This is a genomic window from Streptomyces longwoodensis (assembly GCF_001514125.1).
GTDB classification, from domain to species: domain Bacteria; phylum Actinomycetota; class Actinomycetes; order Streptomycetales; family Streptomycetaceae; genus Streptomyces; species Streptomyces longwoodensis.
In genome coordinates, this window is record NZ_KQ948553.1 from 436,220 (window position 1) to 491,672 (window position 55,453).

The following is a 55,453-nucleotide window of genomic DNA, read 5'->3' on the forward strand; positions in this document are numbered from 1 at the left end:
GGAAGTCGGTCAGCGGGCCGGGCGCGGCGTGCCGGCGGGTGGTGTCCAGCGGCAGGGACGCGATGAGCAGCGCGGGCACGCCGAGGGGCTCGTCGCTGGGGGTGGGCGCGTGCACGACGGGCGCGGTGCGCGGCCGTGCCGGGGCGCCGTCCGCGTCGACGGGCACGGCCCAGGTGACGGACCAGTGGGGCCGCAGCCGCTCCTCGACGGGCCGGTCGGCCAGCAGCGCGGCCGCCAGCGGGCCGTGCGCGGCGACGGTGCGCCAGCGGGTGGTGCCGTCGCGCGAGTCCTCGACGACGACGGTGTGCGGCCCGTCGGTCCGCCGCCGCAGGGTGCGGGGGGCGTCCTGGCCCACCTCGACGACGACCTCCTCCAGGCCCGGCAGGGCGAGCAGCAGGGCGTCGTCCACGGCGTGCAGCAGCCGCTCGGCGAGACCGGCGGCGGCGGTGTCCCGCAGCGGCAGGATCACGGCGGTGTCGTACGGCGCGGGCGGCAGGCCCTCGGCGGCGAACGGCAGCCGCAGCAGCGGCACGTGCCCGTCGCGGCGCCGGATCTCGTCGCCGAGGCCGGGGCTGTGCCGGGCGGTGTCCCCGGCGAGGTCGCGGGCCTCGGCCAGCGACCAGCGCACGCCCCCGTGCCGGCTCACCACGGCCGGTTCGTCGGTGACGGCGAGCACCGCGGCGAAGCCGACGCCGTAGCGCCCGACCGCCTCGCTGTCGCGCTTGGCGGACGCCCGCAGCGTGGCCAGCGACTCGACCCCGGCGGCGTCCAGCGGCGCGCCGGTGTTGGCGGCGACCAGCACGCCGTCGCGCAGGGTCAGCAGCAGCCGGCCGGCCACCCGGCCGCGGGCCGCGGCGTCGGCGGCGTTCTGGGCGAGCTCGACGACGAGCCGGTCCCGGTACCCGCCGAGGACCAGGTCCTCCTCGGCGTTGGCGTCCTCACGGAAGCGGGCGGGGCTGGTGGCCCAGGCGTCGAGGACGCCCCGGCGCAGACGGGCGGTCCCGAAGGGGTCGGCGCCCTCGGCCGCGGGCCGCACGAAGTTGCTCACGGTTCCATCTCCTCGTCGATGTGAGGACGAAGGTACCGCTCACCGACCCCGACCTGCGCCGCCCACCCGGGGGCGGGGTTCCCGCCGGCTCAGGACCCCGGCTGGGTCCCGGGCTCAGGACCCGGGCTCCCGGCCCGGCTCAGGAGTGGCCGAGTTCCGCCGTCTCCTCGTCCGCGGTCGCCGGGACCGAGCCGGAGTCCGGGGAGGGGCGCAGCGGGAAGGGGTCGACGCGGGTCTCGTCGATGACCGGGTCGGCCGGGCGCGGCGGCTTGGGCATCACCGCGGCCTCGGAGTGGCCGCCACAGCCGTACGTCAGGGAGACCACGCGGCCGTCGGCCGGGGAGAACTCGTTGGCGCACACGCCGAACGCCTGGCCGAGGGAGCCGCCGACCGGCACCAGGAAGCCACAGCTGAGGCAGGCCGCGGGGGCCGCCTGCGCCATGGGCGTCTTCGCGCCGAACGCCTCCTCCCAGCGGTCGGCCGCGGTGTGCAGGCCGTAGCGGGAGAGCACCCGGGCGCGCCGCATGCCCAGTTCCTCGGCCACGGCGGCGATGGAGCCCCGCCGCGGCGCGGTGGGCAGCTCGGCCGGCGGTCCGGCCGTCACGTCGGCGTCCTCCGCCTCCGCGAGGTCGGCCATCTCCGTGGAGACGGCCGAGTTCGGCGGCGGCTCGTCCTCGCCCGTGTAGCCGGGCTCCAGGCGCAGGTCCTCCGCGTCGGTGGGGAGCAGGTCCCCCGGGCCCATGTCGCCGGGGCGCAGGCGCTCGCTCCACGGCACCCACTCCGGGGCCAGCACGGCGTCCGGGCCGGGCAGCAGCACCACCTCGTCGAGCGTGACGACCTTCGCGCGGGAGGCGCGGGCCACGGTCACCGCCCAGCGCCAGCCGCGGTACCCGAGCTCGCGGCACTCGAAGAAGTGCGTGACGACGCGGTCCCCCTCGGAGACCGTGCCCACGTGTGCACCGACCACCCCGGGCGCGGCCGCCTCCTCCGCTGCGGCGCGGGCGAGGTCGACGGCCTCGGCGCACAGACGGTCGGGGGTGCGGCTTCGCGTTGTCGCTGCGCTCACAGGTATCGCTTCTCTCCTACGCCGTCTCTCGGGTGCGGTTGCCTCCGGCGGTGGGGCGGACGGAGCGGACCGGGGGGCCGCGTCGACGTCCGCGTCCGAATCGCGCTCGGGCGCACCTGTGCCATCCATTGTGCGGGATGGCTGAGATACGCACGCTACCTGTTCGCGGGCGCTTGGCCTACACCGACGGTGATTCTTCGGCGCTCCGCGCGGCGTCCGGCGCGCCGCACGGGCCGGTCGGGGCCCCCGCCGGGCGGGCCTGCCCCCGCAACTCGCTTGGCATCAAACCGCACTACCTCCCCCCGACTCAGGGCACTATGACGTCGTGGCAGCCGCGAAGACACCTCCGGGCACGGCCGGAGTACGGCGGGGCGGTTCGGGCCGGTTCGGCGGGTCCGTCCGTGCGGTCGGGCGTGCCCTGCACTTCCCCGTGACCGGAACGGCCCGGGGGATCCGCAAGGCGACGCACGCGCACGGCGCGGGCGAGTCGGGCCTCGGCAAGCTGATCGAGCTGCACGCGGTGAACGGCGCGGGCGACGTCATGATCACCGTCGCCCTCGCCTCCACCGTGTTCTTCTCGGTCCCGACCGACGAGGCCCGCGGCCGGGTCGCGCTGTACCTGGCGATCACCATGGCCCCGTTCACGCTCCTGGCCCCGGTCATCGGCCCCCTCCTGGACAAACTGCCGCACGGCCGGCGCGCCGCGATGGCCGCGGCGATGCTGGCCCGCGCCCTGCTGGCGCTGGTGCTGTCCGGGGCGGTGGTCACCGGCAGCCTCGAGCTGTACCCGGCCGCCCTCGGGGTGCTGGTCGCCTCCAAGGCGTACGGCGTGGTCAGGAGCGCGGTCGTGCCCCGGCTGCTGCCACCGGGGTTCTCCCTGGTGAAGGCGAACTCACGGGTCACCCTGGGCGGGCTGCTCGCCACCGGCGTGGCCGCGCCGATCGGCGCCGGGCTCCAGGCGGTCGGGCCGCGCTGGCCGCTGTTCGGCGCGTTCGCGATCTTCGTGGCGGGCATGTTCCTGTCGTTCTCGCTGCCGCGGAAGGTCGACTCGGCCAAGGGGGAGGACACCGCCCTGCTCGCCGCGGACGAGGAGCACGTGCACGGCCCGCGGCGGCGGTCCGCGAAGCGGCCGGGCCTGCGGACGGTCGGGATCGCCGTGACCCACGCGCTGGGCGCCAACGCGGCGCTGCGGTGGCTGTCCGGCTTCCTGACGTTCTTCCTGGCGTTCCTGCTGCGCGAGCACCCGCTGACCGGGCAGAGCGCGGCCGTGTCGCTGGGCACGGTGGCGGTCGCGGCGGGCCTGGGCAACGCGCTCGGCACGTCGGTGGGGGCCTGGCTGCGCTCCCGGGCCCCCGAGCTGATCATCGTGACGGTGGTCGCGGTGGTGCTGGGCGCGGCGGTCGTGGCGGCGGCGTTCTTCGGGGCGTTCCTGGTGGCCTGCCTCACCGCGGTCGCCGGGTTCTCGCAGGCGCTGGCCAAGCTGTCCCTGGACGCGCTGCTCCAGCGGGACGTGCCGGAGCTGGTGCGCACGTCGGCGTTCGCCCGCTCCGAGACGCTGCTGCAGATGTCCTGGGTGTTCGGCGGCGCCGTCGGCATCGCCATGCCGCTGAACGGCGCGCTGGGCCTGTCCGTGGCCGCCGGGGTGCTCGCCCTCGGATGGGCGACGACCGTACGGGGCCTGCTGAGCTCGGCGCGGCACGGCGGGGCGTCGCGGACCCGCGTGGCGTAACCCACAGCGACGCCGTACCCCTCGTAGGGGGACCGCCGGGCCTGCCCGATAGCCTTCGGGCATGACCCTGCAATCCGCTGCTGTGCGACGCCGCCGCGCCGTCGCCGCCGCCGGCGCCGTTTCCGCCGGACTGCTCGTCCTGTCGGCCTGCGACAAGCCGACCCCGCTGTCCACGATCACCGTGGGCCGTTCCTCGGTCAGCACCGACGCCACCTGCGGTGGGGAGGGCGACACGCTGAAAGCCGCGGACCTGGCCAAGTGCCTCAAGGACACGGACATCAAGTCGATCTCCGTGGACCCCGACGAGACCGTGCGCTTCGGTGTCGACCCCGACATCGCCGACAAGCGCTGGACGATCCTGATGAACGGTCAGCCGCTGACCGACGAGAGCACCAAGACGTACCGCACCATCCCGGGCAGCGTCTTCTTCAACGCCCAGTACGGCGCCCAGGGCGACTCGACGCTGGTCTCCATCAAGGCGTCCGACGGCAAGAAGGACAGCCAGTCCGTCACCGGGCTGTGGTCCTTCAAGCTGAAGAAGGAAGGCTGATCGTCGCGGCCGGTCCGTACCGGGTCCTGGTGGCCACCGCCGTCCCCGTGGAGCGGGACGCGGTGGCCGCGGCGCTGGACGCCGTGCGCGCCGCGAGCGGTGCGCCGGGCGGCCTCGTCGTGGATCCGGTGGCCGCCGGGGTGGGCTCCGCCCTCGCCGCCGCGGCGACCGCCACCGCGCTCGCCGGTGCCGCCCGTGACGGCACCCCGTACGACCTCGTCGTCAGCGCCGGGATCGGCGGCGGCTTCCTGCCCGCCGCCCCGGTCGGCTCGCTCGTGGTCGCCGACGCGATCACCGTCGCCGATCTGGGCGCCGAGACCGCCGACGGCTTCCTCCCGGTCACCGAGCTCGGCTTCGGGACCGTCACCCACCGCCCGCCCGCCGCGCTGGTGCGGCAGGCCGCGGCCGCCACGGGGGCACGCGCCGGCACCGTGCTGACCGTGTCCACCGTCACCGGCACCGCCCACCGGGCCGCCGCCCTGCGCGCCCGCCACCCGGACGCGCTCGCCGAGGCCATGGAGGGCTTCGGCGTCGCCGAGGCGGCCGCCCTGCACGGCGTGCCCGTGCTGGAGGTCCGCGCGGTCTCCAACCCCGTGGGACCGCGCGACCGCGCCGCCTGGCGCATCGCCGACGCCCTCGCGGCCCTGACCGAGGGCTTCGGGAAGCTCGTGCCCGTCCTGGAGAGTTGGAGACACCATGACGACGACCGGTGACCCGCTGCGGATCGCCTACTCCCCCTGCCCGAACGACACCTTCGTCTTCGACGCCCTCGCCCACGGCCGCATCCCCGGCGCGCCCGCGCTGGACGTGACGTTCGCCGACATCGACGTCACCAACGGCATGGCCGAGCGCGGCGAGTTCGACGTGCTGAAGGTGTCGTACGCCGTGCTGCCCTACGTCCTCGGCGAGTACGCCCTGCTGCCCTGCGGGGGCGCGCTGGGCCGGGGCTGCGGGCCGCTGGTGCTGACCCGGGAGGCGGGGACCGCCGGCGGTGCGGGGCTGGCGGGCCGGACCGTCGCCGTGCCCTCGGAGCGGTCGACGGCGTACCTGCTGTTCCGGCTGTGGGCGGCGGACACCGTGCCCGGCGGGGTCGGCGAGATCGTCGTCATGCCGTTCCACGAGATCATGCCGGCCGTGCGGGACGGGAAGGTCGACGCGGGCCTGGTGATCCACGAGGCGCGCTTCACGTACCAGAACTACGGGCTGCACCGGCTCGCCGACCTGGGCGAGTACTGGGAGGACACCACCGGGCTGCCGATCCCGCTCGGCGCGATCATCGCCAAGCGGTCGCTGGGCGCGGACGCCCTGACCCGGCTCGCCGACGCGGTGCGCGCCTCGGTCCGGGCCGCCTGGGACGACCCCGCGGCGTCCCGGCCCTACGTCATGGAGCACGCCCAGGAGATGGACCCGGCCGTCGCCGACCAGCACATCGGGCTGTACGTCAACGAGTTCACCGCCGAGCTGGGCGACGACGGGCACGCGGCGGTCCGCGGGCTGCTCACGCGCGCGGCGGCCGAGGGACTGGTGCCGCCCCTCGGCCCGGACGCGCTGGACTTTCCCTGAACGGTGCGCATCCCTCGAAGGGGGCGCCTCAGACGTCGAGTTGGTCGGCGACCGCGCGCAGCAGACCGGCGATCTTCTTGCCGGAGGTCTTCTCGGGATAACGGCCCTTCTCGAGCATCGGCGTGATGTTCTCGAGGAGGGTCGTCAAATCCTGGACGATGGAGGCCAACTCGTCGGGCTTCTTGCGCTGGGCCGCCGCGACCGACGGGGTCGGGTCGAGGATGGTCACCGAAAGGGCCTGGTCGCCGCGTTGCCCGGCGACGACGCCGAACTCCACGCGCTGTCCCGGCTTCAGTGCCTCCACGCCGGCGGGGAGGACCGAGGAATGGACGAAGACGTCACCGCCGTCGTCACGGGAGAGAAAGCCGAAGCCCTTCTCGCTGTTGAACCACTTGACCTTGCCGGTGGGCACGTCTGTCCCTCGTCCTCGTACTCGTCGGAAAACTGCATCGAAAAACGGCTTTTGACAGCACTGCGGCGGGTCTCCCTCGACCCGCGAGGTACCAAGGCTAATGGTCTGGGGGCGGGTGACAAGACGTCGCCCGGTTGTTCCTTCGCGCTGGGAACTACCCTGGTCCGGTGCGTGACAAAACCCAAACGAATTCCGCCGGGCCCGGTGACCGACTGATCCGCGCCGGTGTCCTCGTGTTCTTCGCCGGTGCCGTGGCCACTCTCGTCACGGTGGCCCCGCTGTTCTTCGGTTCGCGGCCTTTTCCGACGTACATGTTCGGATTGAGCATGCTCATGGGCGTCGGCTTCCTGATCGCGGCCGCGGGAGTGCTGCGCGCGATCGCGGCGGGCCGCCGTCAGGCGCGGGGCGCCTCGCGGTAACCGGTGGCCGGGGAGTTTCCGCCGTGGCCGTCGCGGCGGTGTTCCGCTAGCCACTCCGGGAACCGGGTGAGGTCCGCGAGGACCACGTCGGCCCCCGCCGCGCGCAGCGCCGCCTCGTCGTACGGCCCGGTCGCCACGGTGACCGACAGCGCGCCGGCCGCGCGGGCGCCGCGGATGTCGCCGAGGTGGTCGCCGACGTAGATGCTCGCGCCGTGCTCGCGCAGCGCTTCGGCCTTCTGCTCGGCCCACAGGTCGCCCACGACCGCGTCCGGCTCGATGCCCAGGTGCGCCAGGTGCAGCTTGGCGTTCGGCTCGTACTTGGCGGTGACGACGAGCGCCCGCCCGCCGGCCGCGCGCACGGCGTCGATCGCCTCGCGGGCGCCGGGCAGCGCGGGGGTGGCCGCGACGGCGTACGCCGGGTACATCTCCCGGTACAGGTCGGCCATGGCGTCCACCCGGTCCGCCGGGAACCAGTTGCCCAGCTCGTCCACGAGCGGCGGCCCGAGCCGGGTCACCGCCAGGTCGGCGTCGATGAACGTCCCGGTCCGCTCGGCCAGCGCCAGGTAACAGGCACGGATCCCGGGCCGGGAGTCGATCAGCGTCATGTCGAGGTCGAACCCGACGGTGGGCGCGGACGGGGACGAGGACGAGGACGGAGAGGCGGAGGGCGAGGGGGACGCGGAGGGGGAGACCATGCCCGCCATTGTCCCCGGTGCGGTGGGGGTCACGGGGCGGGGAGGGGCGTGCGGGTCGGCGCACCCACCCCGAGGGGGAGGCCGACTCGGGCGGTCACGTGCGGCGTTGGGAGCGCCAGGCCAGGAACAGGGCCGAGGCCACGGCCGCGCCCCGGACCACCCAGGGCCAGGTCTCGGCGACCGCCTCGTTCAGGTGGCCGTCGGCGATGGGGGTGCCCCAGCGGCCCTCGCCGCGGCCCCACAGCCAGGCCAGCCCCGCGGCGACCGCGGTGGCCGGCAGCCAGATGACCGCGATCTTCGTCTCGGTGTCGGTCAGGCGGCGCGAAGCGTAGGCGATGAGCCAGCCGAGCAGCAGGGCGAACCAGTTGCCGAGCACCGCGCCGGCGACCAGGCACAGCGCGCCGAGCAGCAGCAGCGGGTTGCTCCAGCGGCGGGCGGGCAGGGGCAGCAGCCGGCGCCGGGTCCGCACGGCCGGTTCCTGCGCGGCGGGCTGCTCCGCCGCCGGCCCGGGCCGGGACTCCGCCGCCTCCGCCGACTCCGCTGCCTGCTCCGCCTCCTTGCGGGGCGGCGGCTTGAGCAGGTCCGGGATCTCCACCCCGCCGACGAAACCCGGCACGTGGTCGTCCAGTCCCGCCGGGCCGAAGGGGCCGCGCCGCCACCAGTCCGGCGCGGAGGCGGTGTCGCCGAGTTCGTGGGTGCCGGCGCGGTGGGGCGGGGACGGCACGTCGGACGGGGCGGCGGGCGCGGGGCCCGCGGGGCGCGGGCGGGGGACGACGCGGCGGAACCCCTTGGGCCGGTCCGGCCGTACGGGTTCGTCGGGGGTCCCGTCCGCCGGGGCCGGACCGGTCCGCGGGGCCGCCTTCGGGGTCTTCCGGAGCCTCGGTGCCTGCTCCGAGGCGGGGTCGCGCTGCACCGGGACCGCCGGGCGCGGGGGTTCCGGCACGGCCGGGCCGCCGCCCTCGGCCGCCGCGGTGACGACGTCGTCGGGGCTGCCGAGGCGGGCGATGATGCGGCGGACCGCGGCCGGGGAGTCCACGGTCGCCCTCGCCCGGCTCCGGTCGATCTCGTTGCGCAGGTCCGACACAAGCCGCATGCGCGTGGCCGACGACAACTGCCGCTGCTGCGCCACGTCGCCGACGCGGCTCAGGTACTCGTAGACGACCTGGTCGCTCTCGATCCCCAACGCAGTTCCCCTCCGGCGTGGGTGGGCCGATACCCGGACGGGACGACGGTAGCGCAGCGCGGGGTGCACGGTGCCGGTCAGACCGGGCGGCACTCCCCCGCGTCGTGCGCCTCGGAGCACAGTCCGTGGCCGTGCTCGCGCAGGACGTCCCGGCCGCTCTGCTGGGTGAGGAAGGTGAGGAAGGCCGCCGCGACGGAGCCGGCCGGGGCGTCGCCGTAGGTGTAGGCGAACTCGGTCTGCCAGTACGGGTAGTGGGTGTCCTCCACGCCCTCCGCCGTGGGCCTGCGGCCGTCGATGGTGAGCTTGACGAGCCGGGCGGCGCCCTCGTGTCCGTCCACGCCGGCGGCCTCGCTGTAGCCGATCGCGCCGGGCCTCGAGGCGGCCCGGTTGAGCATGGTGTCCGTGCTGGAGACCTCGCAGCGGCCGTAGCGCCGCGGGTCGAGGGCGGCGCAGTCGGTCACGGTGAACTGCGGGGGCTCGTGGCCGCCCAGGACCTTGGTGACGAGCGTGCTGCGGCTGCCCGAGCCGGGATCGCGGTTGACGACGTGGACGGGCACGTCGTTGCCGCCGACCTCGGCCCAGTTGTGCACCCGGCCGGCGAAGACGGCGCGGACCTGGGCCAGGGTCAGGTTCTGCACGCCCGCGTCCTTGTTGGCGACGAGCGCGAACACCGAGAAGGCCACGGGCCGGGGAAGGAGCCGGGGGTGGCCGTCGGCGGCGAGGCCGTCGGTGAAGGCCAGGTGGTCGCCGAGGCCCTCGCCGACCTCCACCCCGGCGTCCTTGCCGGCCTGGTCGAGGTCGGTGACGCCGTCGGTGCTGCCCTTGAAGGTGTCGCTCGCCAGCGGGATGGACGCCCCGGCGCCCTCGCACCGCCTGAGGTAGTCCTCCGCGGCGGCCCGCACGGCGGGCGCGAACGCCGTCGAGCCGTGCAGGTGCAGGGTGCCGCCGACACAGTCCAGCGGCGGGCGGCGCTCGCCGCTCAGGAACAGCGTGAAGCACGCCTGCACGGTCACGGCGGCCGCGAGGACGCAGATGACCCACCAGGCCGGCCGGGAGGCGAACACGTGGCTCTCGGTCCTGGTCGCCTTCAGCCGGAAGAACCGCACCGCCGGGTCGTACCAGCGGTCCTGCCCGTCGGCGCCCCGCACGACCGGGTCGGGGAAGGGCCCGGTGCCCTGGTCCTCGGGCCAGCGCTCCAGCACGACGAGCACCTTGTACTCGGCGCCCCGCAACAGGGTCACCTTGGGCAGCCGTACGACACCGGTGCGTTCGGCCTCGTTGTTGTCGCGGCGGAAGCCGGGCTTGGCGACGGTGCGGACGGTGGTGTCGTTCTCGGCGACGTCCTCGAAGAAGAAGTCGCGCACCTCGTCCCGGCTCGGGTCGGTGAGGACCACCGCCGCGACCCGGCGGTCCCGGAAGGTGACCTTGATGCCGTACGGGTCCACCGGGTCGGCCAGGTAGTCCTCGGACACGATCTTGGCCGAGCCGGCGTTCTCGATGCGCAGCAGCACGAACGAGGGGTCCTTGAGCTGGTGGCCGTCGTGCCGCATGTCCCCGAGCACGTCGGCGTACGGCTTGCCGGCCGCGTCCGCGGCGAGGGTGTCCATCTGCACCCGGTAGCCGAGCCGTTTGCGGCCGACGACGGCGAACTCCCAGAGGAACGCCAGCACCGGGAACGCCAGGCTCAGGATCGCTATCCACTGCTCGGCCCGATCATTCACCGCGTCTCCCCGGTTCCCCCGAACTCCTGCGCCCCGTACCGAAGTCGGCGGGGAGCCCAGGGTGGCCAGGGGGTGCCCGGCATCGCCAGGGTTGTCGGCACCGTCCCACTGAAGTTCATCCGCGGGTCACCTGGGAAACGTCCCGTTCGCCCGGCGGGCCGGGGCGCGGGGGCGGTGAGGGCGGGCCGCCACCCGCTACCGTTGAGCGGATGAGCAGCGACGAGAAGCCGGACGGCCGGACGGCGGCCCCGCGGTCCCTCGCGGAGGCGCTCCGGGCCCGGGACGACGCCTCCCTGGCGGCACTCCTGCGCGCCCGTCCGGACCTCATCACGCCGGTGCCGACCGACCTGACGCAGCTCGCCACCCGCGCGGGCACCCGCGCCTCGGTGGTGCGGGCGCTGGAGCGGCTGGACCGGTTCGCGCTGCAGACCGCCGAGGCGCTGGCCGTGGCCGGGGACCCGGCGTCGTACGACGAGCTGCTCGGCCTGATGACCGGCGACGACGGCGACGCGACGGTGGCCGCCGCCCTCCCGCGCGCCGTGAGGACCCTGCGCGAGCAGGCGCTGGTGTGGGGCGGCGACGACCGGCTGCGCCTGGTGCGCACGGCCCGCGAGCTGCTGTCGCCGTCCCCGCAGCACCCCTCGCCGACCGGCCTCGGCCCGACCGTGCAGGAGGCCACGGCGGGCATGTCGCCGGGCCGCATCCAGGAGCTGGTGGCGGCGGCCGGGCTGCCGTCCACGCACGACGCGGTATCGGCGGCGGCCGCGCTGACCGCGCTGTTCACCGACCGCGAGCGGATGGCGAAGCTGCTCGGCCAGGCCCCGGCCGAGGCCCGCGAGGTGCTGTCCCGGCTGGTGTGGGGGCCGCCGTACGGGCAGGTCACCGCCGATCCCGCGACCCACCTGCGCTGGCTGCTGGACCGGGGGCTGCTGCTGCCGACGGCGCCGGGCACCGTGGTGCTGCCCCGCGAGGTCGCCCTGCACCTGCGCGGCGGGCGCGCGCACCGGGAGACGGAACCCGTGCCGCCGCCGGTCGAGCCGGCCGGGCCGACCGGGACACGGCAGGGTTCTCCCCAGGTCGTGGACGCGACGGCGGCGGGCCAGGCGTACACCGCGCTGGCGACCGTCGAGGAGCTGCTGAAGGACTGGGACGAGGGCGGCCCCGCGGTCCTGCGGGCGGGTGGTCTGAGCGTGCGCGACCTCAAGCGCACGGCCGTCGCGCTGGACGTGTCCGAGCCGGTCGCCGCGTTCTGGGTCGAGCTGGCGTACGCGGCCGGCCTGATCGCCTCCGACGGCGAGGCCGACGAGCGCTACGCCGCCACCCCCGCCCACGACGAGTGGCGGGAGCGTCCCGCGGCCGACCGGTGGGCGGACCTGGCCGGGGCCTGGCTGGCGGCGACCCGCACGGCCGGGCTGGTCGGCGGCCGGGACGCCAAGGACCGCACGCTGGCCGCGCTGGGCCCGGGCCTGGACCGCTCGGTGGCCCCCGAGGTGCGCCGCCGGGTGCTGGCGCTGCTGGCCGCGCTGCCCGCGGGCACCTCCCCCGACCCGGAATCGGTGCTGGCGCGGCTGCGCTGGGAGCGTCCGCTGCGCGGGCCGCAGCAGGAGGACGACCTGCGGTCCCGGCTGGCCCGCTGGACGCTCCAGGAGGCCGAGCTGCTCGGCGTCACCGGCCGCGGCGCGCTGTCCTCGCACGGGCGGGCCCTGCTCGGGGCGCCGGAGCCGCACGCGGCGGACGACGCCGCGCGGACCCAGGGCTCCCCGGACGTCCCCGACACCCCGGGCGACAAGCTGCCGGTCCACCACCGGGCCGCGCCGGCCGGCGCCCCCGCCGCCGGGTCCGTGCCGTCGGGGCCCGCCGATCCGCAGGCCCGGGCCGCCGCCCGCGCCGCCGCGGCCCGGCGGCTCGCCCCGCTGCTGCCCGAGCCGCTGGACCACGTGCTGCTCCAGGCCGACCTGACGGCGGTGGCCCCCGGCCCGCTCCAGCGGCCGCTCGCCGACGTCCTGGACGTCCTCGCCGACGTCGAGTCCAAGGGCGGCGCGACGGTCTACCGCTTCACGCCCGCCTCGGTGCGCCGCGCCCTGGACGCCGGCCGCAGCGCCTCCGACCTGCACGCCTTCCTCGCCGCCCACTCCCGCACCCCGGTGCCGCAGCCGCTGGCCTACCTGATCGACGACGTGGCCCGCCGGCACGGGCACCTGCGGGTGGGCGCGGCCTCGGCGTACGTGCGCTGCGACGACGACGCCGTGCTGAACGAGATCCTCGCCGACAAGCGCTCCACCGCCCTGCGCCTGCGCCGGCTCGCGCCGACCGTGCTGGCCGCGCAGGCCGACCCGGCGGCGCTGCTGGAGGGGCTGCGCGCCCTCGGGTACGCGCCCGCCGCCGAGTCCGCCGAGGGCGACGTGGTGATCACCCGCGCCGACGCCCGGCGCACCCCGCCGCGCACACCCCCCGAGCCGGTCCCCGAGGGCCCGCCCGTCCCCGACGCCACGCTGCTGGCCGCCGCGGTCCGCGCGATCCGGGCGGGCGACCTGGCCTCGACGGCGCCCCGCAAGACCCCGGGCACCCCGCCGGCCCCCGGCGAGCTGCCCCGCACGTCACCCGCGGAGACCCTCGCCACGGTGCAGGCCGCCGTCCTCACCGGCGAGGCCCTGTGGATCGGCTACGTCAACGCCGACGGCGCCGCCAGCCAGCGCGTCATCGCCCCGGTCCGCGTCGAGGGCGGCTTCGTCACGGCGTACGACCACACGGCGGACGAGGTGCGCACGTACCCCCTGCACCGCATCACGGGGGTGGCGGAACTGGCGGACGACTGACGGCGCCGGGCCCCGGCCGGGCCCCGCTCAGCACTCCGCGACGTGGGCGTCGGCCGGGAGGCCGAAGTGGGAGCGGGCCGCCGTCTCCAGGGCGGCCTGCGCCGCGGGGTCCGGACGGTCGGGGTCGGTGAGGAGGCCGAAGTGGTCGCGGCGCCAGGCGGCGGAGCCCGCGCCGTCCGGGGCCTCCTCGCGGGAGACGACCCGGTAGCCGCCGTCCGGGCCGCGCCGCAGCCGGACCTCCTGCGGGACCGCGTCCGCGCCGCACTCGACCAGGGCGCCGTCGCGCGCCCCGTACTCCACGCAGAGCGTGGCGACGCCCGCCCGGACCAGGCCGCCCCGCTCGTCGAGGTCCAGGGCCCGCGCCCGGCAGAACCAGCGCGCCCCCAGCTCGGGCCGCGCCGACCCGTACCCGGTGCCCTGGGCCTGCGCCGCGAGGCGCGCCTCGATCACCGGGCGGACCTCCTCCCACAGGGGCCCGTCCACGCCCGCCGGCCACCGCACCCACGCCCCGGTCGCCACCAGCACCCCCGTGGCCGCCACACCGGTCACCCACCTGCCCGCCGCCATCCCGCGCCTCCCCTCCGGGCGGCGCGCACGCGCCGCTGTGCCGGTCAAGACAGCCGGGGGCGGCCCGGGGTTGCCCGGGAGGGCGTCCGGCCGTGACCGGGGCCCGTGCGGCGCCGAGTGGCACACTGGACGTTTGGCCGCGTCCCCTGGCCTGACGGAAAGGTTCCGCGCGTGAACGGTCCACTCATCGTCCAGTCCGACAAGACCCTGCTCCTGGAGGTCGACCACGAGCAGGCCGACGACTGCCGCCGTGCCATCGCGCCGTTCGCCGAGCTGGAGCGGGCCCCGGAGCACATCCACACCTACCGGGTGACCCCGCTCGGCCTGTGGAACGCGCGGGCCGCCGGCCACGACGCCGAGCAGGTCGTGGACGCCCTCGTGCAGTTCAGCCGGTACCCGGTGCCGCACGCCCTGCTGGTCGACATCGCCGAGACGATGGACCGCTACGGCCGCCTCACCCTGAGCAAGCACCCCGCGCACGGGCTGGTGCTCACCACCACCGACCGGCCGGTGCTGGAGGAGGTGCTGCGCTCCAAGCGGATCGCCCCGCTGGTCGGCGCCCGCATCGACCCGGACACCGTCGCCGTGCACCCCTCCGAGCGCGGGCAGATCAAGCAGACGCTGCTCAAGCTGGGCTGGCCCGCCGAGGACCTCGCCGGGTACGTCGACGGCGAGGCCCACCCGATCGCGCTGCGCGAGGACGGCTGGGCGCTGCGGCCGTACCAGCACCAGGCCGTGGAGAACTTCTGGCACGGCGGCTCCGGCGTCGTGGTGCTGCCGTGCGGCGCCGGCAAGACGCTGGTCGGCGCGGGCGCCATGGCGCAGGCCGCCTCGACCACCCTCATCCTCGTCACCAACACCGTCTCCGCCCGGCAGTGGAAGCACGAGCTGGTGAAGCGGACCACGCTGACCGAGGACGAGATCGGCGAGTACAGCGGGACGCGGAAGGAGATCCGGCCCGTCACCATCGCCACGTACCAGGTCCTGACGACCCGGCGGAAGGGCGTCTACCCGCACCTGGAGCTGTTCGACTCCCGCGACTGGGGCCTGATCGTCTACGACGAGGTGCACCTGCTGCCCGCACCGGTCTTCAAGTTCACCGCCGACCTCCAGGCCCGGCGCCGGCTGGGGCTGACCGCCACCCTGGTGCGCGAGGACGGCCGGGAGTCCGACGTGTTCTCGCTGATCGGGCCGAAGCGGTTCGACGCGCCGTGGAAGGAGATCGAGGCGCAGGGGTACATCGCGCCCGCCGATTGCGTGGAGGTCCGCGTCAACCTCACCGACTCCGAGCGGCTCGCCTACGCGACCGCCGAGGCCGAGGAGAAGTACCGGTTCTGCGCGACGACCGCCACCAAGCGGAAGGTGACCGAGGCGATCGTGCGCCGCTTCGCCGGACAGCAGGTCCTCGTCATCGGCCAGTACATCGACCAGCTCGACGAGCTGGGCGAGCACCTGGGCGCGCCGGTGATCAAGGGCGAGACGTCCAACGCCCAGCGCGAGAAGCTGTTCGACGCGTTCCGGCAGGGCGAGATCAGCGTGCTGGTGGTGTCGAAGGTGGCGAACTTCTCGATCGACCTGCCGGAGGCCACGGTCGCCATCCAGGTGTCGGGCACCTTCGGCTCGCGGCAGGAGGAGGCCCAGCGCCTGGGGCGGGTGCTGCGCCCGAAGGCGGACGGCCACCAGGCGCACTTCTACTCGGTGGTCGCCCGCGACACCATCGACCAGGACTTCGCCGCGCACCGCCAGCGGTTCCTGGCCGAGCAGGGGTACGCCTACCGGATCATGGACGCGGACGAACTGCTGGCGGAGAGCTAGGGGCCGACTCGCGCCACCCCCGTCCAAACCGGTGCCGGCCGGGTGCGCGGAGGCACGAGGGGGCGGGCGCCTGCCCCCGATTACGGCGAAGGGATGAATCGCGCCCCCGTGCCGCCCGGCGTGTGAGGCCGGGTCAGGACACTGCCCCCTACAGACCTGCGCGCGGAGGGGGAACACAGTGGAACAGCGGCCCGGGGCGGGTGCCCGAGCGCGGTACTGGTTCGACACGACCCTGGCGCGCGGCACCTCGGCCCTGGTGGGCTGGCTTGTACTGGTCTGCCTGGCCGTGGTCGTCCCCGCCAGCGCGGCGCTGGTGTGGACGAGCGGGCACGCCCCCGCCACCCTGTCCGGCAAGGTCGCGGCGATCTGGCGGCTGACCGGGGAGACCATGCGGCTGGGCGGCACCACCGGCAGCCCGGCCCGGGTGGCGCTGTCGGTGCTGCTGGCCCTGGTCGCCCTGGTCTACGTCTCGACCCTCGTCGGACTCATCACGACCGGGCTCACCGAGCGGCTGATCGCCCTGCGGCGCGGCCGCTCGACCTTACTGGAGCGCGGCCACGTGGTGGTCCTGGGCTGGTCGGAGCAGGTCTTCACGGTGGTGGGCGAACTGGTCGCGGCGGGCGCCAACCAGCGGCGCTCGGCCGTGGCGATCCTGGCCGACCGCGACAAGACGGCCATGGAGGAGTCCCTGCAGAGCAAGGTCGGCCCGACCGGCCGGACCCGGCTGATCTGCCGCAGCGGCCCGTCCGCCGACCCGGCCGTGCTGGCGCTGACCAGCCCGGCCACCGCCGACTCGGTGATCGTGCTGCCGCCCGACGCGTCCCGCGGCGACGCGGACGTGGTGAAGGCGCTGCTGGCCCTGCGGGCGACGGCGCGCGGGGGCGAGGTCACCGTGCCCGTCGTGGCGGCGGTCCGCGACAGCGGCCACCTGCTCGCGGCCCGCCTGGCCGCCGGGTCCCGGGGCGTCGTCCTGGAGAGCGACACCGTCACCGCCCGGCTCATCGCGCAGGCGGCGCGCCGCCCGGGACTGTCCCTGGTCCACCGCGACCTGCTCGACTTCGCCGGGGACGAGTTCTACCCGGCCGCCCACCCGTCCCTGGCCGGCCGCGAGTTCGGCGAGGCGCTGCTCTCCTACGGCAACGCCAGCGCGGTCGGGCTGATCCGCGGCGGGGTGCCCTGGCTGAACCCGCCCGCGGGGACGGTGCTCGAACCCGACGACCAGCTCCTCGTCATCGCCGCAGACGACGACACCGCCGAGTTCGCCGACTGCGCGCCGCTGGTCGACGAGCGGCTCGTGGCGGGCGTCCGGCCGCCGGAGACCCGGCCGGAGCGGCTGCTGGTGCTGGGCTGGAACCGGCGTGCGCCCCTCGTGCTGCGGGAGTGGGGCCGCAACGCGCCCCCCGGGTCGGTGGCCGACGTGGTGGCGGACGAGGACGAGGCCACGGTGCGGGCCGCCTGCGAGGGCGGCGACCGTGACGAGGCCGGCGAGGGCGGCGAGGGCGGTGAGGGCTCCGACTGGACCTGTGTGGCCCTCCGGGGCGACACCACCCGGCCGGAGACCCTGGCCGGCCTGGACCTGGCCTCCTACCGGAGCGTCGTCGTGCTCGGCCAGGAGCCACGGGCCGGTGAGCCCCCCGAGGAGCCGGACACCCGCACGCTCGTCACCCTGCTCGTCCTGCGCCACCTCGAACGGCGCACCGGCCGGGAACTGCCGGTGGTCACCGAGCTCACCGACGACGGCAACCGTCCCCTCGCCCCGCTCGGGCCGGGCGCCGACGTGATCATCAGCGGCAAGCTCATCGGACTGCTGATGGCGCAGATCTCCCAGAACCCCCACCTGGCGGCCGTGTTCGACGAACTGTTCTCGGCCGGCGGCACGCAGCTCCACCTGCGGTCGGCCGCCGACTACGTCCTGACCGGCCACGAGACGTCCTTCGCCACGGTCGTCGCGGCGGCCCGCGACCGGGGCGAGTGCGCCATCGGCTACCGCAGCCACGCCGAGGCCCACCGGGCCCCCGGCTACGGGCTGCGCCTGAATCCGCCCAAGGCGGACCGCCGGCGCTGGTCCGAGGGCGACGAGGTGGTCGTCGTCGCCGGGGAGGGCCGGCGCGGTGCCGTCAGGAGCGGCGGACTCCCGCTTCCTCGCCGTACTCCCCGAGGATGATCACGTCGAAGGCGGCGCCCGCGAAGACGCGTATCGCGCGCAGGGTGTCGCCGAGACGGTGGTGGTGGCTGCCGGACACGGACAGGGACGTGGCGCCGGGCGGACGGCCCGGGGCCGGGGCGTGGGTGATGGTCGCTGCGCTCATGTCTCCATGGTGCGATCGGGGACATAAGGGTGGCATCGGTCCGGAGAGCCACTTCGGGAGGATCTCCGCTCCACCCCCGGGTGGAGCACCGTCCCCTCCGGACGGGGGACGGCTCCCCTAGGGGGCGGGACCTCCCGGGCCGCTCCGGGGCGTCCGCGCGGAGGGCCGCCGCGCAGAGGGCCGCCGCGCAGGCCGGGCGAATATCCATTGGCCTGCCGCCCGCCCCCGGTCCTAGAATCTCCGCTCTTGCCCGCCTCCCTCCCGGAGCGCCGCCGACCGGACGGAAACCGGCCGGACCCCCATGACCGTCCCGCAGGCCCGGAGGCACCCCCTTGTCCACGCCCCTGTCCGCCGACGACCCCCTCTCCCGCGAGCGCTCCCACCTGGCCGCCTCCCGAGCCGCGCTGCGCGCCATGCGGGAGGACGTCGAGTCGCTCGACATCCGCGACGTCACCGCGAACTGGGTCAACGCCGAGGTGCTGGCCCGCCAGATCGACGAGCGCATCAAGGCCCTGGCCGACCTGAGCGACACCCCGCTGTTCTTCGGCCGGCTCGACTACCTGCACGCGCCCGGCGCCGACCGGGCCGAGGGAGCAGAGGGGGAACGCTTCTACATCGGGCGCCGGCACGTGCACGACGCCGACGGCGACCCGATGGTCATCGACTGGCGCGCGCCGGTCTCGCAGCCGTTCTACCGGGCGTCCAAGAAGGACCCGATGGACGTCGCGCTGCGCCGCCGCTTCGGCTACACGCGCGGGGACATCACGGCGTACGAGGACGAGCACCTCTCCGACCCCGGCGAGGCGGCCCGCACCAGCAAGCTGCTCCAGCAGGAGATCGAGCGGCCCCGCGTCGGCCCGATGCGCGACATCGTCGCCACCATCCAGCCCGAGCAGGACGAGATCGTCCGGTCGGGCCTCGGCGGCACCGTGTGCGTGCAGGGCGGCCCCGGCACCGGGAAGACGGCGGTCGGCCTGCACCGGGTGGCGTACCTGCTGTACGCCCACCGCGAGCGGCTGGCCCGCACCGGGACCCTGGTCATCGGGCCGAACCGGTCCTTCCTGCACTACATCGAGCAGGTGCTGCCCGCGCTCGGCGAGCTGACCGTGCGGCAGGCGACGGTCGACGACCTGGTGGCGCACGTGGAGGTGCGCGGCACCGACGACGCGGCCGCCGCCGTGGTCAAGGGCGACGCCCGGATGGCCGAGGTGCTGCGGCGCGCGGTGTACGCGCACGTGACGATGCCGACCGAGCCGGTCGTCGTGGTGCGCGGCTCCCGGCGCTGGCGAGTGCCGGCGTACGAACTCGAGGCCATCGTGCGTGAGTTGCTGGACCGCGACATCCGCTACGGCGCCGCCCGCGAGGCCCTGCCGCAGCGCATCGCGCACGCGGTGCTGGTGCAGATGGAGCGCTCGGGCGAGGCGCCGGACGACCGGGTGCAGGACGCCGTCGCCCGCAACAGCGCGGTGAAGGCGGCCGTGAAGGCGGTGTGGCCGCCGGTCGACCCGGCGAAGCTGGTCCTGCGGCTGCTGACCGACGCCGACTTCCTCGCCCGGCAGGCCGAGGGCGTGCTGAGCGCGGAGGAGCAGAAGACGGTCCTGTGGGAGAAGCCGGTCCGCTCGGTGAAGTCGGCGCGGTGGTCGCCGGCGGACGCCGTGCTGGTCGACGAGGCGACCGACCTGATCGGGCGGACGCACTCGCTGGGCCACGTGGTGCTGGACGAGGCGCAGGACCTGTCGCCCATGCAGTACCGGGCGGTCGGGCGGCGCTGCACGACCGGTTCGGCGACGGTCCTCGGCGACCTCGCGCAGGGCACCACGCCCTGGGCGACCCGCAGTTGGGAGAAGGCCCTCGGGCACCTCGGCAAGCGGGACGCGGTGATCGAGGAGCTGACGGCCGGCTTCCGTGTCCCGACGGACGTGATCGCCTACGCCTCGCGGCTGCTCCCGCACATCGCGCCGGGGCTGACCCCGGTGGCGTCGGTGCGGGAGAACCCCGGCTCCTTCGAGGTCCGCGCGGTCGCGGGGGACGCGGACGTGGTCGCCGCGTGCGAGGAGGCGCTGCGCCACGAGGGGTCCATCGGCCTGATCGCGGCCGACGCGCGCGTGCCCGCGCTGGCGGACGCCCTCGCGGCCGCCGGGCTGCCCCACCTCGCCCCCGGTGAGGAGACGACCGCCGAAGCCCGCCTCACCCTGGTCCCGGCGTCCCTCGCCAAGGGCCTGGAGTACGACTACGTGGTCCTGGACGAGCCCCGGGCCGTGGTCGACGGCGAACCGGACGAACGCACCGGCCTGCGGCGGCTGTACGTCGCCCTCACCCGAGCGGTGTCGGGCCTGACGGTGACCCACACGGGCCCCCTGCCGGAACAGCTGGGCCAGGCCGTGTCGTAGGCCGCGTCCGCGCGGTCCCCCGCCCAGGAGGGACACCCCCGGCCCGCGACGCTCAGAGCAACTCCCCCACCTCCGCGGTCCGGGACTCCCGTACCGCCTCGGGTGCCGGGGCGCCGTCCACCGCGCGGCGCCACGCGGCGACGGCATCCGCCGACACCGGGCCGGACCAGCCGTCCGGGCGGGCCGCGCCGCCGATGTGGAAGGCGTCGATGCCGGCCGTCCGCAGGGCCGGGACGTGGTCCAGGCGCAGGCCGCCGCCGACCAGGAGCTGCTGGTCGTAGCCCGGCAGGCCGCGCCGTCCGGCCTCGGTGACGAGCACGGTCAGCCCGTCGTCGACGCCCGTGGCGGAACCGGCCGTCAGGTAGGTGTCCAGGCCGGGCAGGCCGTCGAGCCGCCTGCGCAGGGCGTCACGGTCGGCGGCCCGGTCGATCGCGCGGTGGAAGGTCCACCGGCAGCCCTCCAGCGCCCCGACGACCTGCTCCACCGCGTCGAGGTCGGCCTCGCCGGCGGTGTCGAGGAAGCCGAGCACGAACTGGTCGGCCCCCGCCGCCCGCAGCTCGCCGGCCAGGCCGGCCAGCCGCGCCACGTCCCCCGCCGCGAACCCGTCCGCGAGCCGCAGCATCACGCGCAGGTCGAGGTCGACGGCGGCCCGGATCCCGGCGAAGGTCGCCACGGACGGGGTCAGCCCGTCGGCGGCCATGTCGGTGACCAGTTCGAGGCGGTCCGCGCCTCCGGCCTGGGCGGCGACCGCGTCCTCGGGGTCGAGGGCGATCACCTCCAGGACTGCACGCGTGCTCATAGGACCCCTTCCGTCGTGTTCCCCTGGAGCGGCTACAGGTCTAGTCCAATGCCAGGGTACGCCGGGAGGGCCCGCCCGGGGGGCCACCCGGGGTCAGCCGAAGATGTTGAGTTCCCCCGGCTCGGCCCCGGCCAGTTCGTACGACACCCCCTCGGCGGGCCGGCGCCCCGCGTACAGCCGGACGAGGGTCGGGCCGTCGCCGATGAAGCGGGCCGGGGTCCGCCCGCCGTCGGCGGCGCCGAGCAGCAGCGGTTCGTCCAGGTGGTCGAGGTCGGCGTGCAGGGCGGGGCAGCCCTTCTCCCGGGTCACCCGCGCCAGCAGTGCCAGCGCGTCGGGCAGGCCGGGACCGCCGTAGGCCCCCGGCTCGCCGAACACGTCCCGCACGTCGCCGCCGTGCACCCACTCCCCGAGGGCGACCAGGTCGAGCACGCCCCCGGCCTTCGCGATCGCCGGACCGGCCTCGGTCATCGCGCGCTCCAGCTCGTCGACGACGCGCTGGTTCGGCCAGTCGGCCCGCTCGGCGATGTCCCGGTCGTTCGACGCGGGCGAGAACACGCCCTTCTCGAAGCGCCCCTCCACCACCCGCACCAGTGCGGCCGAACAGTGCGCGACCACGTCCCGCACCGTCCACCCCGGACACGCGGGCGCCGGCCGCGCGAAGTCGTCGTCCGGCCGGGACCGCAGCAACGGCACCAGCCCGTCCCGCTCGGTGACGAGCAGCCGCCCGGGCAGCTCGGGGTCCCTCGGCTCGTACGTGTCGGTACTCATCGTCGTCATGGCCCCACGCTAGGGGGTGTCCGCGCGGTACCGCCCCGCCCTCCCCGAACCGGAACCGCCCCGCCGCGCGACAAGGCGGAGAATGAACCCATGGTCGACCTCGACGCCCTGCGGACCCGCTGGCTGCGCACCCTGCTGTCGGTCAGGGAGGGCACGCGCCACCCCGATCCCGACGTGTACGCCGACGCCCTGCTGCGCCGCTGGCAGGAGCCCCAGCGGCACTACCACACGCTGACCCACCTCGCCGCGGTCCTGGACCACGTCGACACGCTCCAGGCGTACGCCGACGACCCGGACGCCGTGCGGCTGGCGGCCTGGTTCCACGACGCGGTGTACCTGCCGGACCGCTCCGAGAACGAGGAGCGCTCCGCCGCGCTCGCCGAGCGCGCCCTGCCCGAGGCGGGCGTCCCGGAGCGGACCACCGCGGAGGTCGCCCGGCTGGTCCGCCTCACCGTCACCCACGACCCGGCCGACGACGACCGCAACGGCCAGGTCCTGTGCGACGCGGACCTCGCGATCCTGGCCTCCGCGCCCTCGGTGTACGCCGCCTACACGGCGGCCGTCCGGGAGGAGTACCACTTCGTGCCGAACGACGCCTTCCGCGCGGGCCGCGCCGCGGTCCTGCGCCAACTCCTCGACCTCCCCCGCCTGTTCCGCACCCCTCACGGCGCCGAACGCTGGGAGGCCACCGCCCGCTACAACCTCAGGGGCGAGCTGGAACTGCTGTCGAGCTGAGCAGCACCTGCGCCTAGGCTGCCCTCATGCGGACTTGGGGCGGGGATCAGGTGGAGGCGGCCGTCGCCAGCGGCGTCGGGCTGCTGCGGACGGTCACGGACCGGGACTGGGAGGGGGTGCCGGCCGGCCGGCTGGAGTGGAGCTGCCTGCAGACCGCCGAGCACCTGGCGGGCACGCTGCTCGCCTACGCGAGCCTGCTGGCGAGCCGTTCCGCCGACGCCTGGGTCCCCTTCGACCTGACCCTCGACGAGGGCACCGGACCGGCGGGCGTGGCGGACGTGGTCGAGACGACCGGCACCCTGCTGGCGATGGCCGTGCGCACCACCCCGCGCGCGGTGCGCGCCCACCACCCGTACCCCTTCCGCAGCGCCAACCGCGAGGGCTTCGCCGCGATGGCCGTCACCGAACTGCTGCTGCACACCCACGACATCGCCGAGGGCCTGGGCGTGCCGTACGAGCCGCCGGCCGACCTGTGCGCGGGCGCGCTCACCCGGCTGTTCCCGCACGTGCGCCCGGACGCCGCCCCCTGGCCGACCCTGCGGTGGGCCACCGGCCGCGGTGAGCTGCCCGACCGCGCGCCGGTCACCGGCTGGCACTGGGTCAACCCGCTCGCCCTGCCCGCCGAGCGGCTGACCCTCGAAGCGCTGACCCCGGCCGCCGCCGTCGACCTGCACACGGGCGGCGACGGCGGCTACGCCTGGCTGGGCGGCGCACCCCTGCAAGGGGCCCGGGACGCCTCCGGGATGCTGGTCAAGGCGTACGAGAACGGCGTGCTGCACCCGGAGTTCGGCGTCTTCGCCGTCGTACGGCGGGAGGACGACCGGGCGGTCGGCACCATGGGCTTCCACGGCCCTCCCGACGACGAGGGCCGGGTGGAGGTCGGCTACGACCTGGTGGAGCCGGCCCGCGGCCACGGCTACGCGACCGAGGCCCTGCGCGCCCTGACGGCGCACGCCCTGGCCCACGACGAGGTGCGCACGCTGTGCGCGGTCATCGACGAGGACAACCTGCCGTCGCAGGGCGTGGTGACCCGGGCCGGTTTCGTCCCGGCCCCGCTGGAGGAGGCGCCGCGGGAGCCGGGGGCGCAGGCGATGCGGCTGTACGTGCGCGAGCGGTAGGGGCGGGCCCTCCGGCCGTACGTGCGCGAGCGGTAGGCGCGTCACGGCCGGTCGCGACAGCCGTGGCCGGTCTCAGCGGGCCCGGCCCTTGGGGCGGCGCAGCCCCGCTGCCGTGAGCCTGCGCACGAGTTCCTTCGAGCCGACCTCCACCGCGCCGGCCGCGACCGCGTCGAGGTAGCGGTGCGAGGGCAGGTCGTAGTGGTCGCGCTCGAAGGCGCGCCGCGGCACGCCCAACCGCTCGGCGAACGCGTGCAGTTCGGCGAACGAGGTGTCGCTGACCAGGTGCGACCACAGACGGCCGTGCCCCGGCCAGGTGGGCGGGTCGATGTAGACGGTCATGACGAGGGCGTGCCGCCCGCCGCCGCGCCGAGCGAGCCGACCGCCGCGACCCGCACGCCCGCCTTGTGGCACACCCAGTGCGGGTCCGGGCCGAGTTCGGGCTCGACGTCGAGGGCGTGCGGGTCGCCCGAGCCGCAGACCGGGCACAGCGGCCAGCGGCCGTACCGCTCCAGCAACGCGTCCTGCACGTCCTGGGCGACCAGGCCCGGCAGGTAGGCCGCGCCGTCCGGCCACTGCTCCACCCACCAGCGGCGCTCCACGACGGAGTTCTCGACCATCGACACCACGTCCGGCTGGGCCACCTCGTCCGCGGCGAGGTCGGCCAGCACGCGGGCGCGGGCGGCGTGCAGCGCCTGTTCCAGGGGGCTCACGGGATCCATGGTCCCATTGTGCGCACTCTTGACCGGGCCCCCGGACCGGAAATAACTTTCAGTCGTGTCCGAGCATGTGAAGGAAACTTTCCCTCCGCCGGCGGCGCTCGCCGCCAAGGTGCGCACGCTCGCGCCCTCGATGACCCGCTCCATGCAGCGCGTCGCCGAGGCCGTCGCGAGCGACCCCGCCGGGTGCGCGGCCCTGACCGTCACCGGTCTCGCGGAACGCACCGGCACCAGCGAGGCGACCGTCGTGCGCACCGCCCGCCTCCTCGGCTACCCCGGCTACCGCGACCTGCGCCTGGCCCTCGCCGGGCTGGCCGCCCAGCAGCAGTCCGGGCGCTCGCCCGCGATCACCACGGACATCGCCGTCGACGACCCGATCGCCGACGTCGTCGCCAAGCTCGCCTACGACGAGCAGCAGACCCTCGCGGACACCGCGGCCGGGCTGGACACCGTCCAACTGGGCGCCGCCGTCGCCGCGGTGGCCGCGGCCCGGCGCACCGACGTGTACGGGATCGGGGCGTCCGGGCTGGTCGCCCAGGACCTGACGCAGAAGCTGCTGCGGATAGGGCTGATGGCGCACGCCCCCGGCGACCCCCACCTCGCGGTCACCAACGCCGTGCAGCTGCGCGGCGGGGACGTCGCCGTCGCCATCACGCACTCCGGGTCGACGGGCGACGTCATCGAGCCGCTGCGGGTCGCCTTCGAGCGGGGCGCCACCACGGTGGCGATCACCGGGCGCCCGGACAGCCCGGTGACGGCCTACGCCGACCACGTGCTGACCACCTCGACGGCCCGGGAGAGCGAGCTGCGCCCGGCCGCGATGTCCTCGCGCACCGGTCAGCTGCTGGTGGTGGACTGCCTGTTCGTGGGGGTCGCGCAGCGCACCTACGAGTCGGCCGCGCCGGCGCTGGCCGCGTCGTACGAGGCGCTCGCGCACCGGCACCGGTAGACCGTAGGGGTCGTTGTCCATGACCAGCCGCACGGGAAAGAGCCGTCCGTCATGACCTCCTCCACCCCCCGCACCCCCCGCACCTCCCGCCCCGACCCCCTGCTCTCCCAGCTGTCCGCCCTGCCCACCGAGGCCTTCCGGGCCGACCTCGCCGAGATCGACCGCCTGCCCACGCTGGAGATCGCGCGGCTGATGAACGCCGAGGACGCCGGCGTCCCGGCCGCGGTCCGGACCCAGCTGCCGCGGATCGCCGCCGTCATCGACGCCGTCGCCGCCCGGATGGGCCGGGGCGGGCGCCTCGTCTACGCCGGTGCCGGGACCGCCGGGCGGCTCGGGGTGCTGGACGCCTCCGAGTGCCCGCCCACCTTCAACACCGCGCCCGGCGAGGTGGTCGGGCTCATCGCGGGCGGCCCAGACGCCCTGGTCAGCTCCGTCGAGGGCGCCGAGGACTCGCGCGAACTGGCCGTCGCCGACCTGGACGCCCTCCACCTCACGCCCGATGACACCGTTGTCGGCGTCTCGGCCTCGGGCCGCACCCCCTACGCCCTCGGCGCCGTCGAACACGCCCGCGCCCTGGGCGCGCTGACCGTCGGGCTGGCCTGCAACCCGGGCAGCGCGCTCGCCTCGGCCGCCGAGCACGCCGTCGAGGTGGTCGTCGGACCGGAGCTGGTCACCGGCTCCACCCGGCTCAAGGCCGGCACCGCGCAGAAGCTGGTGCTCAACATGCTGTCGACGATCACCATGATCCGGCTGGGCAAGACCTACGGGAACCTGATGGTCGACGTGCGCGCCTCCAACGACAAGCTGCGCGCCCGCTCCCGGCGCATCGTCGCCCTCGCCACCGGCGCCGGGGACGAGGAGATCGAGGCGGCCCTCACCGCCACCGGGGGCGAGGTGAAGCACGCGATCCTGGTGCTGCTCGCCGGGGTGGACGGGCCCACCGCCGCCCGCCTTCTGGAGGAGTCCGGCGGCCATCTGCGTGCCGCGCTCGCCGCCACGCCGGGGTGAGCCGCACGCTTCGCCCATGAGCACCGACCGCACCGACCGCACCGGCCCGCGGGCCACGGCCGCCGCCCTGCTGCCCCTGCTGGGCGGCCCCGCCAACGTCACCTCCGTCGCCCACTGCATGACCCGGCTGCGGGTGGGGCTCCTGGACCCGGCGCGGGTGCGGGAGGAGGCGGTGCGGGCCGTGCCCGGGGTGCTGGGGGTGGTCGTCGACGACGGGACGTACCAGGTGGTCCTCGGGCCCGGCGCCGTGACCCGGGTGACGGCCGCCTTCGAGGAGCTGCTGGACGGCAGCGTCGCAGGGGAACCGGCCGCGCGTGGCGCCGCGTCGCGGCCGGAGCGCGGGCGGCGCGACGCCACGCCGCTGAGGTCGGCCCTGCGCCGCGTCGCCGCCGTCTTCGTCCCGCTGGTCCCCGCGCTGGTCGGCTGCGGGGTCCTCGCCGGGCTCAACGGCCTGCTGGTCAACGCCGGGTGGCTACCGGGGATCACGCCCGCCCTGAGCGTCGTGGCGGCCGCGTTCATGGCGCTCCTCGCCGTGTTCGTCGGCGTGAACACCGCCCGCGAGTTCGGCGGGACGCCCGTGCTGGGCGGCGCCGTCGCCGCCGTGGTGGTGTACCCGGGGGTGGCGAAGGTGACGGCGTTCGGGGTGGCGCTGGTGCCCGGCCAGGGCGGGGTGCTCGGCGCGCTGGCCGCCGCGCTGCTCGCCACGTACGTCGAGAAGGCCTGCCGCGGGCGGGTGCCGGACGCGCTGGACGTCCTGGTGACCCCGACGGTGACCGTGCTGGTCGCCGGGCTCGCCACGCTGTACGGCCTGATGTACGTGGCGGGCGCCGTCGCCTCGGCCGTCGGCACCGCCGCGACCTGGCTGCTCACCCACACCGGCGCGGTCGCCGGGCTGCTGCTGGGCGGCCTGTTCCTGCCGCTGGTGATGCTCGGCCTGCACCAGGCCCTCATCCCGCTGCACACCACCCTGATCGAGCAGCAGGGCTCCACGCCGCTGCTGCCCGTCCTCGCCATGGCGGGCGCCGGCCAGGTCGGGGCGGCCTGCGCGGTGTACGTCCGCCTGCGCCACGACACGGCGCTGCGCGAGACGATCCGCTCGGCCCTCCCGGCGGGCCTGCTCGGCGTCGGCGAGCCGCTCGTCTACGGCGTCTGCCTCCCCCTCGGCCGTCCCTTCCTCACCGCCTGCGCGGGCGGCGCGGCCGGCGGGGCGTTCGTCGGGTTCTTCGCGATGCTCGGCGACGACGTCGGCGCCACGGCCATCGGTCCCTCCGGCTGGGCCCTGTTCCCGCTCCTGACCGGCTCCCACGGCCTGGCGGCGGCCGCGGCGGTCTACGCGGGCGGCCTGCTCACCGGCTACGGGGTCGGCTTCGCCGCGACGTGGATCGCCGGCTTCCCCGACGGCCCGCACCGCACCGCCGAGGAGGCGGGCGCCCCGGCACCGGCCCGCTCGTCCGGCTGAAACCGGCCTACCCTGGAGGCCGCCCCTACCTCGTCGAGACCGTGAGGCGTCGGACCCGCCATGAACCACGCGCAGCTCACCGCCCTGGGCCGTGCCCTCCGCCTCCTCGGCGAGCACGGCGACGCCCTGACCGCCGACACCCCGGACGCCCGGCTGCACGAGGTCAAGGCCGACCTGCGGCGGGCCCTGGACCTGCTGGAGGAGAGCGTCGGCACCGCGGCGCCCGTCACCCGGTGCGCCGAGCACCCGAACGGGCCCGTCGACGAGGGCGCCCCCGACCTGTGCCTGCTGTGCGAGACCCGGCGCCGCGCCGCCCGCCGCTCCGAGTACGGCGCCCAGGGCCCCTACGGTCCGTCCCGGCCGCACGGCGAGCAGTCCGCCCCCTCCCGGTACGGGGTCCGGGGCGACCGCCCCCAGCCCCAGCAGCGGTGGCTGCCGGAGCTGTGGAACGGGCAGGAGTGGCAGCTGTGCGGCACCCCGCGCCGCGACCGCCGCGAGGCCGAGCTGTACCTGGCCGCGCTGCGCCGCGGGTCCCGGCCGGCCATGGCCTACCGCCTGGTCCACGAGTTCACCGACTACGAGGTGCTGCGCATCTGGGGCACCCCGGTGAAGGTCGACATCGAACCCATGGGGAACCTGTAGCCCCGGCGGTGGCCCGTCCCGGGCCGCCCGGCGGCGGACGCCGGACGGTCCGCCCGGCGTCCGGAGCGGGTCAGCTGAGGGTCTTCAGTGCCGCCGCGTCGTAGGGCGCCAGGTCGTCGAAGCGGCCCGCGAGCACCTTGGCGGCCCACTCGGGGTCCTGGAGCAGCGCGCGGCCGACGGCGACCAGGTCGAACTCCTCGCGCTCCAGGCGGTCCAGCAGGTCGTCCAGGCCCTTGACCGGGGAGCCCTCGCCCGCGAAGCCGCGGATGAAGTCGCCGTCCAGGCCGACCGAGCCGACGGTGATGGTGGGCCGGCCGGTCAGCTTCTTGGTCCAGCCGGCCAGGTTGAGGTCCGAGCCGTCGAACTCCGGCAGCCAGTAGCGGCGCGTGGAGGCGTGGAAGGCGTCGACACCGGCCGCGGCGAGCGGGGCGAGGACGGCCTCCAGCTCCTCGGGGGTCTCGGCGAGCCGGGCGTCGTAGTTGTCCGACTTCCACTGCGAGTAGCGGAAGACCACCGGGAAGTCGGCCGACACGGACGCGCGCACCGCGGCGACGATCTCGGCCGCGAACTTCGTCCGGGCGACCAGGTCACCGCCGTAGGCGTCGGTCCGGCGGTTGGTGCCCGCCCACAGGAACTGGTCGATGAGGTAGCCGTGCGCGCCGTGCAGCTCGACCCCGTCGAAGCCGATGCGCTCGGCGGCCGCGGCGGCCTCGGCGAAGGCGCCGATGACGTCGTCCAGGTCACCGCGGGTCATGGCCCTGCCGTCCTGGGTGCCGTCCAGCCGGATGCCGGACGGGCCGACGGCGGGGGCCTGCTCGAACGGCGGCTTCCCGGGCCTGCGGACCATGCCGATGTGCCACAGCTGCGGGACGATCGTGCCGCCGGCCGCGTGCACCGCGTCGGCGACCTTCGCCCAGCCCGCGAGCTGCTCCTCGCCGTGGAACCGCGGCACCCGGTCGCTCTCGCCGGCCGACTCGTGGCCCACGTAGGTGCCCTCGGTGACGATGAGGCCGACCCCGGCGGCGGCACGGCGGGCGTAGTACGACACCACGTCCTCGCCCGGGACGCCGCCCGGCGAGAACATGCGGGTCATCGGCGCCATCACGATGCGGTTCGGGACGGTCAGGCCGTTGATCGAGACCGGCCGGGCGAGGATCTGCGCGGCGCGGGAGGCGGACGACCCGGGAGTGGGCTCAGTGGACTCGGCGGTGGTCGCGGTCACGTGGGGGCTCCTTGGGGGTATACCGGCTGGTATGTGCACGCGCATGCATGCCACGTCAGCGTCAACCGATCCCGTGCGCCCGTGCATTCCGCCGCCGCTCGGCGAGCGGTGTGATTCAGCCCACCCGGCCCGTGCGGACCACCCCGGCCGACACCGGGGAACGCCCGAGGGCGGCACCCCCCTCGTACGGGGAGTGCCGCCCTCGGTCCGTCAGGACGGTTGATCGACCGGGGTCGATCAGAAGTCCATGTCACCGCCCGGCATGCCGCCGCCGGCCGGGGCAGCGGCCTTCTCCGGCTTGTCGGCGATGACGGCCTCGGTGGTGAGGAACAGCGCGGCGATGGAGGCCGCGTTCTGCAGCGCGGAGCGGGTCACCTTGGCCGGGTCGATGATGCCCTCGGCGACCAGGTCGACGTACTCGCCGGTCGCGGCGTTCAGGCCGTGACCCGGGGTAAGGTTGCGGACCTTCTCCACCACGACGCCGCCCTCGAGGCCGGCGTTCACGGCGATCTGCTTCAGCGGGGCCTCCAGCGCGAGCTTGACGGCCTGGGCGCCCGTCGCCTCGTCGCCGTCGAGCTCCAGCTTCTCGAACACCTGGGAGGCCTGGAGCAGGGCCACGCCACCACCGGCGACGATGCCCTCCTCGACGGCCGCCTTGGCGTTGCGCACGGCGTCCTCGATGCGGTGCTTGCGCTCCTTGAGCTCCACCTCGGTGGCGGCACCGGCCTTGATGACCGCGACACCGCCGGCGAGCTTCGCCAGGCGCTCCTGCAGCTTCTCGCGGTCGTAGTCGGAGTCGCTGTTCTCGATCTCGGCGCGGATCTGGTTCACGCGGCCCGCGACCTGCTCCGAGGAGCCGGCGCCGTCGACGATCGTGGTCTCGTCCTTGGTGATGACGACCTTGCGGGCCTTGCCCAGCAGGTCCACGGTCGTGTTCTCGAGCTTGAGACCGACCTCCTCGGAGATGACCTCGCCGCCGGTGAGGATGGCGATGTCGTTCAGCATCGCCTTGCGGCGGTCGCCGAAGCCCGGGGCCTTGACCGCGACGGACTTGAAGGTGCCGCGGATCTTGTTGACGACCAGGGTCGACAGGGCCTCGCCCTCGACGTCCTCGGCGATGATCAGCAGCGGCTTGCCCGACTGCATGACCTTCTCCAGGAGCGGGAGCAGGTCCTTGACGCTGGAGATCTTGGAGTTCGCGATCAGGATGTACGGGTCGTCGAGGACGGCCTCCATACGCTCCATGTCGGTCGCGAAGTAGGCGGAGATGTAGCCCTTGTCGAAGCGCATGCCCTCGGTGAGCTCGAGCTCCAGACCGAAGGTCTGCGACTCCTCGACGGTGATGACGCCTTCCTTGCCGACCTTGTCCATGGCCTCGGCGATGAGCTCGCCGATCTGGGTGTCGGCGGCGGAGATGGAGGCCGTGGAAGCGATCTGCTCCTTGGTCTCGACGTCCTTCGCCTGCTCCAGCAGGGCGGCGGAGACGGCCTCGACGGCCTTCTCGATACCGCGCTTGAGGGCCATCGGGTTGGCGCCGGCGGCGACGTTGCGCAGGCCTTCCTTGACCAGTGCCTGGGCCAGGACGGTGGCGGTCGTCGTGCCGTCACCGGCCACGTCGTCCGTCTTCTTCGCCACTTCCTTGACGAGCTCGGCACCGATCTTCTCGTACGGGTCCTCGAGCTCGATCTCCTTGGCGATGGAGACACCGTCGTTGGTGATCGTGGGGGCGCCCCACTTCTTCTCGAGGACGACGTTGCGGCCCTTGGGGCCGAGGGTGACCTTGACGGCGTCCGCGAGCTGGTTCATGCCGCGCTCGAGGCCGCGCCGCGCCTCCTCGTCGAACGCGATGATCTTGGCCATGTGAAGTGGTCCCTCCAGGACTGGGGGTGATTCCTTCGGACCGCGCCCGCGCCCGCGACGGACGGCTCGCCGACCCGGTGGTTCCTTGCCCCACCCGGCCCGCGGGCCTCACCGACCCGGTCCTTCGCTGTCACTCTCACCTTCAGAGTGCTAACGCCAATGATTAGCACTCGGACTAGGAGAGTGCAAGGCGCGCTCGCGGAGCGAGTGCTCGTCGAGGGGTGGCGGTCGGGCGACGGGCGGGCGCAAGCGGCTCTCGGAGTCCGGGCCGCGTCTCAGCCCGAGGCGAACAGGGTCGGCACCGCGGGACCCCCCGCACACGGGCGAGGGGTCCGTGCCCTGGGCGGGCGCGGACCCCTCGGTGAGTGACTGCGGAAGAACGTTCAGGCGGTGAACGTTCAGGCGGTGACGCGAACCATGTCGGCCTGCGGGCCCTTCTGGCCCTGCGAGATCTCGAACTCGACCCGCTGGCCTTCTTCAAGGGTGCGGTAGCCGTCCATCTGAATGGCGCTGTAGTGGACGAAGACGTCCGCACCACCGTCGACCGCGATGAAGCCGTACCCCTTCTCCGCGTTGAACCACTTGACGGTGCCCTGAGCCATGCCTAACTCCCCTATTACTGGCCCTTGCACAGATCCGCACTTCGCGGATCCGGGTCAGACCTCACCCCCCAGACTGGTTGGGGGCGTGCGCCGGAACGCGTCGACCGCGGCTGAATGTATCTGTCCAACTGCCGTCTGCAACAGGTCAATCGGACGAGAATTCCGGACGCGAACGATCCGGAATGTGGCCAGAATGCGCCCGAATTCGGGGCAAGTCGGGCTGCACAAAAGGCGCATAAGCCGCGGGAGGAGCGCACAGTTTGGCTACTTCTCATCGGGCACGCGGCAGGAATCAAAGCCCGCCGATTCATGGATCCGGGGCGGGTTCCCCAACTGTACCGCGCTCAATCACATGGAATTGCCCCCTCCGCTTCTCTTACGGTGGGGGCAATTCGATGTACGCGCGGTGATCGCTATTACCGAGGGTTACTGACCACCGGCGACGGCCGGGATGATGGAGACGCCCGCACCGTCCGGGGTCGCCGTCTGCAGGCCCTGCTCGAAGCGGACGTCGTCGTCGTTGACGTAGACGTTCACGAAGCGGCGCAGCTTGCCCTGGTCGTCGAGGACGCGGGCGGCGATGCCGGCGTGGTGCTTCTCCAGGTCCTCGATGACCTCGGCCAGGGTCGTGCCCTCGGCGGCGACCTCGGCCCGGCCACCGGTGTAGGTGCGCAGGATGGTGGGGATGCGGACGGTCACGCTCATGCGAGGCCAGCCTCTCGGAAGGAGTCCAGGGTCGGGCGGATGGTGGCGGTCAGGCCGGTGCCGGCCACCGCGTCGAGGGTCTTCAGGCCGTCGCCGGTGTTGAGGACGACCGTGGTCAGCGACGGGTCCAGCACGCCGGCGCCGATCAGCTTGCGCGTCACGCCCACGGTCACCCCGCCCGCCGTCTCGGCGAAGATGCCCTCGGTGCGGGCCAGCAGTTTGATGGCGTCGACCACTTCCTCGTCCGTGACGTCCTCCACGGCGCCGCCGGTGCGCCGGGCGATGTCCAGGACGTACGGCCCGTCGGCCGGGTTGCCGATGGCCAGCGACTTTGCGATGGTGTTCGGCTTCTGCGGGCGGACCACGTCGTGACCGGCCTTGAAGGCGGTCGACACCGGGGAGCAGCCCTCGGCCTGGGCGCCGAAGATCTTGTACGGCCGGTCCTCGACGAGCCCCAGCTCGACCAGTTCCCGCAGACCCTTGTCGATCTTGGTGAGCTGGGAGCCGGAGGCGATCGGCACGACGATCTGGTCCGGCAGCCGCCAGCCGAGCTGCTCGCAGATCTCGTACGCCAGCGTCTTGGAACCCTCGGCGTAGTACGGCCGCAGGTTGACGTTGACGAAGCCCCAGCCCTCGCCCGCCGGGTCGCCGATCAGCTCGGAGCAGAAGCGGTTCACGTCGTCGTAGTTGCCCTCGATGCCGACGAGCTCGCCGCCGTAGACCGCGGCCATGACGACCTTGCCCTGCTCCAGGTCGTGCGGGATGAACACGCAGCTGCGGAAGCCGGCGCGGGCGGCGGCGGCGCCCACCGCGCCGGCCAGGTTGCCCGTCGAGGAGCAGGACAGCGTGGTGAAGCCGAAGGCGCGGGCGGCCTCCAGGGCCTGGGCGACGACGCGGTCCTTGAAGGAGTGCGTCGGGTTGCCGGAGTCGTCCTTGACGAACAGCTTGCCGTGCTCGACGCCCAGCTCGCGGGCCAGGTTGTCGGCCTGGACGAGCTTGGTCCAGCCGGGGTTGATGTTCGGCTTGTCGGCCACGTCGGCGGGGACGGGCAGCAGCGGGGCGTAGCGCCAGATGTTCGCCGGGCCCGATTCGATCCGCTTGCGCAGTTCCTCGGTGTCGTGGGCGGAGAAGTCGTAGGCGATCTCGAGCGGACCGAAACACTCCTCGCACGCGAAGACCGGTCCGAGCGGGACGCGGTGGCCGCACTCGCGGCAGCTCAGCGCTGCGGCGGGGCCGAGGTCGACGGAGGAGCCGGTGGATCCGGTGGTGTTTTCAACAGTCTGCGCAGCCATGTGAGGCGAGGCCCTTTCTCCTCATCTTCCTCACGACGCATCTCGCCGTGAGACGGATTTGGCACCTTCCCTAGCCGGGAGCCTCGCTGCACAGGTCAGGAGAACCGACTGGAGGGTTGCCGGGGCTTCATCGGGCCGTGTCCCTCTGCCCCTCTGGATGAGCTGTATGTGGTTGTGGACGCGGGCCGACCCCGACATGCGATGGTCACCAGCGTTGTCCAAGACTGTAACCGACGACCAGGACAGTTGAGATAGTCGTCCGAACCGCGAGACAACCGTGAGGAGCCACTGACCGTGCTGGAAGAAGTCGAGCGCTGGCTGGCCACCCGGTCCTGGTCCGTGGCCGACCGCCCCCTCCACCGGGTGCTGGCCGCGAAGCGTGCCGCGGGCCTGACCGTGTCCGTCGTCCTGCCCGCGCTGAACGAGGAGGAGACGGTCGGCGAGATCGTGGCCGTCATCCGCCACGACCTCGTGCAGCAGGCGCCGCTGGTGGACGAGATCGTGGTGGTGGACTCCGGGTCCACCGACCGCACCGCCGAGGTGGCCGCCGCCGCGGGTGCCCGGGTCGTCCACCGCGACACCATCCTGCCGCGCATCCCCGCCGTGCCCGGCAAGGGCGAGGTGCTGTGGCGCTCCCTGCTGGTGACCGGCGGGGACGTCGTCTGCTTCATCGACGCCGACCTCAGGGAGTTCACCTCCGACTTCGTCACCGGGCTCGTCGGCCCGCTGCTCACCGAGCCGGGCGTCGACCTGGTCAAGGGCATGTACGACCGCCCGCTCGGCGGCGCGGCCGGCCAGGGCGGCCGGGTGACGGAGCTGATGGCCCGCCCGCTGCTGAACATGCACTGGCCGCAGCTGGCCGGCTTCGTGCAGCCGCTCGGCGGCGAATACGCGGCCCGCCGCTCCCTGCTGGAACAGCTGCCGTTCCCCGTCGGCTACGGCGTCGAGCTCGGGATGCTGGTCGACGCCCTGCACCTGGTGGGCCTGGACGCCCTGGCGCAGGTCGACCTCGGGGTGCGCAAGCACCGCCACCAGGACGGCCAGGCCCTGGGCCGGATGGCCGCGGCGATCTACCGCACGGCCCAGCTCCGCCTGGCCCGCGGCCACCTGATCCGCCCGTCCCTCACCCAGTTCGAACGCGGCGACTCCGGCTTCGAGCCCCGCACGTACTCGGTCGACACGGAGGAGCGCCCGCCGATGACGGAGATAGCCGAGTACACGACCCGCAAGGTGGCGTGAGGGCTCCGGACCCGACGCCCCGTATACGGTCGCTCGCCCAGTGGAACCGTACGTTTGAGCGTTTACGGGGCGGGCTAGGTTGAGGCGTATGGCTCTCACGCGCGGTGCTGATCAGAAGGCTCGGGTGCTGGTCGCGTCCAATCGCGGACCGGTGTCGTACACGGTGGGCGAGGACGGTTCGCTGACCGCGAAACGGGGCGGGGGCGGGCTCGTCTCGGGGCTGTCGGCGATCGGCCCGGACGCGGACGCGCTGTGGGTGTGCTCGGCGCTGTCCGACGGCGACCGCGAGGCCGTGCGGCGCGGTGAGGGCGAGCCCGGCACCCGGATGCTGGACGTCCCGGCCGACGTGCACGCGGACGCGTACAACGGCATCGCCAACTCGGTGCTGTGGTTCGTCCACCACATGCTGTACCAGACGCCGCTGGAGCCGGTCTTCGACGCGGAGTTCCGGCGCCAGTGGGCGTCGTACGAGACGTACAACCGCGCGTTCGCCGAGGCGCTGGCCGAGGAGGCGGCGCCGGGCGCGGCCGTGCTGGTGCAGGACTACCACCTGACCCTGGTCCCCGGGATGCTCCGTGACCTGCGGCCCGACCTGCGGATCAGCCACTTCTCGCACACGCCGTGGGCGCCGCCGGAGTACTTCCGGATGCTGCCGCGGGACATCGCAGGACAGGTGCTGCGCGGCATGCTCGGCGCCGACCGGCTGGGCTTCCTGACCCGGCGCTGGGCGGACGCGTTCACCGCCTGCTGCGAGCAGTTCGCGGGCGGCACGGGCGGCACCCGGATCGGGGTGCACGGGCTCGGCGCGGACGGCGAGTTCCTGCGCGAGCGGGCCCACCGGCCCGACGTGGCCGACCGGATGGCGGGGCTGCGCGAGGAGATCGGCGCGGGCCGCCGGACGATCGTGCGCGTGGACCGCACGGAGCTGTCCAAGAACATCGTGCGCGGCCTGCTGGCCTACGAGCAGCTGCTGGTGGACCACCCCGAGTGGCACGAGCGCGTGGTGCACGTGGCGTTCGCCTACCCCTCGCGCCAGGACCTCGCGGTGTACCGGGACTACACGGCCGAGGTGCAGCGCACCGCGGAGCGGATCAACGAGCGGTTCGGCACCCCCGGCTGGACCCCGGTCGTCCTGCACGTCAAGGACGACTTCGCCCGCTCCCTGGCCGCCTACCGCCTCGCCGACGTGGCCCTGGTGAACCCCATCCGGGACGGCATGAACCTGGTCGCCAAGGAGATGCCCGTCCTGTCCGAGGAGGGCTGCGTGCTGGTGCTGTCCCAGGAGGCCGGTGCCTTCGAGGAGCTCGGCGAGGACGCCCTGGCGGTCAACCCGTACGACGTGGTCGAGACCGCCCGGGCCCTGCACCAGGCGCTCACCATGCCCGCCGGGGAGCGGGCCGAGCGGGCCAAGCGCCTGGCGGCAGCGGCGACCGCGCTGCCGCCGGCACAGTGGTTCCTGGACCAGCTCAACGCCCTGACGGCTCAGTCCAGCTGAGCCGAGAGCGCCCGCAGCAGCCGTACGACGCCCTCCGGGCCGTCCACCACCAGGTCGGCCCGGTCGGCGAGTTCGGTGACCTCGGCGCTGCCGCTGCACACCAGCAGTCCGGCGACGCCCTCGGCGCGGAGCCGCTCCACGGCGGCGAACGCGGGCAGGTCGCCCAGGTCGTCCCCGGCGTACAGGACGGTCTCCGCGCCGGTCACGCGGACGTACTCGGTCAGCGCGACCCCCTTGTCCACGCCGGCCGGCCGCACCTCCAGGACCAGGCGCCCGGGTTCGAGGACCAGTCCGTGCCGCTCGGCGAGGTCCCCCAGCGGGCCGAGCAGCGCGCGGAAGGCGCCGTCGGGGTCGCTGGCCCGGCGGGTGTGCACGGCCACGGCCCGCCCCTTCTCCTCCACCCACACGCCGTCCCAGTCGCCGGCCCGCTCCAGTACGGCCGGCAGCTCGTCGCGGACCCCGGCGAGACCGGGGTGCGGGGCGGGGGCGGTGACCTCGCCGGTCCGGGCGTCCCACCGCTCGGCGCCGTAGTGCCCGAGCACGGTCAGGTGCTCCAGTCCGGGGGCCCCGGCGAAGGCGCCGTTGCGCACGGCGACCTCGGCGGGCCGGCCGGTGACGATGGCGACGCCGGCCAGGCGCGGGGCGAGGGCGGCGAGGGCCGGCAGGGCGTCGGGGTGGGCGCGGGCCTTCTCGGGGTCCTCCACGATGGGCGCGAGGGTGCCGTCGAAGTCGAGGCCGACGACGGCCCGCCCGGGCCGGGCGACCAGCGCCTCCAGCGCCTCCCTCCCGGCCGGGGTACGCGGCGTGGGCAGACTCTCGGCGGAATACGTCTCAGGGCTTCCCATGACCCCGACCCTAACGGGGGCCACCCGGGAAACGGGGGGCACCTGCACCGACCCCTCTACCGCTCACCCCGCCGCGCGTCCCGCACGCGCCGCAGCCGGTTCACCGTCACCGGATCGTGCTCCAGCGCCCGCGGATCGTCCAGCAGGGCGTTGAGGAGCTGGTAGTAGCGCACCGGCGCCAGTCCCAACTCCTCCCGTACCGCCCGCTCCTTGGCCCCCGGCGACGAGAACCCGCGGCGCTCCATCGCGAGGATGTCCCGCTCCCGCTGCTCCATACCCCGCACGGTAACTCAGCCCGAGGTGCTGGTGTCCGCCGTCATCGCCCTGGTCTGGAGCTCGCCGAGGACCAGCGCGGGGCTCTCGCCGGGCTGCACCGCCGTGCCGATCCGCTTCTTGAGGGCCGCGCTGACCGTCGCCCAGGACGTGCGGCCGACCGGGTACAGCTCGGCCAGCGGGAGTTCGTCCAGGAACGGCTTGAGGTCCTGGTCGCCGGCCGAGGCGGACATGGCCGAGCTCGCGGACGTGGTCACCGGCAGCAGGTCGTACTCGCGGGAGAAGGTGAGCACGTTCTTCTCGCTGTAGACGAAGTCGAGGAAGTCACCGATCTGCTCGCCGTGGCCGTTCTGCTTGAACGCGGCCATCCAGTCGGCCACGCCCAGCGCGTTGCGGGCGGCGCCGTCCTTGCCGGGCATCGGCACCATGCCGAACTTCACGCCCTTCTTCTGCGCCATCTTCATCAGGGAGGGGTGCCCGTTGAGCATGCCGACCCGGCCGTCGGCGAAGGCGGCGAACGCGGCCGCCCGGTTCAGCTTGCCGGGCGCGACCGGCCCGGTGAGCCCCTTGCCGACGAGCTCGTCCTTCAGCCACGTGAACGTCTCGATGTTCTCGGCGGCGTCGAGGCCGTAGCCGCCGACGGTGGAGGTGTAGCCGCCCCCGCCGCTCAGCAGCCACTGGAGGGTCTCGGCCTGCGCCTCCTCCGGCCCGAGCGGCAGCGCGTACGGGTACGTCACCCCGTCGTCCTCCAGCGCGGCGGCGTCGGCGGCCAGCTCGGCCCACGTGGTGGGCGGCTTCAGGCCGGCCTTGCCGAAGAGGGTCTTGTTGTAGAACAGCAGCCGCGTGGAGGCGGCGAACGGCATTCCGTACTGCACGCCGTCCACTTCGCCGGCCTGGGCGAGCTGGGGGACGAAGTCGGCCTGGACGGGGATGGAGAGCACGTCGCCGGCCCGGTAGAGCCGGTCCTCGGCCGCGTAGTCGGCGTAGGCGCCGATCTGGGCCATGTCGGGCGCCTCGCCGGCGTCGACCATCCGGCGGACCTTGCGGTCGACCTCGGTCCAGGAGTAGACGCTCACCTCGACGTGCACGTCCGGGTGCCGGGCCTCGTACGCGTCGACGAGGTCGGCCCAGTACTTCTTCGAGCTGTTGGCCGCGCTGTCGCCGTAGTCGGCCGCGACCAGCTTCAGCGTCACCTCGCCCGAGCCGCCGCCGAGCCCGCAGCCGGAGAGGACTCCCGTCATCCCCAGCGCGGCCGCCGCCGCGATCGTCCCCGTACGCCAAGCGCGCCGCTGCACGTGTCATCCCCTTGACCGGTAGTGCGGGAACCATGGTGCTTACACCTGGTCCGTTTATCGGAATAAGGTCTACACCACGCAAGTGGACTAGACCTCTCGCGGGTCCTGGGGCCACACTGTCCCCCGTGAGACATGTCATCGCCCTCGACGTGGGCGGCACCGGGATGAAGGCCGCCCTGGTCGGAGCCGACGGCACGCTGCTGCACCGGGCGCGCCGGGCCACCGGCCGCGAGCGCGGCCCGGACGCGGTCGTCGCCGGCATCCTCGACTTCGCCGCCGAGCTGCACGCCCACGGGGTCGAGCGGTTCGGCGAGGGCGCGGCCGCGGCCGGCGTCGCCGTCCCGGGCATCGTCGACGAGACCCACGGCGTGGCCGCCTACTCGGCCAACCTGGGCTGGCGGGACGTCCCGCTGCGCGCGCTGCTCGCCGAGCGGCTGGGCGCCCCGGTGGCCCTGGGCCACGACGTGCGCACCGGGGGTCTGGCGGAGGGGCGGCTCGGCGCGGGCCGGGGCGCCGACCGGTTCCTGTTCGTCGCGCTGGGCACCGGCATCGCGGGCGCCATCGGCATCGACGGGCGGGTCGAGGCGGGCGCCCACGGCTTCGCCGGCGAGATCGGCCACATCGTCGTACGGCCCGGCGGACCGCCGTGTCCGTGCGGGCAGCACGGCTGTCTGGAGCGGTTCGCGTCGGCGGCGGCCGTCAGCGAGGCGTGGGCGCGGGCGAGCGGCACCGCGGACGCGGACGCGGCCGACTGCGCGAAGGCCGTCACGTCCGGCGACCCGAACGCCGTCCGGATCTGGCAGGAGGCGGTGGACGCGCTGGCCGACGGCCTGGTCACCGGCCTCACCCTGCTGGACCCGCGCACCCTCGTCATCGGTGGCGGCCTCGCCGAGGCGGGGGAAACCTTGTTCACACCACTGCGGGACGCCGTCCGCCGACGGGTCACCTTCCAGAAACTGCCGGAGATCGTCCCCGCGGCCCTGGGCGACACGGCGGGCTGCCTGGGCGCGGGCCTCCTGGCCTGGGATCTCCTCGACACCACCGACGGCAAGGAGGACACGCCGTAATGGCAACCCACCCAGGGGCGCGAGCCACCCCGACGAGCCCGCACCCCGTGACGAGCGGCACCCCCGTGGTGCTCTCCGGCGCCACGGTCGTCCTGCCCACCGGCGCCGTGCCGGACGGCCGGGTCGTGGTCGAGGGCACCCGCATCGCCGCAGCCGCACCCGAGCACGCCCAGGTCGTCGACCTGAGCGGCCACTGGGTGGTCCCCGGCTTCGTCGACCTGCACAACCACGGCGGCGGCGGGGCGTCCTTCACCTCCGGCACCGTCGAGGACGTCCTCAAGGGCATCCACACCCACCGCCTGCACGGCACCACCACCCTGGTGGCCTCCACGGTCACCGGCGCCATGGACTTCCTGGCGCAGCGCGCCGGGCTGCTGAGCGAGCTGGCCGAGCAGGGCGACATCGCCGGCGTCCACTTCGAGGGGCCGTTCATCTCGCCGTGCCGCAAGGGCGCGCACTCCGAGGAGCTGCTGCGCGACCCCGACCCGGCCGAGGTGCGCAAGCTGGTCGACGCGGCGCGCGGGCACGCCAAGATGGTCACGCTCGCCACCGAACTGCCGGGCGGCATCGACTCCGTACGGCTGCTCGCCGAGCACGGGGTGATCGCGGCGATCGGGCACACGGACGCCACCTACGAGCAGACCGTCGAGGCGATCGACGCCGGCGCGACGGTCGCCACGCACCTGTTCAACGCGATGCCGCCGGTCGGCCACCGCGCCCCGGGGCCGATCACGGCGCTGCTGGAGGACGAGCGGGTCACCGTCGAGCTGATCGATGACGGCACGCACCTGCACCCGGCGGCGCTGCAACTGGCCTTCCACCACGCGGGCGCCGACCGGGTCGCGTTCATCACCGACGCGATGGACGCGGCCGGTTTCGGCGACGGCCGCTACATGCTCGGCCCGCTGGAGGTGGAGGTCGCGGACGGCGTGGCCCGGCTGGTGGAGGGCGGCTCCATCGCCGGCTCGACGCTCACCCTGGACCGGGCGTTCAAGCGGGCGGTGACGATCGACCGGGTGCCGGTGACGGACGCGGTGCGCGCCCTGTCCGCCAACCCGGCGCGGCTGCTCGGCCTCGACGACCGCATCGGCTCCCTGGAGCCGGGCAAGGACGCCGACCTGGTGGTGCTGGACGCGGACTTCGAGCTCAAGGGCGTGATGCGGCACGGCGCGTGGGTGGTCGATCCCCAACTGGGCTGATACGTCCGCCGGGAGGAGGACGGTGGCCGACCCGCACTCTGGGCCGGTCGCCGTCTTTTTGGCATGATCAGGACTCCGGACGGCAACGTCGCACGCACTCATCGGGGGAGGTCGGCCAGGTGATCCTCACGGTCACGCTGAACACCGCTCTCGACGTCACCTACCGCGTACGGTCCCTGCGGCCGCACGCCTCCCACCGGGTCTCGGAGGTCACCGAACGGCCCGGCGGCAAGGGGCTGAACGTGGCCCGGGTCCTCGCCGCCCTCGGGTACGAGGTGACCGTCACCGGCTTCGCGGGCGGGACCACCGGGGACGCGGTGCGCGAGCGGCTCACCGCGACGCCCCGGCTCACCGACGCCCTGGTCCCGGTCACCGGGCCCACCCGGCGCACGGTCGCGGTGGTCGACGAACTCACCGGCGACACCACCCAGTTCAACGAACCGGGCCCGGTCGTCGACCCGGCGCGCTGGTCGGCCTTCCAGGAGGCGTACGAGGGGCTCGTCGGCCGCGCCGACGCGGTGGCCCTGTGCGGCAGCCTGCCGCCGGGGGTGCCGGTCGGGGCGTACGCGGGGCTGGTGCGCACGGCGCGGGCCGCGGGGGTGCCGGTGCTGCTGGACACGGCCGGCGAGGCCCTGCGGCGCGGGGTGGCCGCCCGCCCGGACGTCATCACGCCCAACGCCGACGAACTGGCCGAACTGACCGGCTCCCACGAGCCGTCACGGGCCACGCAGGACGCCCGGCGGCGCGGGGCGCGCGCGGTGGTGGCGACGCTCGGCCCGGACGGCCTGGTCGCGGTGACGCCGGAGGGGCGCTGGCGGGCGGTGCCGCCGGCCCGGGTGCGGGGCAACCCCACGGGCGCGGGCGACTCGGTCGCGGCGGCCCTGCTGGCGGGACTGGTGGACCGCCTGCCCTGGCCGGAGCGCCTGTCCCGCGCGGTCGCCCTGTCCGCGGCGACGGTCCTGGCCCCGGCGGCCGGCGAGTTCGACGCCACGGCCTACCGGGACCTGCTGGGCCGGGTGACGGTGACCGGGGAGGTCACCGCCGCCTGACCCGCGGCTACTTGGTGACCTGGCCCTTCTTCAGCCACAGCTGGTCGAGCAGGACGTTGCACTTGTCGCCGTCCTGGCAGGACAGCGAGATGGTGTTGGTGCCCTTCGTCAGCGCCGGCCAGACGTAGGTGGTGGTCCAGCCCTTGACGAAGTCGCCCTGGGGGGCCTGGGCGTAGTTCTTCAGCGGCATCTTCGTGCCGAAGACCTTGCCGTTGACGGTGACCGTCATGGACTGGTCCTCACCGGGCGTGCTGTAGTGCGCGAACAGCGTGTAGGCGCCGTCCTCGGGGATGCCGTTGACCGTCCAGGTGACGGAGGCGCCGACGTTGTTGAGGTTGCCGACGTAGACCCCGCCGCCCGCCTGGGCGCCCTCGACGTCCGAGGACGTGGTGGCGCCGCCGTCCAGGCGCAGTGCCTTGGCCTCGATCGTGGGCAGCTCGGTCTCGCTCGCCTCGCTGGTGCTCGACTCGCTGGGCGAGGCGCTCGCGGACGCGGTGGGCGTGGAGGCCGCCTGGTCGCCGCCGCCCTTGTCGTCGTCGGTGTTGCCGTTGGCCATGGCCACCGCGATGCCGATGACGACCGCCGCGACCACGGCGACCGCGCCGATCAGCAGCCCCTTGGTGTTGGGCCCGCGGCCCCGGCCACCGCCGCCGCCACCGGACACCGACTGCTGGCGGGTCGTGGAGGCACCGCCGGGCAGGGTCTCCGGCGCCGCGTAGTGGGCGTTCGGCCTGCCGTACGCCGCCTGCTGCTGCGGGGGCGCGCCGTGCTGGCCGTAGGACGGCTGCTGCCCGTACGGCTGGGTCTGCTGCTGGCCGTACTGGCGCTCGCCGACCGCGCGCACCCGGCCGACGGCGTTCGGGTAGCCGTAGCCGCTGCTGGAGGGCGGCTGCGCTCCGTTGGCCTGTCCGTCGGCGTAGAGGTAGCCGAACGGGTCGTCGTCCTCGGGTGTGCTCGCGCCGTTGTTGCCGGGCGTCATCCCTTCGTACTCCTCAACAGGTGCGGGGGGCGGATGCGGGGGCGTCCCGGGACGCCGTGGGCGTCTCGCGGGGCGCGTCTGAACAGGTGTGGCGAAGTGCGAGCCTACCCGCTCCGCAGGGGCCGAACGGGTGACCCGGACCGCACCACCGGCCGCATCACCGCGCTGACCTGCACCTCATCCGGCACGCCGGTGCTGTTTGGGACGAGATCGTTTCTCGACGTACATCCGCTCGTCGGCGGACTTCAGCACCTCGTCGGCCGTCATGCCGCAGTGTGCCCAGCCGATGCCGAAGCTGGCGCCCACCCGCACGGCCCGTCCCTCGGCGCGGATCGGCTGGATGATCTCGTTGCGCAGCCGTACGGCGAGGTCCTGGGCGTCGGCCCGGCCGAGCCCGTCGGCGAGGATCACGAACTCGTCGCCGCCGAGCCGGGCGACGGTGTCGCCGTCGCGCACGCCCCGCGAGAGCCGACGAGCGACCTCGATGAGGACGGCGTCGCCCGCGTTGTGCCCGAACCGGTCGTTGATCGACTTGAAGCCGTCGAGGTCGCAGAAGAGGACCGCGAGCCCCTTGGTGCCGTCGTCGTGCCCCTCCTCGGGGGCGACGGTGTGCACGTGGTGGTCGTAGCCGTCGTAGGACTCCACCGGGTCCGGGCGGTAGTCGAAGCCGTCGCCCAGGTCGGGCACCGCGGGGCCGAAGGCGGCGTCGTGGGACGCGAAGGCCTCGTCCAGCGCCGCGTGGGCGGGCCGCCGGCACAGCCGCGAGGAGAGGCGGGAGCGCAGTTCGGCGGAGTTCGGCAGGCCGGTCAGGGAGTCGTGCGAGGCGCGGTGGGCGAGCTGGAGCTCGCGGCGCTTGCGCTCCTCTATGTCCTCGACGTGGGTGAGCAGGAAGCGGGGCCCGTCGGCGGCGTCGGCGACGACGCTGTTGCGCAGGCTGACCCAGACGTAGGTGCCGTCGCGCCGGCCGAGGCGCAGCTCCGCACGTCCGCCCTCGGCGGAGGTGCGCAGCAGGGTGCCTATGTCCTCGGGGTGGACGAGGTCGGAGAAGGAGTAGCGGCGCATCGCGGAGGCGGGGCGGCCCAGCAGGCGGCACAGGGCGTCGTTGGTGCGCAGGATCCGGCCGTGCTGGTCGCCGCCCATCTCGGCGATGGCCATGCCGGAGGGGGCGTACTCGAAGGCCTGGCGGAAGGATTCCTCGCTGGCGCGCAGGGCCTGCTGCTCGCGCTCCAGGCGGACCAGGGCGCGCTGCATGTTGGCCCGCAGCCGGGCGTTGCTGATCGCGATGGCGGCCTGGAAGGCGTACATCTGGAGCGCCTCGCGGCCCCAGGCGCCGGGCCGGCGGCCGTTGCGCGGGCGGTCCACGGACAGCACGCCGATCAGCTCACCGCCGGAGCCGCCGGGCACGGAGGGCGTGTACATCGGCGCGAACAGCCGGTCGGAGGGGTGCCACTCGTCCTCGAAGCGCGGCGCGGGCCCGTCGGTGTACCACTGCGGAACGTCGTCGTCGTCGAGGATCCAGCCCTCGGTGTGCGGGATGAACACCAGGTCGCCCCAGTGCTCGCCCATGGTCAGCCGCCGCTCCCAGGACTCGCGGGAGCCGACCCGGCCGGTGATCAGCGCCTCGGCCGCCGGGTTGCCGGCGAAGGCGGCCACCACCAGGTCCCCGTCGGCGCGCACGAGGTTGACGCACGCCAGCTCGTAGCCGAGTGCGGTGACGACGCCGTCCGCGACCGTCTGCAGTGTGTCCGCCAGGCTGCGGGCCGTGTTCATGTCGGCCATGACCTGGTGCAGCTGTCGCAGGGAGGCAAGACGGACGTACGGCTCCGACTCGGTCTCCATGCTCGCCCTCCCCCCGAGACTTCGCAGCGAATCAAGGGTCTGTCGTCGGCGTACTGTTCTCCGCAGCTGTCGGGCTGCTGTCCTGCTGCTGTTCTTGAGCGGTCTCCGCCACTGAATCACAGCGCGAAGCCCGGTCGGTACACAGGGTCAACAATTCATGGCCCTTGTGACTCAAGTCACATAAGAACATGAACAATTGGGAGAGATTTCCGCGTTTCCCGGTGTTCGCGGCCTTTCCCGGATTTGCCGCGCTTCCGGTGGTACGGGCGTGCCGGGACCGTGGTCCTAGGACCGGCTTCGGGCCGAGGTCCGATGCGGGGCGCGGAGAGGGCAGACTAGCGTCTGGAAGCGTGCCGAAGACATCCCCCGCCGCCCCCGCCGCCTCCGTTGTGCATGCTGAAGGGGTGAGCAATGACGAGTTCCGCGCCGCCATGTCCCGGCTGGCCGGCGGTGTGGTCCTGGTGACCGCGCAGGAGCCCCCGCTGGACCCCGACGACCCCTCCGCCCCGCGCGGCGAGGACGTCGGCATGACGGCCACCGCCTTCGTCTCCGTCTCCCTCGAACCGCCCCTGGTGATGGTCAGCCTGCGCGCGGACTCCCGGATGGACGACCTGCTCGACGAGCAGCCCCTGTGGGCGGTCTCCGTGCTCTCCGAGAGCCAGCGGCACATCGCCGGCCGGTTCGCCATGAAGGGCCGCATCAGCGACCGGCTGCTCTTCGAGGACATCCCCTACGTCCGCGGCGCCGCCACCGGCTCCCCGCTCGTCGGCGGCGCGCTGGCCACCCTGGAGTGCCGCACGGAACAGCGCGTGGCGGCGGGCGACCACACACTGGTGATCGGCCGCGTCCTGACCGCGGGGGTGCCGAGCGCGGAGGGCGGACCGCTGCTGTACTTCCGGGGGCGGTACCGGCAGTTGGGCTGAGGCGCCGGCGACCCGGCCGGCCGGCGGGCGTCAGCGCTTGCGGGGCGCGTCAGCCCCAGTCCTTCGCCGAGCGGCCGCGCTTGGTCTCCGAGCGCTGCTTCTTCTCCCGCAGCCGGCGCTCGTTGATGCCGCGCGGGACGCGGGTGGGGCGGCGCGGCCTGGGCGGCGGCGCGGTGGCCTCGGCGAGCAGCGCCGCGAGGCGCACGGCGGCCGCCTCGCGGTTGCGCCACTGGGAGCGGTGCTCGGAGGCGCGCACCGAGATCACCCCGTCGACCAGCCGGGACGCCAGCCGCTCCAGGGCACGCCGCTTCCACACCTCGGGCAGGGCCTCGGTGCGGGCCAGGTCGAAGCGCAGCTCCACCTGCGAGTCGCTGGTGTTGACGTGCTGGCCGCCGGGCCCGGACGACCGCGAGAAACGCCACATGAGCTCGGCCTCCGGGAGGGAGACGGAGCCGCGGATCAGATGGGGACCGGACATGCCGTACATGTTCCCGGCTGTGACCCGTCCACGTCACGCGAATTAGGGAAGGGTAAAGAAAGTAAAGCCGGGCGGAACCTTCGCGCCCCCTCACGGCGTTCATAGGGGTAGATGTAGCTTCGTGCCCGTACGAAGCCCCGTAAGGCACCGCCGCGCACGCGGAACGAGGGAAGGGACTCCCAACAATGGCTGTAAGCCTGTCCAAGGGTGGCAACGTCTCGCTCACCAAGGAGGCTCCGGGCCTGACCGCCGTCACCGTGGGCCTCGGCTGGGACGTCCGCACCACCACCGGCACGGACTTCGACCTCGACGCCTCCGCGATCGCGGTCAACACCCAGGGCAAGGTCTACTCCGACGCCCACTTCGTCTTCTTCAACAACAAGCAGACCCCGGACAACAGCATCGTCCACACCGGTGACAACCGCACCGGCGAGGGCGAGGGCGACGACGAGGCGATCAACGTCAACCTCGCCGCCCTCCCGGCCGACATCGACAAGATCGTCTTCCCGGTGTCCATCTACGACGCCGAGAACCGCTCGCAGAACTTCGGCCAGGTCCGCAACGCCTACATCCGCATCGTCAACCAGGCCGGCGGCGCGGAGATCGCCCGTTACGACCTGTCGGAGGACGCGGCCACCGAGACGGCCATGGTCTTCGGCGAGCTCTACCGCAACGGCGCCGAGTGGAAGTTCCGCGCGGTCGGCCAGGGCTACGCCTCCGGCCTGGTCGGCATCGCCCAGGACTTCGGCGTCAACGTCTGAGCAGTCCGGCCGGCCGTCGTGGCCGGTCCGGCGGGAGCCCCCGGCCGCGGTGCGCCACGGCCGGGGGCTCCGCCTGTCCCCGCGAAAGGTCGTCCCGTGATCCTGGAGCCCCTGCCCCTCACCCCGGACCGGGACATCCCGCCCGCCGTCCTGACCGAGCTCACCGCGCTCTACGCCTCCGACCACGTCTTCCAGGCGCTCAGCGGCGACTTCCCCGACCCGGACGACATCCGGCCGGAGCAGGTGGCGGCCGAGCTGGCCGACGAGCTGGCGAACCCGCACGTGGCGGTGGAGCTCGCCCGCTCCGAGGGACGGCTCGTCGGCGTCGTGGTCACCCTGGCCCACCACCCCGACCCGGCCGACCCGGACCCCTGGATCGGGCTGCTGCTGGTCGACGCGGCGGTGCAGGGCCGCGGCTTCGGGCGCCGGATCGCCGAGGCGGTGGAGGACCGCTTCCGCACCGCGGGCCGCAGCGCCGTACGGCTGGCCGTCCTGGACGCCAACCCGAAGGGCCTGGCCTTCTGGACCGCCCTCGGCTACGCACCCGTCGCCCACCGCCGCGACCTCCGGCACAACCGCCCCTGCACGGTGCTGCGGAAGCAGTGGGGGGCTTGGCCTTGCCGTACAGCCAGGTCTTCCAGATCGGCGCCCAGTCCTCGTCCGGGGCGTGCCGCTCCACATAGGCCGTGAAGTCGGCCGTGCTCGCCGTGCCGTGGCGGTGCGCGGCGGTCCAGCCCTGGACCAGGTCGTAGAAGGCGTCGTCGCCGACGGTCCGGCGGATCATGTGGACGACCATCGCGCCGCGCGCGTACACCGGCCGGCCGGAGACGTGCGCGGCGCCCGGCGGCTTCGCGGGCGGGAAGTCCCAGAGGTGTTCGTCGCCGTCCTCGCCCTCGTCGTAGAGGGTGTCGAAGGTGTCCTGGGCGCTGTCGCCGCCGTGGTCCTCGTCCCACAGCCACTCGGCGTACGTCGCGAAGCCCTCGTTGAGCCACATGTCCCGCCAGGTCCGCGGCGTCACCGAGTCCCCGAACCACTGGTGGGCCAGCTCGTGCACCAGCGTGCCGGTGTCCGGGGCGCCGGGGAAGACGGGCCGGTTCTGGGTCTCCAGGGCGTACTCGGCGTCCTCGGGGCGCTCCACGACCGCGCCGGTGGAGGAGAAGGGGTACGGCCCGAAGTTGTACGCCGCCCAGTCCATGACCTCGGGCAGCCGGGCGAGCACCGCCCGGCTGTCCTCGGCCTGGTCGGGGTCGACGGCCGTGTACACCGGCACCCCGCCGCCGGTGGTGGAGCGCCGCACCTCGTACCGGCCGATCGCGAGGGTGGCCAGGTAGCTCGCCATGGGTTCGGCGGTGTGCCAGGTGAAGGTCGTCCGCCCGCCGGAGGTCGTGGCCCGGGTCAGCTGCCCGTTGGACACGGCCGTCAGCCCCTCCGGGACGGTGACGGTCAGGTCGTAGGACGCCTTGTCGGACGGGTGGTGGTCGCCCGGGAACCACGCCATGCTCCCGACCGGCTCGCCGAGGGCCAGCGCGCCGTCCGCGGTCGGCAGCCAGCCCTCGTGGGAGCCGTCGGGGTCGGTGAGCGTGCGCGGGCGCCCCGAGTAGCGCACGACCGTCTCGAAGGTCTCCCCGGCGCCGAGGGCCTCGGCCGGCCGGACGGTGAGCTCCTGTCCGCTGCGGCGGACCCCGGCGCGCCGGCCCTCGACGGTGACGTCCCGCACGTCGAGGCCGGCCAGGTCCAGGTCGAAGGCGGCGAGGTCGCGCGTGGCGCGGGCGGTGACGACGGCCTTGCCGGTGAGACGGCCGGCCCCGGGGTCGTAGCTCAGGGTCAGGCCGTAGTGGGACACGTCGTAGCCGCCGTTCCCGGCCAGGGGGAAGTAGGGGTCGCCGACGCCGGGGGCGCCCGCGTCGCCGCGCCCGTCGTCGTCGCACCCGGTGAGGGTGAGCACGCAGAGGGCGAAGGCGGCGGCAACGGCCGGGCCGGAGCGGACAAGGCGCGTCGAAAAGGACACGACCGCGATCCTATGCGGGCATGACACCATCACTGACGTGCTCGACATCGGCTACGCCCTCTCCAACCGCTTCCCCGACCCCCCGCAGACGGACTACCGGCGCGCGGACGTCCACGCGCTGCGGCACGACCTGTTCTGCGGTGACGTCTACCTCGCCGACACCACGTCGGACCGGGAACTGTCCACAGCCTGGGGATGGGTGCCGGTGCTGGACTTCGCGTGGGCGCTGTGCGACATCGTCGAGCGCCTCGACCGGGACCCGGCGGGCTCCCGCGCCTCCCGCCCGCAACACGCCGAGCTGGACTTCACCGAGTCCACCGACCGCATGCTGTTCGAGCGCCGCTTCGGCTGGGTGGACATCGAGGCCGACTGGATGCCGGCCGAGGAGCCGCCGCTCTCCTTCTCCCACGCCGAACTGCGCCGCGAGGCCCGCGACTTCCTCCACGACCTCCTCGCCGACCTGGTCGACCTGCACGAGGACCTGGGCGAGAACCCGGCGATCTGGACGCTCCAGGCCCGGTTCCCGCGGGTGGGGTGAGCGGGGGGCGTGCCTCCGGGGGAGCCCGCGTCCGCCCGGCGCCCGGCGTCCGTCGTCAGTCCTCCACCCTGACCCCCAGCGCCGCCGCGAACACCGGTGCCAGGTCCATCAGTTGACCCGTGCTGATCACCGCGCCCGACAGCCGGTCGACGCCGCCCGCCACCGACAGCTCGGTCGCGCCGCGCAGGTCCGTGTCCTTGAGCGTCGCGGCCGTGAAGTCGGCCGACCTCAGGGCGCAGTCGACGAACTCGACGCGCTCCAGTCGGGCCCCGCCGAAGTCGGGCTCCACCAGGACGCAGCCCTCGAAGACGACGTCCTTCAGCCGGGCCTGACGCAGGTTCAGGTAGTCGATCTTGCCGCCGCGCACCAGCACCCGCTCCAGGACGGCGCCGTAGAGCTGGGTGCCGCCCAGGCGGGCCTCCGTCAGCTCCACGTCGCGCAGCGTGGACTCCGCCAGGTCGGTGCCCACCCCGGTGACACCCGCGAGCACCGAGTCCAGGAACCGCGCGTGCCGCAGCCCGGTCCCGTCCAGCGCGCACCCCCGCAGCGCGCAGTCCATGAAGCGGGCGCCGCCGCCCTCCTGCCCGGCCAGGTCCCGCTCCCGGAACTCCAGCCCGTCGTAGTCCCCGTCGGGCTCCAGCTCCGCTCCCCCGAACTCCTCCAGCGCGGGCAGCCGCACCTGGGGCCGCCGCGCCCCCTTCACACCACCGCGTCCGGGACCGGTCCTCGCGCTCGTCATGCGCCCATCCTGCACGGAGCCACTGACAACGCCCCGACGTGCGCGCCGACCGCCCCTACCGCGCGAGGACCGCCCCTCGACCCGCACGCGGACCGCCCCTCAGACCCGCGCGCCCGGGATCTTGACCTCAAGCGTGCTTGAGGTCGGAGGCTGGCGGCGTACGGGGAACCGCCACCGCGGCGGGCCCCCGCAGGCACCAGTCGTCGACCACCGGCCGTCCGGCCACCCAGGGGGACCCCATGCACGCCATCCGCCTCCACGCCTTCGGCCCCGCCGAGAACCTCCGGTACGAGGAGGTCGACGACCCGCGGCCCGCACCCGGCCAGGTCCGCGTCGCCGTCGCCGCGGCCGGGGTGCACCTGCTCGACACGGCCCTCAGGGAAGGGGTGCGGGGCCCGGCCCCCGCGCTCCCGGAGCTGCCCACCGTTCCGGGCCGCGAGGTCGCCGGCGTGGTCGACGCCCTCGGTGAGGGCACCGACGCCCGCTGGCTCGGCAAGCGCGTCGTCGCCCACCTCGGCTTCGCCCCCGGCGGCTACGCCGAGCTGGCCGTTACGGACGCCGCGCACCTGCACGAGGTCCCCGGTCCCCTCGACCTCGCCGCCGCCGTCGCCATGATCGGCACGGGCCGTACGGCGCTGGGGATCGCCGGGTTCACCGACCTCGGCCCCGACGCGGTGGTCCTGGTGCCCGCGGCCGCCGGCGGCATCGGCACCCTGCTCGTGCAGTACGCCAGGAACGCCGGCGCCACCGTCGTCGGCCTGGCCGGCGGACCGGAGAAGGTCGCCCGGGTGCGGGCGGCCGGGGCCGACCTCGCCGTCGACTACCGCGACCCCGGCTGGCCCGGCACGGTCCGCGCCGGGCTCGGCGGCCGGGTGCCGACGGTCGTCTTCGACGGGGTGGGCGGCGAAGTGACCCGCGAGGCCGTCGCCCTGCTCGGCCCGGGCGGGCGGCACCTGGTCTTCGGCTGGTCGGCCGAGGGCGTCGTCGGCGGCCGCGGGTACCTCGTGGACGGCGTCTCGGAGCAGGTCCTGGGCCCCGCCATGCTGAGCAGGGTCGGCGGCCCCGACCCGCTGCGCACCCTCGAGGAGCGCGCCCTGGCCGAGGCCGCCGCGGGCCGCCTCGTCCCCGCCGTGACCCGCTTCCCGCTCGCCGAGGCCGCCGCCGCGCACCGCGCCCTCCAGGGCCGGGGGACGGTCGGGAAGGTCGTCCTGGAGCCGTGACCGGCGCCCCCGGCCAAGGGCCGTCCCGAAGATGCACCTCGTCCCGATACGTGGTCTTCTGGGCGGATGAGTGTCACCCACACAGGTGAACCCCCGACGGAGCCCGCGACCGACCCCCGCCGCTGGTGGGGCCTGGTGGTCATCGCCCTGGCGCAGCTCATGGTCGTCCTCGACGCCACCATCGTGAACATCGCCCTGCCCTCCGCCCAGGAGGACCTGGGCATGAGCAACGGCAACCGCCAGTGGGTGATCACCGCCTACACCCTCGCCTTCGGCGGCCTGCTGCTGCTCGGCGGGCGCATCGCCGACCTGGCGGGCCGCAAGCGGACGTTCGTCATCGGGCTGATCGGCTTCGCCGTGGCCTCCGCGATCGGCGGCGCGGCGACCACCGACGGCATGCTGTTCGCCGCCCGCGCCCTCCAGGGCGTCTTCGCGGCCGTCCTGGCCCCCTCGGCGCTGTCCCTGCTCACCACGACCTTCACCGACCCGAAGGAGCGCGGCAAGGCGTTCGGCATCTACGGCGCCCTCGCCGGCTCCGGGTCCGCCATCGGCTTCATCGTCGGCGGCCTGCTGACCGAGTACCTGAACTGGCGCTGGTGCCTCTACGTCAACGTGCCGATCGCGGCCGTCGCGGTCTTCGGCGCGTTCGCGCTGCTGCACGACCGCCCCGGCCACGCCGACGCCCGCCTGGACGTGCCCGGCGTCCTGCTGGGCTGCGGCGGCCTCGTCGCGATCGTCTACGGCTTCAGCGAGGCCGAGCCCCGCGGCTGGTCGGACCCGCTGGTGCTGGCCCTGCTCGCCGGGGGCGTGGCCCTGCTGGCGGTGTTCGTGTGGTGGCAGACCCGGGCGAAGTCCCCGCTGCTGCCGCTGCACATCGTCCGCGACCGCGACCGGGCGGGCTGCTTCCTCACCATGGGGCTGGCCACCATCGGCATGTTCGGCCTGTTCCTGTTCATGACCTACTACCTCCAGGTCATCCTGGCCTACTCGCCGGTCCGCACGGGCCTGGCGTTCCTGCCGCTGACCGTCGCGATCATCATCGGCTCGACCCAGATCTCCGCCCGGCTGCTGCCGCGCGTGGCGCCGCGCGCCCTGATGGGGCCCGGCATGGTCCTGGCCGCGGGCGGCATGCTGATCCTCACCCGGATGACGGTCCACTCGTCCTACGCCACGGAGATCCTGCCCGCCCTGCTGCTGATGGGCCTCGGCATGGGCCTGACGTTCATGCCGGTGTTCTCCACGGCCACCGCGGGCGTCGCGCCGCGCGACTCCGGCGTCACGTCCGCCACGGTCAACACCTCCCAGCAGGTCGGCGGCTCGATCGGCACGGCCCTGCTGAACACCATCGCCACGACCAGCGCCGCGAGCTACGTCACCGCCCACCTGCGCGACCCCGCCCGGCGGGCGCAGGTCGTCGCCGAGGGCACCGTGCACGGCTACACGGTGGCCCTGTGGTGGGCCGCCGGCGTCATGCTCCTGGCCGGGCTGGTCGCCGTGCTCCTGGTGACGACCGGGCCGCCGAGGCACGGGGCACGGCAGGAGGAGGCGGTCCCGGAGCCGGTGGTCTGACCCCCGGCCGACCCGGCTCGACAGGTGCCGCGAAGGCCCCCGGGACGATACTGACGGGGATGAAACGGCACAGGCGTGTCCCCCGGGCCCTCGCGGCGGTGCGGTCGTACGTCCGCAGCGCGCCCGGCACGTACCTGTGGCTCGGCGTCCTGTTCGTCACCACGGTCGCCCTGCACCACATGTCGCCGGAGTTCGAGCAGGACTTCCTGCGCCAGCGGTCCACCAACCTGCACGAGCTGTCCCAGAACCCGGTGCGGGTCCTGGTCGCCAGCGCCATGTGGATCGACGGCGGCCGCTGGCTGCCGTACGCCGTGCTCTACACCGTCTTCCACGCGAGTGCCGAACGCCGGCTCGGCACCGCCCGCTGGCTGCTGGTGTGCGCGCTCGCGCACGTCCTCGCCACGCTGATCAGCGAGGGCGCGCTGCTGTGGGCGATCGAGCGGGGCGTCGCACCGCACTCCGAGTACAACGCGCTCGACATCGGCGTGAGCTACGCGCTGGCCGGGGTCGTCGCGGTGCTCACGTACGAGATCCGCACCCCCTGGCGGTACGGCTACCTGGCCGGCGTGCTCCTGGTCCACGTCCTGCCGCTGACGAGCGGACCCACCTTCACGGACGTCGGCCACTTCGTCGCCGTACTGGTCGGACTGGGGTGTTATCCGCTGGTCAGGGGCCGTACGGCGGTACGGAATCCGAAGGAGACAGCCCCCGTCCCCAGGGGCTAACGTCCGCCCATGGACAGCTCGGCACGCGGCCCCGTCAACGGCGGCATCTCCTTCTGGTACGCCCACGACGGCCTGCCCGACCGGCGCCCGCCGCTGCCCGGGGACGCGGACGCCGACGTCGTGATCGTGGGCGGCGGCTACACCGGCCTGTGGACCGCGTACTACCTCAAGAAGGCCGATCCCTCCCTGCGCGTCACCGTCCTGGAGCGCAGCTTCTGCGGCTACGGCGCCTCCGGGCGCAACGGCGGCTGGCTCTACAACGGCATCGCCGGCCGCGACCGCTACGCGAAGCTGCACGGCCACGAGGCCGCCGTACGCCTCCAGCGGGCGATGAACGCCACCGTCGACGAAGTGATCGCGGTCGCCGCGGCCGAGGGCATCGACGCGGACGTGCACCGCGGCGGCGTCCTGGAGGTCGCCCGCACCCCCGCCCAGCTCGCCCGCCTCAAGGCCTTCCACGCCCACGAGCTGTCCTACGGCGAGCACGACCGCGAGCTGTACGACGCGACGGAGACCGCGGCCCGCATCCGCGTCGCCGACGCGGTGGGCGCGTCCTGGACGCCGCACGGCGCCCGGGTGCACCCGGTGAAGCTGGTGAAGGGGCTGGCGGCGGCCGTCGAGGCGCTGGGCGTGACGATCCACGAGTCGACCCCGGTCACGGAGATCCGCCCGCGCCACGCGGTCACCCCGTACGGCACCGTCCGCGCCCCCTACGTGCTGCGCTGCACCGAGGGCTTCACGGCCGACCTGAAGGGCCAGCGCCGCACCTGGCTCCCGATGAACTCCTCGATGATCGCCACCGAGCCGCTCACCGACGAGCAGTGGGCGGCGATCGGCTGGGAGGACCGCGCGACGCTGGGCGACATGGCGCACGCCTACATGTACGCCCAGCGCACTGCTGACGGCCGCATCGCGCTGGGCGGCCGGGGCGTGCCGTACCGCTTCGGCTCCCGCACGGACAACGACGGCCGCACGCAGGAAGCCACCATCGAGGCACTGCGGGAGGTGCTCACCGCCTTCTTCCCCGCCCTCGCCGGCGCCCGGG

52 protein-coding genes, 1 pseudogene and 1 riboswitch (2 of these 54 cut by a window edge) are annotated in these 55,453 nt (G+C 74.3%); of the genes and pseudogenes, 28 read left to right on the forward strand and 25 right to left on the reverse strand.

From position 1 onward, the window contains the following. Positions 1 to 1,048, reverse strand: the 5' portion of a protein-coding gene (locus AQJ30_RS17040; protein ID WP_067234336.1) for a sacsin N-terminal ATP-binding-like domain-containing protein. It extends 2,114 nt beyond the left edge of the window; the window shows 1,048 of its 3,162 coding nt (coding positions 1-1,048); the start codon lies at positions 1,046 to 1,048; the stop codon falls past the left edge of the window. Positions 1,049 to 1,187: 139 nt separating this feature from the next. Next, positions 1,188 to 2,114 carry a DUF3027 domain-containing protein gene (locus AQJ30_RS17045; RefSeq protein WP_067234338.1) on the reverse strand — a complete coding sequence of 309 codons (927 nt, stop codon included), beginning with the start codon at positions 2,112 to 2,114 and terminating at the stop codon, positions 1,188 to 1,190. A 325-nt stretch (positions 2,115 to 2,439) separates the two neighbouring features. Here AQJ30_RS17045 and AQJ30_RS17050 point away from each other — a divergent pair, with 325 nt between their 5' ends. The 4 genes from AQJ30_RS17050 to AQJ30_RS17065 all read left to right on the forward strand — a co-directional run bounded on the left by AQJ30_RS17050 (position 2,440) and on the right by AQJ30_RS17065 (position 5,956). Beyond that, positions 2,440 to 3,843: an MFS transporter gene (locus AQJ30_RS17050; RefSeq protein ID WP_079084094.1), complete on the forward strand. Its 1,404-nt coding sequence runs from the start codon at positions 2,440 to 2,442 to the stop codon at positions 3,841 to 3,843. 82 nt (positions 3,844 to 3,925) lie between these two features. Then, positions 3,926 to 4,393 (forward strand): DUF2771 domain-containing protein, encoded by a 468-nt coding sequence (locus tag AQJ30_RS17055; RefSeq protein ID WP_067234341.1) that lies wholly within the window; start codon positions 3,926 to 3,928, stop codon positions 4,391 to 4,393. Then, the gene (locus AQJ30_RS17060) at positions 4,363 to 5,106 is read left to right on the forward strand and encodes a futalosine hydrolase (RefSeq protein ID WP_079084095.1); all 744 of its coding nucleotides are present in this window, start codon (positions 4,363 to 4,365) and stop codon (positions 5,104 to 5,106) included. The genes AQJ30_RS17055 and AQJ30_RS17060 overlap by 31 nt, the downstream gene beginning before the upstream one ends. Further along, positions 5,090 to 5,956 (forward strand): 1,4-dihydroxy-6-naphtoate synthase, encoded by an 867-nt coding sequence (locus AQJ30_RS17065; RefSeq protein WP_067234344.1) that lies wholly within the window; start codon positions 5,090 to 5,092, stop codon positions 5,954 to 5,956. Before AQJ30_RS17060 ends, AQJ30_RS17065 begins: the two co-directional genes overlap by 17 nt. A gap of 28 nt (positions 5,957 to 5,984) precedes the next feature. On the opposite strand, the gene AQJ30_RS39825 is transcribed toward AQJ30_RS17065, so the two are convergent. After that, positions 5,985 to 6,368, reverse strand: a complete 384-nt coding sequence (locus AQJ30_RS39825) for a cold-shock protein (RefSeq protein WP_067234346.1) — start codon at positions 6,366 to 6,368, stop codon at positions 5,985 to 5,987. Between the two features lie 167 nt (positions 6,369 to 6,535). Between AQJ30_RS39825 and AQJ30_RS17075 the strand changes: the two genes are divergently transcribed. After that, positions 6,536 to 6,787: a hypothetical protein gene (locus tag AQJ30_RS17075; protein WP_067234349.1), complete on the forward strand. Its 252-nt coding sequence runs from the start codon at positions 6,536 to 6,538 to the stop codon at positions 6,785 to 6,787. Here AQJ30_RS17075 and AQJ30_RS17080 read toward each other — a convergent pair. The 3 genes from AQJ30_RS17080 to AQJ30_RS17090 all read right to left on the reverse strand — a co-directional run bounded on the left by AQJ30_RS17080 (position 6,763) and on the right by AQJ30_RS17090 (position 10,386). Beyond that, positions 6,763 to 7,482, reverse strand: a complete 720-nt coding sequence (locus tag AQJ30_RS17080; protein WP_067234352.1) for an HAD family hydrolase — start codon at positions 7,480 to 7,482, stop codon at positions 6,763 to 6,765. The genes AQJ30_RS17075 and AQJ30_RS17080 overlap by 25 nt on opposite strands. A 94-nt stretch (positions 7,483 to 7,576) precedes the next feature. Next, positions 7,577 to 8,665: a hypothetical protein gene (locus AQJ30_RS17085; RefSeq protein WP_067234354.1), complete on the reverse strand. Its 1,089-nt coding sequence runs from the start codon at positions 8,663 to 8,665 to the stop codon at positions 7,577 to 7,579. 77 nt (positions 8,666 to 8,742) lie between these two features. Beyond that, a complete protein-coding gene (locus tag AQJ30_RS17090) occupies positions 8,743 to 10,386 on the reverse strand; it encodes a substrate-binding domain-containing protein (RefSeq protein WP_067234357.1) in 1,644 nt (547 codons plus the stop codon). A gap of 209 nt (positions 10,387 to 10,595) precedes the next feature. Between AQJ30_RS17090 and AQJ30_RS17095 the strand changes: the two genes are divergently transcribed. After that, complete coding sequence (locus AQJ30_RS17095) at positions 10,596 to 13,202, forward strand: helicase-associated domain-containing protein (RefSeq protein WP_067234361.1); 2,607 nt, start codon at positions 10,596 to 10,598, stop codon at positions 13,200 to 13,202. Between the two features lie 27 nt (positions 13,203 to 13,229). Here the strand turns inward: AQJ30_RS17095 and AQJ30_RS17100 are convergent, their stop codons facing one another. Continuing rightward, on the reverse strand, positions 13,230 to 13,769 hold the full coding sequence (locus tag AQJ30_RS17100) for a hypothetical protein (protein WP_067234364.1): 540 nt from the start codon (positions 13,767 to 13,769) through the stop codon (positions 13,230 to 13,232). Between the two features lie 171 nt (positions 13,770 to 13,940). On the opposite strand from AQJ30_RS17100, the gene AQJ30_RS17105 reads away from it, so the two are divergent. Both AQJ30_RS17105 and AQJ30_RS17110 read left to right on the forward strand, forming a co-directional pair. Continuing rightward, the gene (locus AQJ30_RS17105; protein WP_067234367.1) at positions 13,941 to 15,584 is read left to right on the forward strand and encodes a DNA repair helicase XPB; all 1,644 of its coding nucleotides are present in this window, start codon (positions 13,941 to 13,943) and stop codon (positions 15,582 to 15,584) included. 178 nt (positions 15,585 to 15,762) lie between these two features. Further along, positions 15,763 to 17,748 carry a CASTOR/POLLUX-related putative ion channel gene (locus tag AQJ30_RS17110; protein WP_079084097.1) on the forward strand — a complete coding sequence of 662 codons (1,986 nt, stop codon included), beginning with the start codon at positions 15,763 to 15,765 and terminating at the stop codon, positions 17,746 to 17,748. On the opposite strand, the gene AQJ30_RS17115 is transcribed toward AQJ30_RS17110, so the two are convergent. Beyond that, complete coding sequence (locus AQJ30_RS17115) at positions 17,702 to 17,893, reverse strand: hypothetical protein (protein ID WP_067234370.1); 192 nt, start codon at positions 17,891 to 17,893, stop codon at positions 17,702 to 17,704. The two genes, AQJ30_RS17110 and AQJ30_RS17115, sit on opposite strands and share 47 nt — an antisense overlap. A gap of 332 nt (positions 17,894 to 18,225) precedes the next feature. Here AQJ30_RS17115 and AQJ30_RS17120 point away from each other — a divergent pair, with 332 nt between their 5' ends. Next, the gene (locus AQJ30_RS17120; RefSeq protein WP_067234372.1) at positions 18,226 to 20,283 is read left to right on the forward strand and encodes a HelD family protein; all 2,058 of its coding nucleotides are present in this window, start codon (positions 18,226 to 18,228) and stop codon (positions 20,281 to 20,283) included. A gap of 52 nt (positions 20,284 to 20,335) precedes the next feature. On the opposite strand, the gene AQJ30_RS17125 is transcribed toward AQJ30_RS17120, so the two are convergent. Both AQJ30_RS17125 and AQJ30_RS17130 read right to left on the reverse strand, forming a co-directional pair. Then, positions 20,336 to 21,082, reverse strand: coding sequence for a copper homeostasis protein CutC (locus AQJ30_RS17125; protein WP_067234375.1), 747 nt, complete (start codon positions 21,080 to 21,082; stop codon positions 20,336 to 20,338). Positions 21,083 to 21,175: 93 nt separating this feature from the next. Next, a complete protein-coding gene (locus tag AQJ30_RS17130; protein ID WP_067234378.1) occupies positions 21,176 to 21,859 on the reverse strand; it encodes a maleylpyruvate isomerase family mycothiol-dependent enzyme in 684 nt (227 codons plus the stop codon). A gap of 90 nt (positions 21,860 to 21,949) precedes the next feature. Here AQJ30_RS17130 and AQJ30_RS17135 point away from each other — a divergent pair, with 90 nt between their 5' ends. Then, entirely contained in the window at positions 21,950 to 22,594 is a 645-nt protein-coding gene (locus AQJ30_RS17135) for an HD domain-containing protein (RefSeq protein WP_067234381.1), read from the forward strand. Between the two features lie 26 nt (positions 22,595 to 22,620). Next, complete coding sequence (locus tag AQJ30_RS17140) at positions 22,621 to 23,712, forward strand: GNAT family N-acetyltransferase (RefSeq protein ID WP_107119603.1); 1,092 nt, start codon at positions 22,621 to 22,623, stop codon at positions 23,710 to 23,712. Between the two features lie 72 nt (positions 23,713 to 23,784). Here AQJ30_RS17140 and AQJ30_RS17145 read toward each other — a convergent pair whose 3' ends face one another. Together AQJ30_RS17145 and AQJ30_RS17150 are read right to left on the reverse strand one after the other, a co-directional pair. Beyond that, on the reverse strand, positions 23,785 to 24,051 hold the full coding sequence (locus tag AQJ30_RS17145) for a DUF4031 domain-containing protein (protein ID WP_067234386.1): 267 nt from the start codon (positions 24,049 to 24,051) through the stop codon (positions 23,785 to 23,787). Continuing rightward, positions 24,048 to 24,431: a hypothetical protein gene (locus AQJ30_RS17150; RefSeq protein ID WP_067234389.1), complete on the reverse strand. Its 384-nt coding sequence runs from the start codon at positions 24,429 to 24,431 to the stop codon at positions 24,048 to 24,050. The genes AQJ30_RS17145 and AQJ30_RS17150 overlap by 4 nt, the downstream gene beginning before the upstream one ends. A 55-nt stretch (positions 24,432 to 24,486) precedes the next feature. On the opposite strand from AQJ30_RS17150, the gene AQJ30_RS17155 reads away from it, so the two are divergent. Genes AQJ30_RS17155 through AQJ30_RS17170 form a run of 4 tightly spaced genes read left to right on the forward strand, consistent with a single transcriptional unit; the run spans position 24,487 to position 28,486 of the window. Next, positions 24,487 to 25,377 carry a MurR/RpiR family transcriptional regulator gene (locus tag AQJ30_RS17155; protein ID WP_245726965.1) on the forward strand — a complete coding sequence of 297 codons (891 nt, stop codon included), beginning with the start codon at positions 24,487 to 24,489 and terminating at the stop codon, positions 25,375 to 25,377. A 51-nt stretch (positions 25,378 to 25,428) separates the two neighbouring features. After that, positions 25,429 to 26,385 carry an N-acetylmuramic acid 6-phosphate etherase gene (gene murQ / locus AQJ30_RS17160; protein ID WP_067234395.1) on the forward strand — a complete coding sequence of 319 codons (957 nt, stop codon included), beginning with the start codon at positions 25,429 to 25,431 and terminating at the stop codon, positions 26,383 to 26,385. 16 nt (positions 26,386 to 26,401) lie between these two features. Next, entirely contained in the window at positions 26,402 to 27,844 is a 1,443-nt protein-coding gene (locus AQJ30_RS17165) for a PTS transporter subunit EIIC (protein WP_079084098.1), read from the forward strand. Positions 27,845 to 27,904: 60 nt separating this feature from the next. Beyond that, positions 27,905 to 28,486: a hypothetical protein gene (locus AQJ30_RS17170; protein WP_067234397.1), complete on the forward strand. Its 582-nt coding sequence runs from the start codon at positions 27,905 to 27,907 to the stop codon at positions 28,484 to 28,486. Between the two features lie 70 nt (positions 28,487 to 28,556). On the opposite strand, the gene AQJ30_RS17175 is transcribed toward AQJ30_RS17170, so the two are convergent. From AQJ30_RS17175 to thrC, 5 genes are all read right to left on the reverse strand, one after another. Further along, positions 28,557 to 29,708 carry an NADH:flavin oxidoreductase gene (locus tag AQJ30_RS17175; protein WP_067234400.1) on the reverse strand — a complete coding sequence of 384 codons (1,152 nt, stop codon included), beginning with the start codon at positions 29,706 to 29,708 and terminating at the stop codon, positions 28,557 to 28,559. A gap of 237 nt (positions 29,709 to 29,945) precedes the next feature. Then, positions 29,946 to 31,568: a chaperonin GroEL gene (groL, locus tag AQJ30_RS17180; protein WP_067234403.1), complete on the reverse strand. Its 1,623-nt coding sequence runs from the start codon at positions 31,566 to 31,568 to the stop codon at positions 29,946 to 29,948. A 398-nt stretch (positions 31,569 to 31,966) separates the two neighbouring features. Beyond that, positions 31,967 to 32,170, reverse strand: a complete 204-nt coding sequence (locus AQJ30_RS17185; RefSeq protein WP_004986573.1) for a cold-shock protein — start codon at positions 32,168 to 32,170, stop codon at positions 31,967 to 31,969. Positions 32,171 to 32,596: 426 nt separating this feature from the next. Continuing rightward, on the reverse strand, positions 32,597 to 32,875 hold the full coding sequence (locus AQJ30_RS17190) for a MoaD/ThiS family protein (protein WP_067234405.1): 279 nt from the start codon (positions 32,873 to 32,875) through the stop codon (positions 32,597 to 32,599). Further along, positions 32,872 to 34,167: a threonine synthase gene (gene thrC, locus AQJ30_RS17195; RefSeq protein WP_067234407.1), complete on the reverse strand. Its 1,296-nt coding sequence runs from the start codon at positions 34,165 to 34,167 to the stop codon at positions 32,872 to 32,874. The genes AQJ30_RS17190 and thrC overlap by 4 nt, the downstream gene beginning before the upstream one ends. Positions 34,168 to 34,185: 18 nt before the next feature. Beyond that, positions 34,186 to 34,331: riboswitch (SAM riboswitch) on the reverse strand. A gap of 130 nt (positions 34,332 to 34,461) precedes the next feature. On the opposite strand from thrC, the gene AQJ30_RS17200 reads away from it, so the two are divergent. After that, positions 34,462 to 35,406: a glucosyl-3-phosphoglycerate synthase gene (locus tag AQJ30_RS17200; RefSeq protein WP_067234410.1), complete on the forward strand. Its 945-nt coding sequence runs from the start codon at positions 34,462 to 34,464 to the stop codon at positions 35,404 to 35,406. An 88-nt stretch (positions 35,407 to 35,494) separates the two neighbouring features. Then, a complete protein-coding gene (locus tag AQJ30_RS17205) occupies positions 35,495 to 36,901 on the forward strand; it encodes an alpha,alpha-trehalose-phosphate synthase (UDP-forming) (RefSeq protein WP_067234413.1) in 1,407 nt (468 codons plus the stop codon). Here AQJ30_RS17205 and otsB read toward each other — a convergent pair. Genes otsB through AQJ30_RS17220 form a run of 3 tightly spaced genes read right to left on the reverse strand, consistent with a single transcriptional unit; the run spans position 36,889 to position 39,314 of the window. Beyond that, positions 36,889 to 37,746 (reverse strand): trehalose-phosphatase, encoded by an 858-nt coding sequence (gene otsB / locus AQJ30_RS17210; RefSeq protein ID WP_067234415.1) that lies wholly within the window; start codon positions 37,744 to 37,746, stop codon positions 36,889 to 36,891. The genes AQJ30_RS17205 and otsB overlap by 13 nt on opposite strands. 56 nt (positions 37,747 to 37,802) lie before the next feature. Continuing rightward, positions 37,803 to 38,021: a DUF3263 domain-containing protein gene (locus tag AQJ30_RS17215; protein ID WP_067234418.1), complete on the reverse strand. Its 219-nt coding sequence runs from the start codon at positions 38,019 to 38,021 to the stop codon at positions 37,803 to 37,805. Between the two features lie 15 nt (positions 38,022 to 38,036). Continuing rightward, positions 38,037 to 39,314 (reverse strand): ABC transporter substrate-binding protein, encoded by a 1,278-nt coding sequence (locus AQJ30_RS17220; RefSeq protein WP_079084100.1) that lies wholly within the window; start codon positions 39,312 to 39,314, stop codon positions 38,037 to 38,039. A 125-nt stretch (positions 39,315 to 39,439) separates the two neighbouring features. Here AQJ30_RS17220 and AQJ30_RS17225 point away from each other — a divergent pair, with 125 nt between their 5' ends. The 3 genes from AQJ30_RS17225 to AQJ30_RS17235 all read left to right on the forward strand — a co-directional run bounded on the left by AQJ30_RS17225 (position 39,440) and on the right by AQJ30_RS17235 (position 42,629). Continuing rightward, complete coding sequence (locus AQJ30_RS17225; RefSeq protein ID WP_067234423.1) at positions 39,440 to 40,381, forward strand: ROK family protein; 942 nt, start codon at positions 39,440 to 39,442, stop codon at positions 40,379 to 40,381. Further along, positions 40,381 to 41,580, forward strand: coding sequence for an N-acetylglucosamine-6-phosphate deacetylase (nagA, locus tag AQJ30_RS17230; RefSeq protein WP_079084101.1), 1,200 nt, complete (start codon positions 40,381 to 40,383; stop codon positions 41,578 to 41,580). Before AQJ30_RS17225 ends, nagA begins: the two co-directional genes overlap by 1 nt. A gap of 119 nt (positions 41,581 to 41,699) precedes the next feature. Beyond that, entirely contained in the window at positions 41,700 to 42,629 is a 930-nt protein-coding gene (locus AQJ30_RS17235) for a 1-phosphofructokinase family hexose kinase (protein ID WP_067234426.1), read from the forward strand. Positions 42,630 to 42,636: 7 nt separating this feature from the next. Here AQJ30_RS17235 and AQJ30_RS17240 read toward each other — a convergent pair whose 3' ends face one another. After that, positions 42,637 to 43,608 (reverse strand): carbohydrate-binding protein, encoded by a 972-nt coding sequence (locus AQJ30_RS17240; protein WP_067234428.1) that lies wholly within the window; start codon positions 43,606 to 43,608, stop codon positions 42,637 to 42,639. 177 nt (positions 43,609 to 43,785) lie between these two features. Next, on the reverse strand, positions 43,786 to 45,447 hold the full coding sequence (gene cdgB, locus AQJ30_RS17245; protein ID WP_067234430.1) for a diguanylate cyclase CdgB: 1,662 nt from the start codon (positions 45,445 to 45,447) through the stop codon (positions 43,786 to 43,788). Positions 45,448 to 45,797: 350 nt separating this feature from the next. Between cdgB and AQJ30_RS17250 the strand changes: the two genes are divergently transcribed. Next, positions 45,798 to 46,370, forward strand: a complete 573-nt coding sequence (locus tag AQJ30_RS17250) for a flavin reductase family protein (RefSeq protein WP_079084102.1) — start codon at positions 45,798 to 45,800, stop codon at positions 46,368 to 46,370. 49 nt (positions 46,371 to 46,419) lie between these two features. Here the strand turns inward: AQJ30_RS17250 and arfB are convergent, their stop codons facing one another. Next, positions 46,420 to 46,857: an alternative ribosome rescue aminoacyl-tRNA hydrolase ArfB gene (arfB, locus tag AQJ30_RS17255; protein WP_067234436.1), complete on the reverse strand. Its 438-nt coding sequence runs from the start codon at positions 46,855 to 46,857 to the stop codon at positions 46,420 to 46,422. Between the two features lie 176 nt (positions 46,858 to 47,033). On the opposite strand from arfB, the gene AQJ30_RS17260 reads away from it, so the two are divergent. After that, positions 47,034 to 47,609 (forward strand): TerD family protein, encoded by a 576-nt coding sequence (locus AQJ30_RS17260; protein WP_067234440.1) that lies wholly within the window; start codon positions 47,034 to 47,036, stop codon positions 47,607 to 47,609. A 243-nt stretch (positions 47,610 to 47,852) separates the two neighbouring features. Beyond that, the gene (locus tag AQJ30_RS36975; protein WP_245726979.1) at positions 47,853 to 48,299 is read left to right on the forward strand and encodes a GNAT family N-acetyltransferase; all 447 of its coding nucleotides are present in this window, start codon (positions 47,853 to 47,855) and stop codon (positions 48,297 to 48,299) included. On the opposite strand, the pseudogene AQJ30_RS17265 reads toward AQJ30_RS36975, so the two are convergent. Beyond that, a pseudogene (locus AQJ30_RS17265) lies at positions 48,217 to 49,647 on the reverse strand (M1 family metallopeptidase); the annotation flags it as partial. The gene AQJ30_RS36975 and the pseudogene AQJ30_RS17265 overlap by 83 nt on opposite strands. 7 nt (positions 49,648 to 49,654) lie before the next feature. Here AQJ30_RS17265 and AQJ30_RS17270 point away from each other — a divergent pair. Then, positions 49,655 to 50,155 (forward strand): hypothetical protein, encoded by a 501-nt coding sequence (locus AQJ30_RS17270; RefSeq protein ID WP_067234442.1) that lies wholly within the window; start codon positions 49,655 to 49,657, stop codon positions 50,153 to 50,155. A 55-nt stretch (positions 50,156 to 50,210) separates the two neighbouring features. Here the strand turns inward: AQJ30_RS17270 and AQJ30_RS17275 are convergent, their stop codons facing one another. After that, entirely contained in the window at positions 50,211 to 50,894 is a 684-nt protein-coding gene (locus AQJ30_RS17275) for a pentapeptide repeat-containing protein (protein ID WP_067234445.1), read from the reverse strand. A gap of 239 nt (positions 50,895 to 51,133) precedes the next feature. Between AQJ30_RS17275 and AQJ30_RS17280 the strand changes: the two genes are divergently transcribed. The 4 genes from AQJ30_RS17280 to AQJ30_RS17295 all read left to right on the forward strand — a co-directional run. Beyond that, the gene (locus tag AQJ30_RS17280; RefSeq protein ID WP_067234448.1) at positions 51,134 to 52,114 is read left to right on the forward strand and encodes a zinc-binding dehydrogenase; all 981 of its coding nucleotides are present in this window, start codon (positions 51,134 to 51,136) and stop codon (positions 52,112 to 52,114) included. 66 nt (positions 52,115 to 52,180) lie between these two features. Further along, entirely contained in the window at positions 52,181 to 53,683 is a 1,503-nt protein-coding gene (locus AQJ30_RS17285) for an MFS transporter (protein ID WP_067234450.1), read from the forward strand. A gap of 59 nt (positions 53,684 to 53,742) precedes the next feature. Continuing rightward, complete coding sequence (locus AQJ30_RS17290) at positions 53,743 to 54,408, forward strand: rhomboid-like protein (RefSeq protein ID WP_211278999.1); 666 nt, start codon at positions 53,743 to 53,745, stop codon at positions 54,406 to 54,408. 9 nt (positions 54,409 to 54,417) lie between these two features. After that, a protein-coding gene (locus tag AQJ30_RS17295) for an NAD(P)/FAD-dependent oxidoreductase (protein WP_067234454.1) crosses the window boundary here: on the forward strand, positions 54,418 to 55,453 show its 5' portion. The gene runs 359 nt beyond the window's last position; the window shows 1,036 of its 1,395 coding nt (coding positions 1-1,036); its start codon is at positions 54,418 to 54,420; its stop codon lies beyond the right edge, outside the window.

Excerpts from the sequence above, each read along its gene's own strand:
- AQJ30_RS17065 (WP_067234344.1), top strand. The coding sequence starts at position 5,090 with ATGACGACGACCGGTGACCCGCTGCGGATCGCCTACTCCCCCTGCCCG.
- AQJ30_RS17080 (WP_067234352.1), bottom strand. The coding sequence starts at position 7,482 with ATGGTCTCCCCCTCCGCGTCCCCCTCGCCCTCCGCCTCTCCGTCCTCG.
- AQJ30_RS17095 (WP_067234361.1), top strand. The coding sequence starts at position 10,596 with ATGAGCAGCGACGAGAAGCCGGACGGCCGGACGGCGGCCCCGCGGTCC.
- AQJ30_RS17100 (WP_067234364.1), bottom strand. The coding sequence starts at position 13,769 with ATGGCGGCGGGCAGGTGGGTGACCGGTGTGGCGGCCACGGGGGTGCTG.
- AQJ30_RS17115 (WP_067234370.1), bottom strand. The coding sequence starts at position 17,893 with ATGAGCGCAGCGACCATCACCCACGCCCCGGCCCCGGGCCGTCCGCCC.
- AQJ30_RS17125 (WP_067234375.1), bottom strand. The coding sequence starts at position 21,082 with ATGAGCACGCGTGCAGTCCTGGAGGTGATCGCCCTCGACCCCGAGGAC.
- AQJ30_RS17130 (WP_067234378.1), bottom strand. The coding sequence starts at position 21,859 with ATGACGACGATGAGTACCGACACGTACGAGCCGAGGGACCCCGAGCTG.
- AQJ30_RS17135 (WP_067234381.1), top strand. The coding sequence starts at position 21,950 with ATGGTCGACCTCGACGCCCTGCGGACCCGCTGGCTGCGCACCCTGCTG.
- AQJ30_RS17140 (WP_107119603.1), top strand. The coding sequence starts at position 22,621 with ATGCGGACTTGGGGCGGGGATCAGGTGGAGGCGGCCGTCGCCAGCGGC.
- AQJ30_RS17145 (WP_067234386.1), bottom strand. The coding sequence starts at position 24,051 with ATGACCGTCTACATCGACCCGCCCACCTGGCCGGGGCACGGCCGTCTG.
- AQJ30_RS17150 (WP_067234389.1), bottom strand. The coding sequence starts at position 24,431 with ATGGATCCCGTGAGCCCCCTGGAACAGGCGCTGCACGCCGCCCGCGCC.
- murQ (WP_067234395.1), top strand. The coding sequence starts at position 25,429 with ATGACCTCCTCCACCCCCCGCACCCCCCGCACCTCCCGCCCCGACCCC.
- AQJ30_RS17165 (WP_079084098.1), top strand. The coding sequence starts at position 26,402 with ATGAGCACCGACCGCACCGACCGCACCGGCCCGCGGGCCACGGCCGCC.
- AQJ30_RS17170 (WP_067234397.1), top strand. The coding sequence starts at position 27,905 with ATGAACCACGCGCAGCTCACCGCCCTGGGCCGTGCCCTCCGCCTCCTC.
- groL (WP_067234403.1), bottom strand. The coding sequence starts at position 31,568 with ATGGCCAAGATCATCGCGTTCGACGAGGAGGCGCGGCGCGGCCTCGAG.
- AQJ30_RS17185 (WP_004986573.1), bottom strand. The coding sequence starts at position 32,170 with ATGGCTCAGGGCACCGTCAAGTGGTTCAACGCGGAGAAGGGGTACGGC.
- AQJ30_RS17190 (WP_067234405.1), bottom strand. The coding sequence starts at position 32,875 with ATGAGCGTGACCGTCCGCATCCCCACCATCCTGCGCACCTACACCGGT.
- thrC (WP_067234407.1), bottom strand. The coding sequence starts at position 34,167 with ATGGCTGCGCAGACTGTTGAAAACACCACCGGATCCACCGGCTCCTCC.
- AQJ30_RS17205 (WP_067234413.1), top strand. The coding sequence starts at position 35,495 with ATGGCTCTCACGCGCGGTGCTGATCAGAAGGCTCGGGTGCTGGTCGCG.
- otsB (WP_067234415.1), bottom strand. The coding sequence starts at position 37,746 with ATGGGAAGCCCTGAGACGTATTCCGCCGAGAGTCTGCCCACGCCGCGT.
- AQJ30_RS17215 (WP_067234418.1), bottom strand. The coding sequence starts at position 38,021 with ATGGAGCAGCGGGAGCGGGACATCCTCGCGATGGAGCGCCGCGGGTTC.
- nagA (WP_079084101.1), top strand. The coding sequence starts at position 40,381 with ATGGCAACCCACCCAGGGGCGCGAGCCACCCCGACGAGCCCGCACCCC.
- AQJ30_RS17240 (WP_067234428.1), bottom strand. The coding sequence starts at position 43,608 with ATGACGCCCGGCAACAACGGCGCGAGCACACCCGAGGACGACGACCCG.
- cdgB (WP_067234430.1), bottom strand. The coding sequence starts at position 45,447 with ATGGAGACCGAGTCGGAGCCGTACGTCCGTCTTGCCTCCCTGCGACAG.
- arfB (WP_067234436.1), bottom strand. The coding sequence starts at position 46,857 with ATGTACGGCATGTCCGGTCCCCATCTGATCCGCGGCTCCGTCTCCCTC.
- AQJ30_RS17260 (WP_067234440.1), top strand. The coding sequence starts at position 47,034 with ATGGCTGTAAGCCTGTCCAAGGGTGGCAACGTCTCGCTCACCAAGGAG.
- AQJ30_RS17275 (WP_067234445.1), bottom strand. The coding sequence starts at position 50,894 with ATGACGAGCGCGAGGACCGGTCCCGGACGCGGTGGTGTGAAGGGGGCG.
- AQJ30_RS17280 (WP_067234448.1), top strand. The coding sequence starts at position 51,134 with ATGCACGCCATCCGCCTCCACGCCTTCGGCCCCGCCGAGAACCTCCGG.
- AQJ30_RS17285 (WP_067234450.1), top strand. The coding sequence starts at position 52,181 with ATGAGTGTCACCCACACAGGTGAACCCCCGACGGAGCCCGCGACCGAC.
- AQJ30_RS17290 (WP_211278999.1), top strand. The coding sequence starts at position 53,743 with ATGAAACGGCACAGGCGTGTCCCCCGGGCCCTCGCGGCGGTGCGGTCG.